The organism is Blautia sp. XA-2221 (assembly GCF_028767025.1).
Lineage (GTDB): Bacteria > Bacillota > Clostridia > Lachnospirales > Lachnospiraceae > Blautia_A.
In genome coordinates, this window is sequence record NZ_JAJQXX010000015.1 from 1 (window position 1) to 57,671 (window position 57,671).

General features: G+C 42.0%; 49 protein-coding genes, 1 tRNA gene, 1 rRNA gene and 1 riboswitch (1 of these 52 running past the window's edge). Of the genes, 14 read left to right on the forward strand and 37 right to left on the reverse strand.

The genetic code is table 11. The features are described 5' to 3' along the window. Positions 1 to 296 (reverse strand): 16S ribosomal RNA (locus LU279_RS11545); the annotation flags it as partial. A 343-nt stretch (positions 297 to 639) separates the two neighbouring features. Continuing rightward, positions 640 to 727, reverse strand: a tRNA-Ser gene (locus LU279_RS11550). Between the two features lie 321 nt (positions 728 to 1,048). On the opposite strand from LU279_RS11550, the gene LU279_RS11555 reads away from it, so the two are divergent. Both LU279_RS11555 and LU279_RS11560 read left to right on the forward strand, forming a co-directional pair. Then, on the forward strand, positions 1,049 to 2,599 hold the full coding sequence (locus LU279_RS11555; protein WP_274422656.1) for a hypothetical protein: 1,551 nt from the start codon (positions 1,049 to 1,051) through the stop codon (positions 2,597 to 2,599). Positions 2,600 to 2,622: 23 nt separating this feature from the next. After that, positions 2,623 to 3,333 carry a glycosyltransferase family 2 protein gene (locus LU279_RS11560; protein WP_274422657.1) on the forward strand — a complete coding sequence of 237 codons (711 nt, stop codon included), beginning with the start codon at positions 2,623 to 2,625 and terminating at the stop codon, positions 3,331 to 3,333. Between the two features lie 21 nt (positions 3,334 to 3,354). Here the strand turns inward: LU279_RS11560 and LU279_RS11565 are convergent, their stop codons facing one another. The 35 genes from LU279_RS11565 to dnaA all read right to left on the reverse strand — a co-directional run bounded on the left by LU279_RS11565 (position 3,355) and on the right by dnaA (position 46,131). Then, on the reverse strand, positions 3,355 to 4,074 hold the full coding sequence (locus tag LU279_RS11565) for a lysophospholipid acyltransferase family protein (RefSeq protein WP_274422658.1): 720 nt from the start codon (positions 4,072 to 4,074) through the stop codon (positions 3,355 to 3,357). A 29-nt stretch (positions 4,075 to 4,103) separates the two neighbouring features. Next, complete coding sequence (locus LU279_RS11570) at positions 4,104 to 4,766, reverse strand: hypothetical protein (protein WP_274422659.1); 663 nt, start codon at positions 4,764 to 4,766, stop codon at positions 4,104 to 4,106. Between the two features lie 17 nt (positions 4,767 to 4,783). Further along, a complete protein-coding gene (gene gyrA / locus LU279_RS11575; protein ID WP_274422660.1) occupies positions 4,784 to 7,321 on the reverse strand; it encodes a DNA gyrase subunit A in 2,538 nt (845 codons plus the stop codon). A gap of 11 nt (positions 7,322 to 7,332) precedes the next feature. Then, a complete protein-coding gene (gene gyrB, locus LU279_RS11580) occupies positions 7,333 to 9,258 on the reverse strand; it encodes a DNA topoisomerase (ATP-hydrolyzing) subunit B (RefSeq protein ID WP_274422661.1) in 1,926 nt (641 codons plus the stop codon). Positions 9,259 to 9,608: 350 nt separating this feature from the next. Continuing rightward, complete coding sequence (rsmI, locus tag LU279_RS11585; RefSeq protein ID WP_274422662.1) at positions 9,609 to 10,454, reverse strand: 16S rRNA (cytidine(1402)-2'-O)-methyltransferase; 846 nt, start codon at positions 10,452 to 10,454, stop codon at positions 9,609 to 9,611. A gap of 141 nt (positions 10,455 to 10,595) precedes the next feature. After that, the gene (locus tag LU279_RS11590; protein ID WP_274422663.1) at positions 10,596 to 11,351 is read right to left on the reverse strand and encodes a tRNA1(Val) (adenine(37)-N6)-methyltransferase; all 756 of its coding nucleotides are present in this window, start codon (positions 11,349 to 11,351) and stop codon (positions 10,596 to 10,598) included. Next, positions 11,341 to 12,243 carry a PSP1 domain-containing protein gene (locus LU279_RS11595; protein WP_274422664.1) on the reverse strand — a complete coding sequence of 301 codons (903 nt, stop codon included), beginning with the start codon at positions 12,241 to 12,243 and terminating at the stop codon, positions 11,341 to 11,343. Before LU279_RS11595 ends, LU279_RS11590 begins: the two co-directional genes overlap by 11 nt. Before the next feature lies 1 nt (position 12,244). Continuing rightward, complete coding sequence (locus LU279_RS11600) at positions 12,245 to 13,234, reverse strand: DNA polymerase III subunit (protein WP_274422665.1); 990 nt, start codon at positions 13,232 to 13,234, stop codon at positions 12,245 to 12,247. An 81-nt stretch (positions 13,235 to 13,315) separates the two neighbouring features. Further along, positions 13,316 to 13,903 carry a guanylate kinase gene (locus tag LU279_RS11605; protein ID WP_274422666.1) on the reverse strand — a complete coding sequence of 196 codons (588 nt, stop codon included), beginning with the start codon at positions 13,901 to 13,903 and terminating at the stop codon, positions 13,316 to 13,318. Next, complete coding sequence (locus tag LU279_RS11610; protein ID WP_274422667.1) at positions 13,903 to 15,384, reverse strand: aminotransferase class I/II-fold pyridoxal phosphate-dependent enzyme; 1,482 nt, start codon at positions 15,382 to 15,384, stop codon at positions 13,903 to 13,905. Before LU279_RS11610 ends, LU279_RS11605 begins: the two co-directional genes overlap by 1 nt. A 113-nt stretch (positions 15,385 to 15,497) precedes the next feature. Next, entirely contained in the window at positions 15,498 to 16,229 is a 732-nt protein-coding gene (gene nagB / locus LU279_RS11615; protein WP_022067013.1) for a glucosamine-6-phosphate deaminase, read from the reverse strand. 53 nt (positions 16,230 to 16,282) lie between these two features. Then, a complete protein-coding gene (locus tag LU279_RS11620) occupies positions 16,283 to 18,778 on the reverse strand; it encodes a transglutaminase domain-containing protein (RefSeq protein ID WP_274422668.1) in 2,496 nt (831 codons plus the stop codon). A gap of 45 nt (positions 18,779 to 18,823) precedes the next feature. Then, positions 18,824 to 19,582, reverse strand: coding sequence for a copper homeostasis protein CutC (locus LU279_RS11625; protein WP_274422669.1), 759 nt, complete (start codon positions 19,580 to 19,582; stop codon positions 18,824 to 18,826). A gap of 61 nt (positions 19,583 to 19,643) precedes the next feature. Further along, a complete protein-coding gene (locus LU279_RS11630) occupies positions 19,644 to 20,405 on the reverse strand; it encodes a DeoR/GlpR family DNA-binding transcription regulator (protein ID WP_274422670.1) in 762 nt (253 codons plus the stop codon). A 36-nt stretch (positions 20,406 to 20,441) separates the two neighbouring features. Further along, a complete protein-coding gene (locus LU279_RS11635; protein WP_274422671.1) occupies positions 20,442 to 21,752 on the reverse strand; it encodes an alpha-L-fucosidase in 1,311 nt (436 codons plus the stop codon). A gap of 40 nt (positions 21,753 to 21,792) precedes the next feature. Then, a complete protein-coding gene (locus LU279_RS11640; protein WP_274422673.1) occupies positions 21,793 to 22,767 on the reverse strand; it encodes an ABC transporter ATP-binding protein in 975 nt (324 codons plus the stop codon). A 6-nt stretch (positions 22,768 to 22,773) separates the two neighbouring features. Beyond that, a complete protein-coding gene (locus LU279_RS11645; RefSeq protein ID WP_274422674.1) occupies positions 22,774 to 23,757 on the reverse strand; it encodes an ABC transporter ATP-binding protein in 984 nt (327 codons plus the stop codon). A gap of 11 nt (positions 23,758 to 23,768) precedes the next feature. After that, complete coding sequence (locus LU279_RS11650) at positions 23,769 to 24,671, reverse strand: ABC transporter permease (RefSeq protein WP_274422675.1); 903 nt, start codon at positions 24,669 to 24,671, stop codon at positions 23,769 to 23,771. Between the two features lie 11 nt (positions 24,672 to 24,682). Further along, positions 24,683 to 25,603, reverse strand: a complete 921-nt coding sequence (locus LU279_RS11655) for an ABC transporter permease (RefSeq protein WP_274422676.1) — start codon at positions 25,601 to 25,603, stop codon at positions 24,683 to 24,685. A gap of 182 nt (positions 25,604 to 25,785) precedes the next feature. Continuing rightward, positions 25,786 to 27,399, reverse strand: coding sequence for a glutathione ABC transporter substrate-binding protein (locus LU279_RS11660; protein ID WP_274422677.1), 1,614 nt, complete (start codon positions 27,397 to 27,399; stop codon positions 25,786 to 25,788). Between the two features lie 458 nt (positions 27,400 to 27,857). Next, a complete protein-coding gene (locus LU279_RS11665; protein ID WP_274422678.1) occupies positions 27,858 to 28,547 on the reverse strand; it encodes a response regulator transcription factor in 690 nt (229 codons plus the stop codon). Beyond that, entirely contained in the window at positions 28,544 to 29,710 is a 1,167-nt protein-coding gene (locus tag LU279_RS11670; protein WP_274422679.1) for a sensor histidine kinase, read from the reverse strand. The genes LU279_RS11665 and LU279_RS11670 overlap by 4 nt, the downstream gene beginning before the upstream one ends. Before the next feature lie 194 nt (positions 29,711 to 29,904). Then, the gene (gene metK, locus LU279_RS11675; protein WP_274422680.1) at positions 29,905 to 31,086 is read right to left on the reverse strand and encodes a methionine adenosyltransferase; all 1,182 of its coding nucleotides are present in this window, start codon (positions 31,084 to 31,086) and stop codon (positions 29,905 to 29,907) included. A 105-nt stretch (positions 31,087 to 31,191) separates the two neighbouring features. Continuing rightward, a riboswitch (SAM riboswitch) is annotated at positions 31,192 to 31,291 on the reverse strand. A gap of 81 nt (positions 31,292 to 31,372) precedes the next feature. Then, complete coding sequence (locus tag LU279_RS11680; protein WP_274422681.1) at positions 31,373 to 32,665, reverse strand: UDP-N-acetylglucosamine 1-carboxyvinyltransferase; 1,293 nt, start codon at positions 32,663 to 32,665, stop codon at positions 31,373 to 31,375. A gap of 311 nt (positions 32,666 to 32,976) precedes the next feature. Next, positions 32,977 to 33,489, reverse strand: a complete 513-nt coding sequence (locus LU279_RS11685; RefSeq protein WP_274422682.1) for a shikimate kinase — start codon at positions 33,487 to 33,489, stop codon at positions 32,977 to 32,979. A gap of 114 nt (positions 33,490 to 33,603) precedes the next feature. Continuing rightward, complete coding sequence (locus LU279_RS11690; RefSeq protein ID WP_274422683.1) at positions 33,604 to 34,188, reverse strand: flavin reductase family protein; 585 nt, start codon at positions 34,186 to 34,188, stop codon at positions 33,604 to 33,606. 17 nt (positions 34,189 to 34,205) lie between these two features. Next, entirely contained in the window at positions 34,206 to 35,873 is a 1,668-nt protein-coding gene (locus tag LU279_RS11695) for a putative manganese-dependent inorganic diphosphatase (protein WP_274422684.1), read from the reverse strand. Positions 35,874 to 35,927: 54 nt separating this feature from the next. Continuing rightward, positions 35,928 to 36,833, reverse strand: a complete 906-nt coding sequence (locus LU279_RS11700) for a S1 RNA-binding domain-containing protein (RefSeq protein ID WP_274422685.1) — start codon at positions 36,831 to 36,833, stop codon at positions 35,928 to 35,930. Positions 36,834 to 37,402: 569 nt separating this feature from the next. After that, entirely contained in the window at positions 37,403 to 37,864 is a 462-nt protein-coding gene (locus tag LU279_RS11705; RefSeq protein ID WP_274422686.1) for a DUF1002 domain-containing protein, read from the reverse strand. Between the two features lie 503 nt (positions 37,865 to 38,367). Continuing rightward, positions 38,368 to 39,246: a 16S rRNA (adenine(1518)-N(6)/adenine(1519)-N(6))-dimethyltransferase RsmA gene (rsmA, locus tag LU279_RS11710; RefSeq protein ID WP_274422687.1), complete on the reverse strand. Its 879-nt coding sequence runs from the start codon at positions 39,244 to 39,246 to the stop codon at positions 38,368 to 38,370. Positions 39,247 to 39,282: 36 nt separating this feature from the next. Further along, on the reverse strand, positions 39,283 to 42,000 hold the full coding sequence (locus LU279_RS11715) for a hypothetical protein (RefSeq protein ID WP_274422688.1): 2,718 nt from the start codon (positions 41,998 to 42,000) through the stop codon (positions 39,283 to 39,285). 136 nt (positions 42,001 to 42,136) lie between these two features. Continuing rightward, on the reverse strand, positions 42,137 to 43,240 hold the full coding sequence (gene recF / locus LU279_RS11720; RefSeq protein WP_274422689.1) for a DNA replication/repair protein RecF: 1,104 nt from the start codon (positions 43,238 to 43,240) through the stop codon (positions 42,137 to 42,139). 3 nt (positions 43,241 to 43,243) lie between these two features. Next, positions 43,244 to 43,453, reverse strand: a complete 210-nt coding sequence (locus LU279_RS11725) for an RNA-binding S4 domain-containing protein (RefSeq protein ID WP_138270989.1) — start codon at positions 43,451 to 43,453, stop codon at positions 43,244 to 43,246. Positions 43,454 to 43,462: 9 nt separating this feature from the next. Next, on the reverse strand, positions 43,463 to 44,578 hold the full coding sequence (gene dnaN, locus LU279_RS11730; RefSeq protein ID WP_274422690.1) for a DNA polymerase III subunit beta: 1,116 nt from the start codon (positions 44,576 to 44,578) through the stop codon (positions 43,463 to 43,465). A gap of 182 nt (positions 44,579 to 44,760) precedes the next feature. Beyond that, entirely contained in the window at positions 44,761 to 46,131 is a 1,371-nt protein-coding gene (gene dnaA / locus LU279_RS11735) for a chromosomal replication initiator protein DnaA (protein WP_274422691.1), read from the reverse strand. A 571-nt stretch (positions 46,132 to 46,702) separates the two neighbouring features. Between dnaA and rpmH the strand changes: the two genes are divergently transcribed. The 12 genes from rpmH to LU279_RS11795 all read left to right on the forward strand — a co-directional run. Continuing rightward, positions 46,703 to 46,837, forward strand: a complete 135-nt coding sequence (gene rpmH, locus LU279_RS11740) for a 50S ribosomal protein L34 (RefSeq protein WP_005423866.1) — start codon at positions 46,703 to 46,705, stop codon at positions 46,835 to 46,837. 83 nt (positions 46,838 to 46,920) lie between these two features. Next, entirely contained in the window at positions 46,921 to 47,283 is a 363-nt protein-coding gene (gene rnpA, locus LU279_RS11745; RefSeq protein ID WP_274422693.1) for a ribonuclease P protein component, read from the forward strand. Further along, entirely contained in the window at positions 47,264 to 47,473 is a 210-nt protein-coding gene (yidD, locus tag LU279_RS11750) for a membrane protein insertion efficiency factor YidD (RefSeq protein ID WP_274422694.1), read from the forward strand. Before rnpA ends, yidD begins: the two co-directional genes overlap by 20 nt. 26 nt (positions 47,474 to 47,499) lie before the next feature. Next, positions 47,500 to 48,786 (forward strand): YidC/Oxa1 family membrane protein insertase, encoded by a 1,287-nt coding sequence (locus tag LU279_RS11755; protein WP_274422719.1) that lies wholly within the window; start codon positions 47,500 to 47,502, stop codon positions 48,784 to 48,786. A gap of 21 nt (positions 48,787 to 48,807) precedes the next feature. Beyond that, a complete protein-coding gene (gene jag / locus LU279_RS11760) occupies positions 48,808 to 49,734 on the forward strand; it encodes an RNA-binding cell elongation regulator Jag/EloR (RefSeq protein WP_274422695.1) in 927 nt (308 codons plus the stop codon). Positions 49,735 to 49,845: 111 nt separating this feature from the next. Further along, positions 49,846 to 51,219, forward strand: a complete 1,374-nt coding sequence (gene mnmE, locus LU279_RS11765; protein WP_274422696.1) for a tRNA uridine-5-carboxymethylaminomethyl(34) synthesis GTPase MnmE — start codon at positions 49,846 to 49,848, stop codon at positions 51,217 to 51,219. Between the two features lie 15 nt (positions 51,220 to 51,234). Then, complete coding sequence (gene mnmG / locus LU279_RS11770; protein WP_274422697.1) at positions 51,235 to 53,124, forward strand: tRNA uridine-5-carboxymethylaminomethyl(34) synthesis enzyme MnmG; 1,890 nt, start codon at positions 51,235 to 51,237, stop codon at positions 53,122 to 53,124. Between the two features lie 22 nt (positions 53,125 to 53,146). Beyond that, on the forward strand, positions 53,147 to 53,869 hold the full coding sequence (rsmG, locus tag LU279_RS11775; protein WP_274422698.1) for a 16S rRNA (guanine(527)-N(7))-methyltransferase RsmG: 723 nt from the start codon (positions 53,147 to 53,149) through the stop codon (positions 53,867 to 53,869). 124 nt (positions 53,870 to 53,993) lie between these two features. Beyond that, positions 53,994 to 55,043: an ABC transporter ATP-binding protein gene (locus LU279_RS11780; RefSeq protein ID WP_274422699.1), complete on the forward strand. Its 1,050-nt coding sequence runs from the start codon at positions 53,994 to 53,996 to the stop codon at positions 55,041 to 55,043. After that, positions 55,027 to 55,890, forward strand: coding sequence for an ABC transporter permease (locus tag LU279_RS11785; RefSeq protein WP_274422700.1), 864 nt, complete (start codon positions 55,027 to 55,029; stop codon positions 55,888 to 55,890). Before LU279_RS11780 ends, LU279_RS11785 begins: the two co-directional genes overlap by 17 nt. A 13-nt stretch (positions 55,891 to 55,903) precedes the next feature. Continuing rightward, positions 55,904 to 57,415: a GldG family protein gene (locus LU279_RS11790; protein WP_274422701.1), complete on the forward strand. Its 1,512-nt coding sequence runs from the start codon at positions 55,904 to 55,906 to the stop codon at positions 57,413 to 57,415. Beyond that, positions 57,415 to 57,671, forward strand: partial view of a DUF4340 domain-containing protein gene (locus LU279_RS11795; RefSeq protein ID WP_274422702.1) — the start only. Its footprint extends 1,258 nt past the window's final position; the window shows 257 of its 1,515 coding nt (coding positions 1-257); the start codon lies at positions 57,415 to 57,417; its stop codon lies off the right edge, out of view. The genes LU279_RS11790 and LU279_RS11795 overlap by 1 nt, the downstream gene beginning before the upstream one ends.

Sequence of the window (57,671 nt, forward strand, 5' to 3'; positions counted from 1 at the left end):
ATCGTCGCTTTGGTAGGCCGTTACCCTGCCAACTGGCTAATCCAACGCGGGTCCATCTCACACCACCGGAGTTTTTCACACTGAGCCATGCGGCTCTGTGCGCTTATGCGGTATTAGCAGTCATTTCTGACTGTTATCCCCCAGTGTGAGGCAGGTTACCCACGCGTTACTCACCCGTCCGCCACTAGGAACAAGCTAAATCTGCCGAAGCTTCTTTAAATTGTTCCCCGTTCGACTTGCATGTGTTAAGCACGCCGCCAGCGTTCATCCTGAGCCAGGATCAAACTCTCTGTAAAAGTTTTTTCCACTCAAGATAACTACTAGCTATCTCTCGTTTTACTGTTGTTGGTTCATCGAACCGTTCTTAAAAATAAAATGTAAAGAATTTTCGAGAATCGTATGTGTCTCACTGTTTAGTTATCAAGGTTCTTTGTTTTCTGTCTCTCAGACAGCTCATTTACTTTATCACATCTCTTTTGGTTTGTCAAGAACTTTTTTCAAGTTTTTTCAAACTTTTTTGACGTTCTTTTAAGTAATTCGCTCTCTCGCTGACAGCTTGTTTACTTTACCACATCTTCAAGCGGTTGTCAACAAGTTTTTTTAATTTTTTGAAGTTTTTATTTTCTTCAAAAAACAAAACGGAGAAGGAGGGATTTGAACCCTCGCGCCGGTTACCCGACCTATACCCTTAGCAGGGGCACCTCTTCGGCCTCTTGAGTACTTCTCCAGACTCCGAATTCATAATTTCTTATGCAATTTGAAGGCATTCATATCTGAAATGCATTATTGATTATACAGAAGGTATTTCATATTGTCAACCTGTTTTTTATAAAATTTTGAATTATTTTGTATTTTTTATTTGAGGCTTTTATTCTACTCTTTACTTTTATTCAACATTGTAGTAATTTGTTTCCTCTTTTCTCTTTTCCTGTGGTAAAATATACCCATACAGAATCATTATTTACTACTTTCGCATTAATGCCTTTCTGATATAATATTTATCTTATTGCTTTTGTTACTGATGCAGTTATTTATATGAGGTTTTATTATGGTCAAACAACTTGCACCGAATTCTTTTTGCTTAAAAAGAAATTCTTTTTTTAAACATTCCTCCCGTTATCTGATCGGAATACTTTATACCATATGCGTTATGCTTTTCAGCGCAGGCTCCTCTCCCGTTATCAACAATATGGGGACAGACAGTTCTGTCTTTTTTGCAATAGGACGCAGTATGCTGTCAGGTAAAGTCCCATATCGCGATCTTTTTGATCATAAGGGATGGTACATCTATTTCTTTAATTATCTTGGCGCCTGCCTCAGTTCCAAAACAACAGTGGGGCTTTTTATTATTGAATGTACATTTATGATTATAAATGTGATTCTTTTGTTTAAAATTACAGACTTAATTTCAGGTGATCGGATTTCTGAAATATGTAAAGCCCTCTCTGTGGGTGTCATGCTTTTACTTACCCTGAATTTCATTACATATCAGGGCGGCAATTTCGTTGAAACCTATGGACTGACTTTTCAGTTTCTGTCTGTTTTTCTTATTGTCAAATATTATAAGAAAAAGATCATTGACCATCCTCCGCTTTTCATGTTCTTTCATGGAATATGCGCGGGAATTACACTGGGGCTTCGAATCAATATGGCTGCAATGTGGGGCGGAATTGCCATCATACTTTTAATCAGACTGCTTTTCCACAAAAAGTATAAGTCCATTCTCCTTAATGCAGTTTCCGGAAGTCTTGGAGTATGTACAGGAATTTTGCCGATCATTATTTATTGCCTGAACACACACAGCCTGGAACCGATGATACAGCAGTCTTTATTTTTTAATCTGCAATATTCCTCAAGCGGTTCCCCTGCGGAAGATTTTTTACAGCTTTTTACAAATATAAAAACTCTCTGGGTTCTTCTGGGCTGTATCATATCTCTGATGATTGTTATCAGATCCAAACAGCTTACACAAAGTTTCCGCGCAATGTACGCCGCAGCTCTGCTGCTCTCTGTGTTTTCTGTTTCCATGTCTGGCAGAAATTATGGACATTATTATGAATATCTGATTCCATTTCTTTTGCCCGCTGTTTTATATTTAACAGAAAAGGTCGCCTTATTTTCAGAGAAACTGATTCGTTACAGAAAGCTTCTTACTGTATGTTTGTTTACTCTTACAGTCTGTATCAGTTTTCAGATACCTGTAAAACTTTTTTCTCTTACAAACATACCGAAGTTTTCGCAGACCGCAGATAACATGGCAAAAATTTATCACAAGCGCTATTCTGACAGAAAAACAGTGCTTACAGTAAATAACAAATCTATGTTTTATAATAAATTTAATGTAATTCCGGAGGATAAGTTTTTTTACATACCTGCAATCAGCTACCAGACCTTTCCGGATGCGGTAAATGCTCAGGCAAAATCTATACTAAGTGGAAAAAACGATATTATCATTCTTTCTTACCAGAATGCCGAAAAAAAGCGGATTTTCCCCTTCGGCGTAAAAAACAGGGAAATCCTTCATTACCTGTCTGAAAACTACCAAATGGTATATGAACAAAATCAAATCCAGATGTATATAAAACAGAACCATATATAAAATCACAAAGGAGCTATCTATTTATGGATAAATTATATATTGTAATTCCTGCCTATAACGAAGAGGCCAACATTGAAAAAACAATCCGGCAATGGTATCCCATTATCGAGAAACATAACGGATGCGGAGCCTCAAAAATAGTCGTTGTCAACGACGGAAGCACGGACAACACCTGGAAGATTCTATGCAGACTTTCAGAATCCATGCCTCTGTTAAAACCTCTTACAAAGAAAAACGGAGGACACGGTTCTTCTGTTCTTTACGGATACAATTATGCAGCGGAAATGGGTGCCGACTATATTTTTCAGACTGATGCGGATGGTCAGACAGATCCCGGTGAATTTGAAGAATTCTGGAATCTGAGAAAAGATTACGATGCAATAATCGGCAAACGAACAGTCAGAGGTGACGGAAAAGCACGCAAATTTGTGGAAAGCACGGTCTGTTTACTGCTTCGGATTATTTTTGGTGTAAAAGTTCCTGACGCAAACGCTCCCTTCCGGCTTATGAAATCCGGACTGGTAAAAAAATATATTAAAAAGCTTCCCAAAAACTATAATCTCCCCAATATCATGATGACCACATATTTTGCATATTATCATGAAAATTTATGTTTCCGGGAAATTTCTTTTAAGCCCAGACAGGGAGGAGTAAATTCTATTAACATAAAAAAAATAATAAAAATCGGCTGGAACGCTCTCGGAGATTTCCGAAAACTAAAAAAAGAACTTTAATATACCACAAACGGCGGTGGGTCAATCCCATCCGCCGTTTGCTTTTATTGTTTCTTCTATTCTTCGTCTTACTTCTGCTGCAATTTCTGTTGATTTCATATCCTTATATTCTTCGTATTCCATCGGCTTCAGAAAATGCACCTGAACGGTGATAGGCGCCGCAGATCCTGTGTCAAAGGATTTATAGGAATCTATCAGAGCAACCGGAATAATAGGGCATTTTGCCTTCATTGCGGCCTTAAAGCTCCCTCCTTTAAACTCCTGAGGATGATTGCCCTGCTTACTTCTTGTTCCTTCCGGAAAGATCAGATAATTACGACCCTTTTTTACTTCTTTGGTCACATTAATAATTACCTGCATGGACTGCCTGATATCCTCTCTGTCGATCAAAAACGCTTTCATGCAGGCAAAAACCTGTTTTAAAAACGGAACCTGCCCTACTTCTTTTTTGGCAACAACAGAAAAGGGAACCGGACAGGGCGCCATGATCGCAAGAACATCATACAACCCCTGATGATTGGGATAAAAAATAAATCCGTTTTCCTCAGGAATGTTTTCCACTCCATGTGCGTCAATGGTAATATTTCCGCCTTTATTTGCACGTCTGTCAATCATTTTAAGAAGAGCATACCGCTCCCCCTCTGTGTAATTATCTACATGAGATGCATACCAGCACAGCTTAAACCAGGCCATTGGGATAAATGGCAGATTACGCAGCACCATCATTATAATTCTTTTCATTTAAACAGCTTTCCTCCACTACAGAAATATCAGTTAAGTTTTGTAGCCAGTTTTTCCTCATATCCAGGATTCTTTTTTGAAAAAGTGTCATATGCTGTTACATATTCCTTATAAGGATCTGTTTCCATAAATGATGCATATCTGGAAGCCGCTTCTTTTTTCATATCGTCTGTAATATCAGATGGCGCAAGAATGTTGTACTTGCCCTTTTCGTTCTGCTGTGTCATATAGGTACTGATGCAGGGATAGGACTGTCCATCCTCCAGAATCAGACTGTATGTGATATAGACATAAGCATTCTTGCCATTTTGGTAAATTGTATCACAGGCATTTATTTTTACTTTTTTTGGCTTGTGTACTTTAAAATATTTAATCGTGGCAGAGATTTCTTTTTCAAGATTTTTATCTGCTTTTTTAACCCCATAGCATTTTTTAATCTTACGCTCATCTCCGTCCACATAGGATTTTACCAGAGTTTTTACCACCTTCTCAGGTGATTTATTGCTGACACCGCAGCTTTTTACCGCAAAAACAAGAACGATCACCAGGACCGCCAGCACTGCGGCCCCTGCAATCATCTTTATATTATTTGTTTTCTTTCTTCTGGAAGAAGCTGAATATTTCCTGTTTCTGGTATTTTTGCCTGCAGGTCTGCGTTTTTTGTTTTTAGAAGACTTTACCTGTTGTACCATAATCTTTCTTTACCTCTTTATTCCTCTGTACCTGTCTCCTGGTTTTCCGTGTCATCTGATTCCGGCTGTCCGCTATCTGCTTTATCCAGAATTTTTTCTTCTTCCTTTTCTCTGACTTTTGCAAAACTTGCCACTGTCACACCGTCAGAAAGATTAATAAGCTTTACTCCTGATGTGATTCTTCCGAGAATAGAAATATCAGAACACTGCAGACGGATAATAATACCCTCTGTTGTGATCATCATAATCTCATTTTCTTCATTAACAGCTTTTGCTCCAATAACGTTTCCTGTCTTTTCAGTGATCTTATAGCATTTTACACCTTTACCACCTCTGTTCTGACAGGTAAATTCACTGATAGAGGTACGTTTTCCCATACCGTTCTCAGATACCACCAGCAGGTAATATCCCTGAGAATTCAGCTGCATGCCAACGACCTCATCACCGTCCATAAGATTGATTCCTCTTACGCCCATGGAAACACGGCCTGTGGTTCTCACATCTGTTTCTTTAAATCGAATACACTGACCATCCTTGGTAACAAGAATGATATCTTTTTTGTTGTTTGTTACCTTTACCTCTATAAGCTCGTCATCATCACGAAGGGAAATCGCTGCAAGACCGATCTTGCGTACATTTGCATAGTCACGGATCGGAGTTTTCTTCACAAGTCCCTTACGGGTAGCCATCATCAGATACTGGTCCTCTTCAAATGTATTGATAGGAATAACCGCAGTGATCCGCTCTCCCGGCATAAGCTGGAGAAGATTGATAATCGCCGTACCTCTTGCAGTTCTGCCGGCCTCCGGAATTTCATAAGCCTTCAGACGATAAACACGGCCTGTATTGGTAAAGAACATCACATAATGATGAGTGGTAGTCATCATCAGTTCTTCAATGTAGTCATCATCAATGGTCTGCATTCCCTTAATTCCCTTGCCGCCTCTGTTCTGGCTGCGGAAATTATCTACTGTCATACGCTTGATATAACCCAATTTTGTCATAGTGATCACGGTATTTTCCCGCGGGATCATATCCTCCATGGAAATATCAAAGGCATCAAAGCCAATGGAGGTTCTTCTGTCATCACCATATTTATCGGAAATCTCCAGCATTTCCTCACGGATCACACGGAGAAGGAGATTTCTGTCTTCAAGAATTGCTTTTAATTTACGGATTTTTTCCATTAATTCTGCATATTCTGTTTCCAGTTTTTCTCTTTCCAGACCGGTAAGAGCACGAAGACGCATATCAACAATAGCCTGAGCCTGTACGTCTGTCAGCTCAAAGCGGTCCATCAGCTCCTGTCTGGCGATCTGAACACTTCTGGAACCACGGATGATCCGAATCACTTCATCAATATTATCAAGGGCTTTCAGAAGACCCTCTAAGATATGAGCTCTTTCCTGCGCCTTATTCAGATCATACTGAGTTCTTCTTGTTACAACATCCTCCTGATGAGCAAGATAATACTTCAGCATATCATGAAGATTAAGAACCTTTGGTTCAAGGCTTCCATTGGTTGAAACAAGGCAGAGCATGATCACTCCAAAGGTATCCTGAAGCTGGGTATGCTTATACAGCTGATTCAGAACTACATTGGCATTGGCATCTTTGCGCAGATCTATACAGATACGCATTCCCTCACGGCTGGAATGGTCGTTCAGGTCTGTAATTCCGTCAATTTTTTTGTCACGGACAAGCTCTGCGATCTTTTCGATCAGGCGGGCCTTGTTTACCAGATACGGAAGCTCTGTGACAATAATACGGGACTTTCCGTTAGGAAGAGTTTCAATATTTGTCACTGCACGGACACGGATTTTGCCACGTCCTGTACGATAAGCCTCCTCGATCCCTCTTGTTCCGAGAATTGTTGCTCCTGTAGGAAAATCCGGCCCTTTTACGATTTCCAGAATCTCTTCAATAGTTGTGTCACGCTGTTCCTCAATAATATTATCAATGATCTTTACCACAGCCTGAATAACCTCCCTGAGATTGTGGGGAGGAATATTCGTTGCCATACCTACGGCAATTCCTGAAGTTCCGTTTACCAAAAGATTGGGATAACGGGACGGAAGCACTACCGGCTCCCTTTCTGTTTCATCAAAGTTCGGCTGGAAATCAACTGTGTTTTTATTAATGTCTGCCAGCATCTCCATGGAAATCTTGCTCAGACGGGCCTCCGTGTATCGCATGGCGGCTGCGCCGTCGCCATCCACAGAACCAAAGTTTCCATGTCCGTCAACCAGAGGATATCGGGTTGACCAGTCCTGCGCCATATTTACCAGAGCGCCGTAAATAGAGCTATCTCCATGAGGGTGATATTTACCCATGGTATCACCGACAATACGCGCACACTTACGATGCGGCTTGTCAGGACCGTTATTCAGCTCTATCATTGAATACAGAACTCGTCTCTGTACCGGTTTCAGTCCGTCCCGGACATCCGGCAGCGCTCTTGAGGCGATTACACTCATGGCATAATCTATATAAGATTTTTCCATGGTCTTCTGCAGATCCACCTCATGCACTTTATCAAAAATATTGTCTTCCATTTTTTATTCTCCTAGATATCCAGATTTTCTACAAATCTTGCGTTCTCTTCGATAAATTCACGTCTTGGCTCTACTTTATCTCCCATCAGAGTTGTAAAAGTAAGATCGATCTCTGAGGTTGCGGATTCATCCATTGTCACTCTCAGAAGAACTCTCTTTTCGGGATCCATAGTTGTTTCCCAAAGCTGGTCTGCATCCATTTCTCCAAGACCTTTGTATCGCTGGATCTTATTATTATTGTCGCGGCCTATTTCCTCTAGAATACGGTTCAGTTCCGCATCATCATAGGCATACCATACCTTTTTATTTTTTTCTATTTTATAAAGAGGCGGCTGCGCCAGATAAACATATCCCTGTTTGATAAGCTCAGGCATAAAACGATACAGGAACGTAAGAAGAAGCGTTGCAATATGCGCGCCATCCACATCCGCATCTGTCATAATGATGATTTTATGATAACGGAGCTTACTGATATCAAAATCTTCATGGATTCCTGTTCCAAAGGCTGTGATCATAGCCTTAATCTCTTTATTGCCGTAAATTTTGTCCAAACGGGCTTTCTCAACATTAAGAATTTTTCCTCGAAGTGGAAGGATTGCCTGTGTTGCACGGTTTCTTGCTGTTTTTGCAGAACCGCCCGCAGAATCTCCCTCTACGATATAGATCTCACAGTTTTTGGGATCTTTATCCGAACAGTCTGCCAGCTTGCCGGGCAGAGCCATACCGTCAAGAGCTGATTTTCTTCTGGTAAGATCTCTGGCCTTTCTGGCTGCCTCACGGGCTCTCTGAGCAAGAACAGACTTCTCCACTGTTGCTTTTGCCACAGTCGGATTCTGCTCCAGGAAAATTTCCAGCTGTTTGCTGACAATAGAATCAACGGCGCCTCTGGCCTCACTGTTGCCCAGTTTCTGCTTCGTCTGTCCCTCAAACTGAGGTTCCTCGATTTTAACACTTACAATAGCAGTCATTCCCTCACGGATATCATCTCCGCTTAAGTTTGGCTCGCTGTCTTTCAGAAGCTTGTTTTTGCGGGCATAATCATTAAATGTCTTTGTCAGAGCATTACGGAAGCCCACGATATGGGTTCCGCCCTCCGGAGTATTGATATTATTTACAAAGCCATAGGTATTCTCTGTGTAGGAATCATTGTGCTGCATGGCAACCTCTACCACAACGCCGTCTTTCTCGCCCTCACAGTAAACAACCTCCGGATAAAGCGCTTCTCTGCTTCTGTTCAGATATGTGACAAATTCCCGGATTCCACCCTCATAATGAAAAACCTTTTCCTTTTTGGAATCTTCTCTGTCATCTCTGAGAACAATTTTCAGCCCCTTTGTAAGAAAAGCCATCTCACGAAGACGCTGCTTGAGAATATCGTAATCATAAACTGTTTCTTCAAAAATTTCTTTATCAGGTAAAAAGGTTACAGTTGTCCCTGTATATTCAGGCGCACAATCCCCTACAACCTTCAGAGGATACATGGTATGTCCTCTTTCATATCTCTGCTTATATTCTTTTCCCTCTTTGAAAATAGAAACCTCAAGCCACTCAGACAAAGCGTTTACAACAGATGCTCCAACTCCGTGAAGTCCTCCTGAAACCTTATATCCTCCACCGCCGAATTTGCCGCCTGCATGAAGGATTGTAAATACCACCTCAACTGCAGGAATTCCCGCTTTATGGTTGATTCCTACAGGAATGCCTCTTCCGTTATCTACAACTGTAATTGAATTATCAGGATTGATCGTCACCTGGATTTCCGTACAAAATCCTGCCAGCGCTTCATCCACCGCATTATCCACGATTTCATATACAAGATGATGCAGGCCCCTGCTCGACGTACTTCCAATGTACATTCCCGGTCTTTTTCTTACAGCTTCCAGCCCTTCCAGAATCTGAATCTGATCCGCTCCGTACTCTGTATTCTCTCCGCCCATTTGCGTCCTCCTGTCATTCTATATTTATGGCATCAACAGGCATACAGAAATCCTGCACCCACTGATAAATAGACATAGTAATACCAATTTATTATAACACAAAACGGGGGTGCTTTCCATTAAATTTAAACAAAATACCGAAAATGAAGGACTCTTTCAATCAGTAGATGTTTTTTATGGCAAACAAGTATCTGATTTCCTATATAGCAAGCTATCTGTAATGAAAACTTTTTAGTTCTCTGTAAATAAAAAGCTATGCCTTATAATGGATATCTTCACAAATACGCCGGGAAATAATCCCAGCATATTTAGTTTCAATTCCATAAGACATAGCTCTTTTTATATCAGCATTATAAAACATTCACCAGATACTGATACACATCTCTCTTGCTTACTCCCCTGTCCTTTGCCACCTGCTTCATGGCATCTTTCCGGGAAAGCCCCTTACTTTCATAAATCTCCATATGCTCTTCTATGGAAATCTCCTCCCAGGAGGCTGCTGCCTCTTCTTTCAGTTCCTGGCGGCTTTTGCCCTCAATAATAAGCACGCACTCTCCAAGAGGTTTTTCATTCTCATAATAGGTGATCAGTTCATCTATGGTTGTACGAAAAGCAGTTTCATGCTTTTTAGTCAACTCCCTGCAAAGTGTCATTCTTCTGTTTCCAAGGGTTTCTGTCAGATCTTTCAAGGTCTTTACCAGCTTGTGAGGCGCTTCATAAATAATAATGGTTCTTGTTTCATTCACAAGCTCCTGAAGCACCTCTCTTCGCTCTTTTTTGTCCATGGGAAGAAATGCTTCGAATGCAAATCTTCTTGTAGGAAGTCCGGACAATGTAAGAGCTGTAATACAGGCAGCAGGTCCCGGAAGTGAAGTTACTTCTATTCCGGCCTCGTAGCACATGGCCGCAAGTTCTTCTCCCGGGTCTGAGATTCCGGGAGTTCCTGCGTCTGTAATAAGAGCAATATTCATTCCACTCTGCATTTTTTCTATCAGAGTATACGCCTTTTCGATTTTGTTATATTCATGATAACTGGTCATGGGAGTTTTTATGTCAAAGTGATTAAGAAGCTTGATGCTGTTTCTGGTATCTTCCGCAGCGATCAGATCCACTTCCTTTAAAGTCCGGAGAACTCTGAGCGTAATATCCTCCAGATTTCCGATTGGGGTCGCACATAAATATAATTTCCCGCTCATAATATTCTCCGCTCCTTGTAGTTTAAGATTTTATTTACAGATACTGAAATTTAAAAAACTGTTTTATCCTTTTAATAAATATCATCAGCTATACAAAGCCTGTTTTTTGTTCCTCTTCCTGCCGGAATCTGAAATCTATACTTACACTCCGGATCCGTAGATTTCCAGTATTTCTTCTGTGTATACACCTGGCTTCTCATAAACGATCAGCGGTTTTTCCACTGTAATTCTTGAATTTCCGCCTTTTAAAGCCTCAATAAGAACCATATTCGGTTCCCGGTCTTTAAATGGATAAACAAGCTGCATTCTTTTTGGTTCCAGCTTATACCTGGTAAGCACCTGAAAAATTTCCACCAGTCGAAATGGACGGTGCACCATGTAAAAACGGCCTCTGTCCTTTAAAACTTTTGCGGTCTGGCTGACCACATCTTCCAGAGTACAAAGAATCTCGTGTCTGGCAATTGCTTTTGCCATATAGGGATTCTGCAGCCCGTGCTGTCCGATCATATACGGAGGGTTGCTTGTTACTGCATGAAAAGAAGCTGCTCCAAAAATTTCAGCAGCCTCTTTAATATCACCGCAGACAATATCAATGTCCTGTTCCAGACCGTTATAAGCTACGCTTCTCTGCGCCAATTCAGCACATTCCTCCTGTATCTCCAGTCCGGTAAAATGCCCACCCGGCGTCTTTGACTTCAGAAGAACAGGAATGATCCCTGTGCCGGTTCCCATATCCAGAACACGCTCATCTTTTTTTATTTTTGCAAAGCCGGATAGCAGAACTGCGTCCATTCCAAAACAGAATTTCTCAGGATTCTGAATCACATAATATCCATTTTGGAGATCATCCACACGTTCTCCCGGCTTTACCAGATTGTCCCGCAGATTATTTTCCATGAGATTTGGAATCTCCTTCTTTATCTTCCAGCCGTTCCAGTTCTTTCATTTCTTTTTCGGAAATCTTTACTTTTTTCTTTCTGGGACGGAATTTTAATTCTTCTACCGGATACTCCTGAATCTCTTTTTCATCATTGACTTCAACGATTACTTTCACCAGCTGTCTCAGCACATTGACGCTGTGAACGGTTCCCTGAAGACCATCGGGCAATGTTACTGTATCTCCTGTTCCCGGAAGCTTTTTGTTCAGCTCCTCATAGGTTTCCTGTTCATTCTTCAGACAGCACATCAGTCTTCCGCATACTCCGGAAATCTTTGTCTGATTCAGAGAAAGATTCTGCTCTTTTGCCATCTTGATAGATACCGGAGCAAACTCCGAAAGATACGTATGACAGCACAGACATCTTCCGCAGATTCCGATTCCTCCAAGGATTTTTGTTTCATCACGGACGCCGATCTGACGAAGTTCGATTCTTGTTTTAAAAATAGCCGCAAGATCTTTTACAAGCTGGCGGAAATCAATTCTTCCGTCCGCAGTAAAGTAAAACAGAACTTTATTGTTATCAAACGTATATTCTGCGTCGATCAGTTTCATTTCCAGACCATGCTCTCTGATTTTCTTCTGGCAGATTTTAAACGCTTCTTTTTCTTTCTGGCGATTCTGCTGCTCTCTCTCTTCGTCTTCCTGGGTTGCCACACGAAGGACTTCTTTCAGTGGGTGGATCACCTCATCCTCTCCCACTTCCTTTGGTCCAAGCACTACCCGTCCGTACTCTACGCCTCTTGCAGTTTCAACGATCACATGATCGCCGATTTTCATTTTGTATTCTTTTGGATTAAAATAATATATTTTTCCGACATTACGGAATCTGATTCCTACTACTTTTGTCATTCTATCTCTCCCTGATCGTCAGGAACAACAGCTCCAGCGCAAGCTCAAAGTTTACGTTGGCACGAAGGCGTACTTTTGTTTTTTCCAGTGCCTCCAGGATTTTTTCCAGATTCTCATAGGAGCGCTGACTGGCCTGTTCCTTGATATAATTAATTTCCTGCTTAAATACCAGATTATCAATCTCTCTGGTTGCCTTAAACATCAGGACATCCCTGAACCAGAACTGGAAAATATCCAGATAATCATCGATACTTTGTTTTTCGCCGGACAAAAGTTTAATTTCATCCGCAAGCTCATAAACCTCCATGGAATTTGCATTTTTCAGGATTTTCAGAGCATTTTGTGTAATATTAGAAAATTCTTCCGAGGTCGCTGCTTCTTTTGCTTTTCCTATACTTCCCTGAGCAAAACTTGCATCAATCTCAGCCTGATAGTCCGGTACATGAAGGCGTTCCATCAAATATTTTTTTACAAGGCTGTCATCCACAACTTTCAGATCCAGTCGGACACAACGGGACTGAATGGTCGGCAGCATTGCGTCTGCATTGCTTGTAAGCAGCATGATCACCGCATATTCTGGCGGCTCTTCAATCGTCTTTAGAAGAGCGTTCTGGGCCTGTACTGTCATAAGCTCCGCATCCGGAATAATATAAATTTTATGAGGACTACAGTATGGTTTCACCGCTACGTCATAAATTACCTGTTCCCTGATCTCATCAATACTGATCGTTCCCGGTTTTTCATGATTTACCATGATGATATCGGGATGATTCTTGCCTATAGCCTTTTTGCATGAATCGCATTTCTGGCAGGGTTCTGTTCCGCCCTCCTCGCACTGAAGCGTCATCGCATAAGTCGTTGCAAGAAGTTTTTTTCCTGATCCGGGTCTTCCGGTAAAAATATAAGAATGGGAAACTTTCCCTGTTTTCATTGCATTCTTTAAATGCCTGATAATTTCTTCATGTCCAATAATATTGTTAAAACCAGCCATTCAGAATCACCTCACTTTTCGTCTTTATCCTGATGAATCACATTATATCATATTTTGTCTGTTAATAAAAAGTGTTTTTGCTTATGTCATAGATTTTATATATTTTATAATATTTCCGACACAATTATCCAGATCATCATTTTCGAACCGAAGGCGGATGCCTGCTGCAAGAATATTTTCCTCCGAAAAATCCTCCTGATCTGCCAGAAATCTGCGGCACAGCTCTGCATATCTGGGATTTTCCTGCTGTCTTTCCCTGAGAAGCGCTCTCTGCAGTCGCTCTCCGTCTTCCACCTGGATATATATGGGGCAAACTGTTTCTTCCCCGTAATATTCTTTCATTTTTTCATAGGATTCCAGCGTCCCGATTCCCAGATAGTCTGCACCCTGTGGATTGATCTGTCCGTCATCCGCAGTAAAATACGTCCAGACTCCGTGTACCGTATTGTAAGCTCTTGATTCGATCAGCCTGTTGTTTTTTCTAAATTCCTCCAGTTTATTTTCATCTGTAAAATAATATTCTCTGCCGTTTTCTTCTCCTGCCCGTATGGGACGGGTGGTATAAAGCACCAGTCTTTTCAGACCAAGGCTCTCCTCTTTGGAAAGAATGGAGTAAATCCTGTCCTTGCCGGAAGCGCTCTTTCCCATAATATAAAAAATCTTTCCCATTATTCCTGTGTTTTAACCTTTCCCTCAGATTTTTTTTGAGATCTCTCTCTTGTATCTCTGGCAAGAACAAGAATCGTATGATCCGACATATCGCTGAGTCCCTGAAGTTCCAGCCCCTGTTCCAGATATCTTTTCATATTTTTTATGAGAAGTCCGGTAATCTGCTCTCCGGGAACAACAAGAGGGATTCCCGGAGGATACAAATATGCAAACTCCACAGATATTTTTCCAATGCTTTCCTCCAGAGTACATCTTTCGCTTAAAGCATCCATAGCGCATGAAATTCTCATAAGAGAATTCAGTTCCGCACATCTGCACTTTTCTTTTTTAACATCTTCCTTACTGTATTCTAACGATTCCCGCCTGTCAATTTCTTCAACTGCTCTGCACAGTCTGTCAAATCCTTCTTCTGTATCGCCAACAGAAGTCAGGGCGATCACATAATTTTCTGCTTCCATTTCTATTTCCAAATGGAATTCCTGGCGCAGAATTTCTGCAAGCTGTCTTCCGTTCATGGTACTGTGGACTGTAGAAAGGATGATTTTGGATCTGTCTGCATCAAATACATTCATAGACGCATCTCCAGGCTCCACAAGCCTGATACAGGAACCTTTCCGGAGCCTCTGCCTGGCTCTTTCCAGATTCTTCGTATATTCTGCAAACATCCTGTGTCCGTCCTGCTCCATTTTATATATACAGGCATCCATAGATGCCATAAGAACATACGAAGGGCTGCTGGTCTGATACATTCCAAGAAATCTTACCAGAAGATCTCTGTCCACCCTGTCGCTGCACCTGTGAAGAAGCGCAGTCTGAGTCATTGAAGGCAAAGTCTTATGAAGGCTGTGGATTACAATATCCGCCCCAAGCTCTGCTGCCGACACAGGAAAATAATCAGAAAAGTAAAAATGCGCTCCATGGGCTTCATCTACGATCAGAGGAATGTTATGGCTGTGAGTAATCTCTGCAATTTTTTTTATATCAGATACAATTCCATCATAAGTAGGCGAAGTCAGAAGAACTGCTTCAATATCCGGATTTTCATCAAGGCATCTTTCCACACGCAGCGGAGAAATTCCTCCGTTTATCCCCAATTCTGTGTCCTCATGTGGATAAATATAGGAAACCTTCAGATCACGAAGATAAGCTGCATGATAAACAGCTTTGTGACAGTTCCTTGCCAGCAGGATATGACCGCTTTTTTTTACAGCAGCAGACACTGCCGCCAGAATTGCTCCGGTACTTCCGTTAATACAGAAAAAGCTCTCCTGTACCTGATAAAGCCGGGCGGCGTTTTCCTGTGCTTCTTTTAAAATTGTTTCCGGATGATGAAGATTATCAAATCCGTTGATTTCCGTAATATCCTGTTGCACAGGAAAATCCCCTGCCACAGACAGGGGATTTCTCTTATGTCCCGGCATGTGGAAGGGATAGAAATCTGATTTTCCATACGCTTCCAGTTTTTTATATAATCTGTCCATTTATCTCCCTTTCCTTACAGCAGATTCAGTAAAGTAATAAGTGTTCCCATTATACTCTACCTTCAGACAGATGTCATCATGCCAGTTCTTTCTTTATAATTTTTATGAAATATTTATAATTTAATCTTGCTCATTGCTGCTTTATCGCATACAACTGTCACATCATTGTGAAGCTGAAGAATGGAAGCAGGAACCTCTGGTGTGATCGGGCCTGTAAATGCTTTTGCAATAATGTCTGCTTTGCCTTCACCTGACGCCACAAGAAGGATTTTCTTTGCACGCATAATAGTTCCGATTCCCATGGTGTAAGCCTGACGTGGAACGTCCTCTTCCTTCTCAAAGAATCTCTTGTTTGCCTCGATCGTGCTCTCTGTCAGATCCACGCACTGGGTATTCTTGCAGAATTCTTTTGCAGGCTCGTTAAAACCAATATGTCCGTTATGTCCGATGCCAAGAAGCTGAAGGTCAACACCGCCTGTAGCTTCTACAACAGCGTCATACTCGCGGCATGCTTTTTCGCTGTCCGGCTCCAGTCCGTTAGGCACAAAAGTTCTGCTCTTGTCAATATTCACATGATCGAACAGATGAGTATTCATAAAGTAACGGTAGCTCTGGTCATTATCTCCGGAAAGTCCTCTGTACTCGTCAAGGTTTACACTTGTAACCTGTGAGAAATCCAGATCTCCTTTTTTGTACCATTCTACAAGCTGAGCATAAGTTCCTTCCGGTGAAGATCCTGTAGCCAGTCCAAGAACGCAGTCCGGCTTCATAATGATCTGTGCAGAAATAATGTTTGCTGCGATGCGGCTCATTGCCTTGTAGTCTTCTCCACAATAAAATTTCATTTCAAAGGTCCCCCTTTTTTAGGATAAAATGATTGATATGTTCAGGACAGCTTCTACATCAGTCTGAGAAGCATATCCCCTGTACCTACATTATAACCGCTTGTGGCAAAAATTCCATTCATTTTTCCGGAAGTTACAATAATAAGCGGAAGTTTTTCATGATCCACATACATTCTTCTTCCAAGAAGCTCAATATGGTCTGCAAAACAGTCATAATAAACCTGGATTTCAGGGAACATGGCAAGCGCCTTTTTCACGGTCAGATCCTGAAGCGCTGATTCACTCTGCACTACAAACATAATACCGGAGCAGATTTTTTTGAAAGCTTCCGGCTGTTCCATCATTTCATTCAGAATATGCTCTGTAGGCTCTCTGCTCTCTTCCAGGAACATAAGAATATGTTTGCCTTCCGCAGTAAGTTCAGATGCCCTTACTTTTTCTGTGCCGGCTTCATCCTTGCGCAGCTCAAATTCAGGAAGCTCAATATTTTCGAGCATATCTTCCAGATCTGCCTGTCTGAGAACAAGAGAAATCTCTTTCTTCTCTCCTGCTGCCATTGAAAAATAATATACATAAGCAAACATATTTCCGTTTGGCAGACGATTGGATGTAATGATCCTGTACTCTCCCGGTTCCAGATCTGCATTCAGAAGATCATCCTTCCATGTAAGACCTCCCAGACGCAGGGAAACATATTTTCCGTTTTCCAGTTTTGCCATTGTCCAGTTCTGGAAGTATTTCCATACAGTTCCATCCCCTGATTTCAGCGCAAGGCTACAGCTTTTTTCTGCCTCCGGGAGAACCGGAATAAATTTCCCGTCTTTCCTGTATTCCATGGAACGATCTTCCGGATTCAGTCTTGCCGGAATACCCAGTGTCCTTGCAATTGCAACAAAAAGAATTTTCTTTGAGAGAGTGCTTCCCACTCCCATTTTCAGACAGCCGGAAGGTGTGGTGATCACACTTGCTCTTTCCTGTTCCGGAAGAGAAATGATCTTTTTGTCAACAGCTGTCCAGATTGTTGCAGGATTTTCACGGAAACCATGTTTTTCTTCATCAGAAAACGCTGCTTCCACATCAGCTCTGTATTTCATCAGAACTTCATCATCTACTCTCGGATTCAGAACATAATTCACAAAAACAGAATGTTCCAGATTTTCCTCATACGGCGCTGCCCAGGTAAGATGCTCTTCCAGAACCTCTGCCACACAGTCCGTTCTGTCTTTTTCTGTGAGAGCTTCAAGAAGCTCTGCTCTCAGGGTACTTTCCTCGCAGTCTGACTCAGACACATTCTGAAGGAATTTTTCACATTCAGGATTTGTCCAGTTTTCTGTCTTTGCTATTCTTTTTGCAGACGCTTTTTCCAGACGGATATTTCCCTCCGCCGTCTGTTCCGGTGTAGGCATATCTGTATTTACCGGAGTGTCCACCGGAGCGATCATATCAATTTCTTTCCAGATATTTTCCTGTCTGGAATTTTCTCCCAGAGTAACTTTGATTTCTTTCTGTTCTCTTGTATCAGCAAATACACATTCACAGAACTGGCCACAGGAAACCTGTACCGCCAGACTTCCCAGACCGGTTGTAAACCTGCATTTTCCGGCTTTATCAGTAACTCCTTCTGCAACAGGAGATAATTCCGCATAGTTCAGTACCTGGAAGGATACCTCTGCACCCTGAACCGGCTCTCCATCTCTATCACATACTTCCACTGTAAATTCTGTTACTTCTGCATACCGTGAAAGCTCATTGAACATTGTTACCATTCCGTCTTTTCCAATGGTTTCCTCATCAGCGGAGGCTGAATCAAACCAGCGTGAATGAACCATCATTGCTCTTGAAGAAGCATTGGTAAACCATCCCTTATTCAGAATCGGAAGAGGCTCACAGGCTCCAAGAAAATACCATGTTCCATCGTTCCAGATTTCTACCCAGGCGTGATTGTCATCACAGTGAGACCACTTTGGCGCATATACCTGGCGAGCCGGAATGCCCACGCTGCGCATGGCATTTACTGTAAATACAGATTCCTCGCCACAGCGTCCGTTTCCTCTTCTGTAAACAGTAAGAGCAGAAAGAGTTCTGTCGTCTGTGCAGTGATAAGTAGCTTCCTGCGCGCACCAGTAATTTACCTCAATGGCAAAATCTTTTCTGCTGCATCCATCCATAAGAGAAAGCTTTTTATTCTCTTCCATAAAGCTTCTGATCTCATTATGGAATAATTCTCTGCAGGGCGCGATCTCTTCTTCATTTACTCTGTGATACAGAACATAATTCAGGAAAATATCTTCCGGAAGAGCTCTGACACCCTCAGCTTCTTTCCACAGTCTTACACTGTTTTCTGCATAATCAAGAAATACCTTAAAAGAATAATTGCCCATATCGCTGCAGGGCATTGTCATATAAAGATATTTCAAAGCAAGAGCCGTTTCCGGCTCCTGCTTCTCTATTTGTTTATCTGTTTCCTCAAACACACCAGGAAACTGCTCTTTTATTTTTTTATAACCTTCCAGAATTCTCTCCCGGTTTTCTTTCAGAAATTCACTCATATTGTCCCTTTCCTGTCCGGTATCTCACAGACATACAGGTATATTTCAATTTCTGCCGCAGAATCCGTCAAGCACCTGTCTGGCTCTGCGTACAGCCTCTTCATCAGTTCTCCAGATTTCATACTCGCTGAGAGACGGAAGTCCCATATTAACTCCCTGTCTGCGATATTCCATTTCACTGTCCAAAGTAACTTTTCCGGACATATGGAATGCTGTTGCTCCTGTTTTCGGATAAAGCTCCCTGATCACATCCGCATTCACGCCGCTTCCAACCTGAATGGTGATCCTTCCGGCGCTTTTCTCTACCAGTCCCTTGAGAAGATCCGCTCCGGCAGTACAGATATTTTTCTGTCCTGATGTAAGAATTGTATCAATTCCAAGAGAAATTGCCTGCTCCATTGTTTCGTATGGATCAGCGCACACATCAAAGGCTCTGTGAAGAGTTACAGACATTCCCTCTGCATCCTCCATCAGAAGCTTCATCTGTTCCATATTCAGAGTTCCGTCAGGATTCAGGATACCAACAACAACTCCCTCTGCGCCAAGTCTGCGAAATTCTTTCACCGCCTCACGGATCAGAACAAATTCTTCATCTGTGTAGCAGAAATCACCAAATCTCGGACGGATCAGAGCATGGATCCTGATATCTGTATGCTTCCGGATTTCCTGAAACAGCCACGGATTTGGAGTTGTTCCTCCGATGACCAGACTGCCGCACAGTTCCAGCCGGTCTGCGCCGCCTTTTGCTGCTGCCAGCGCAGACTCCACTGAATCTACACATGCTTCTAAAATAAAATCAGTCATATATCCTCCTTATTGCCCGTTTTTGCAGGCATCCAGATAAAGATTCTTTATTTTGCGGCATTTATACCAGTCTGACCCCGGATGCCTCCAGGGTCCTCACGATCGTACTGTCCGGATACTCGTCTGTTACGATTCCGTTTATGTCGTCAAAATGCGCAAATTTATATGAATCATTAAAATAAAATTTTTCTTTTTCCATTACAACGTATTTATGTCTGCTACTGCTGATCACAGCTTTTTTGGTCAATCCGTCCTCCACTCCCAGAGTAGTGACAGTACAGTCAACCATATCCACTCCGCAGCTTCCCAGAAAGGCTCTGTCAAAGCTGTATTGCTTCAGCACCTCTATAGTTGCCGCTCCCATAAAACCGTTTACGCCCTGATACATGGTTCCCCCTGTACCGATTACAGTAATCATGGGATTCTGCACGAGGATCTGCAGAATATCAATCATATTGCTTACTACAACAACCTTTATCCTGGAGGCAGCAAGAAGTTTGGCAAGCTCAATATTTGTTGTGGAAATATCCAGAAAAACGGTTTCATTGCTTTTGATAAGTCCAAAAGCCTTTTCTGCTATGATCTTCTTTTTATCCAGATGATAGTTTCGTCTGTCAATAACATCTCTCTGGAGGGGATAGTCCTGAGACATGATCGCCCCTCCATAAGTTCTTTTCAGTTTTCCGGAATTTTCCAGGGTCTTCAGGTCTTTGCGGATACAGTCCTCTGACACATGAAATTTTTCACTGAGGGACTTTACCTTTACCTTACCCTTTTCCTGAAGACACTGTATAATAGCAGCCTGTCTTTCTTCTGTAAACATGAAATACCTCCTTTCCGTTAAGAGGTTTTTATGCCATTACTCTTCTGTCAGTATTACATCAAGAACTGTATCTGTCTGATCCGGCAGAATTGGATCAAGTCCGAGATCTGCAAATACAATGTCCGGATAATCACTGTGTACCCAGCTGTTGGAAACCGGAACCTCAGCGCCTGTTGCAAGGTAACGGATTCCTTTCAGACGGTCTTTCGGAACGCCAAGAAGCGGAACCGGTCCGATTGTATTTTCAAAAAGGTGGAAATATCTGTGATTTCCTTTTCCTGTTACACGACCGTAATCCGGTTTTGCAATCTCTGTTTTTCCGCAGCCGTAAATACTCTCTCCGTTTTTCTTCATCCATTTACCGATCTCGCGAAGGATCTCCATGGATTCCTCAGGAATATTACCCTTAACATCAGGGCCTACATTAAGAATCAGGTTTCCGCCTTTGGATACGCACTCTACCAGCTTCTTGATCAGCATGGAAGCCGGCTTGTAGAAGTGGTCTGTAGCGCAGAAGCCCCAGTGATTGTTCATAGTCACGCAGGCCTCCCAAGCAATGTCATTACCCTCCACATCCTGGATTCCGTTTGGCGGGATCATCTGCTCAGGGCTTACAAAATCACCGTGGTACGGAGTAGGATTACATGCAGCCAGAGAACCGTATCCCTCGCCGCTGCACTCCAGACGGTTGTCAATGATCACTTCCGGCTGAAGGCTTCTTACCATATCCATAAGCTCTGTCGCTCTCCATGCCTCTCCTCTGAGGTCATCATAGGAAAAGTCAAACCACAGAATATCAATCTTTCCATAGTTGGTACAGATTTCACGGATCTGGTTATGCATATAAGTCAGATAATTATCAAAGTTACGTCCGTCGTTTTTGTACTCCGGATTGTTTCTCATTGGATGCTGTCTGTCTCCGTAATGAGGATAATCGTCATGATACCAGTCAATAATAGTAAAGTAAATTCCTACTTTCAGGCCTTCTGCACGAACAGCTTCCACATATTCTTTGATCAGGTCGCGGCCACATTTTGTATTTGTGGATTTAAAATCTGTGTACTGGCTGTCATAAAGGCAGAATCCATCATGGTGTTTTGCTGTAAGTACCACATATTTCATACCTGCTTCTTTTGCAGCGCGCGCCCATTCTCTTGGATCATAGTCAACAGGATCAAATTCCTCAAAATACTTCATGTAATCTTCTTTCGGAATTTCCTCCTCGCTTCTTACCCATTCTCCTCTTGCCGGAATAGAATAAAGTCCCCAGTGGATAAACATACCGAATCTTGCATCCAGGTACCATTCCATTCTCTTGTTATACTCATCTCTGTTAAATGTGTACATAACCTTCCTCCTGTGCGGATTTTAATTTATGATTTTCTTTTTACTCCTTAATATCCGGATAATGACATTTTACAATATGTCCCGGTGCTACCTCTACCGGAGTCGGACGCTCTGTCTTACATTTCTCTGTACAGTGAGGGCAGCGTGTATGGAACAGACATCCACTTGGCGGGTTACTTGGACTTGGAAGATCTCCCTGCAAAATAATACGTTTGGACTTCTTCTCCGGATCCGGGATCGGAACTGCAGAAAGAAGCGCTCTTGTATATGGATGTCTCGGATTTGCATAAAGTTCTTTTTTCGGCGCTGTCTCAACAATTGTTCCCAGATACATAACGCCGATTCTGTCTGAAATCATTTCTACAACGCTGAGGTCATGAGAAATGAACAGATAAGTAAGGTTATATTCCTTCTGAAGACTCTGAAGGAGATTCAGTACCTGTGCCTGAATGGAAACGTCAAGAGCAGATACCGGCTCATCGGCAATGATCAGTTTTGGCTGTACGGTAAGGGCTCTGGCAATACCGATACGCTGACGCTGACCACCGGAAAATTCATGAGGATAACGCTCTCCATGAGAAGGGCTTAAGCCTACAACACCAAGAAGTTCATGAACTTTTTTCAGTCTTTCTCCTGCAGTCATATTCGTATGGATCAGAAGAGGCTCGCCGATCAGATCCTGAACTTTCATTCGTGGGTTCAGGGAACCATAAGGATCCTGGAAAACCATCTGAATATCAGATCTTAAAGGACGCATCTCATTATCAGAGATTTTTGAGATATCTTTTCCTTCAAACCAGATCTCACCTGTATCCGGAACGATCAGATGATCGATCAGTTTACCTGTTGTGGATTTACCGCAGCCAGACTCTCCTACCAGGGAAAAAGTTTCTCCCGGCATAATATCAAAGGAAACGTCGTTTACTGCGTGAACGAATTTTTTCTTTCCAAACATCCCCTTATTTGCAGAAAATGTTTTTGATATATTTTTTACTGATACTAATGCTTCGCTCATGATCAGTTACGCCTCCTTTCCAAGATCATTCATATGATGACATCTGCATTTGTGGATGCCTTCCACGGTCATAAGTTCCGGTTCCTTCTCTCTGCAGATATCTGTTGCGTATTTACATCTTGGCGCGAATTTGCAGCCTTTTGGCATTACAGAAAGATCCGGTACGCTTCCCGGAATAGACGGAAGTGATTCCACTCCGCTTCCCAGCTTCGGAACAGAAGCGATCAGGCCCTGTGTATACGGATGTTTCGGTGCAGAGAACAGCTCTTTTACCGGAGCTTCCTCTACAATACGTCCTGCATACATAACAACTACACGGCTGCACATTTCAGCTACAACACCAAGGTCATGTGTGATCATCAGGATTCCAGTATTTTTCTTTTCACGGATTTCTTCCATAAGCTCAAGGATCTGCGCCTGAATGGTAACGTCAAGTGCAGTAGTGGGCTCATCTGCGATCAGCAGCTCCGGCTCACAGGACATTGCCATAGCGATCATAACACGCTGGCACATACCTCCGGAAAGCTGATGCGGATAGCTTTTCAGTGTCATATCCGGCTCAGGAATACCTACGGATTTCAGTACGTCATAAGCTCTCTGATGAGCCTGTTCTTTTGTAAAATCATTATGAAGCAGAATTGCCTCTGTAAGCTGCTTCTCTATTTTCATGCAGGGATTCAGGGAGTTCATCGGCTCCTGGAAGATCATTGCAACTTCTCTTCCGCGGATATTTCTCATCCCTTTTTTATCTTCTTTCAAAAGGTCAGTTCCGTTCAGAATAATCTCACCGTTGGAAATCTTGCTGTTTCTTGCCAGAAGACGCATAACTGACAGGGAGGTTACTGACTTTCCACAGCCGGATTCTCCAACCAGACCAAGGATTTCTCCTCTCTCAATGGAAAAAGAAACATTGTTTACGGCTGTTACCCATGTTTTGTCCCGCTTAAATTCTGTGCGGAGATTTTTTACTTCCAATAATTTTTCTGCCATGGTTTTTCCTCCTAGTTCATCTTCGGATCCAGAGTATCTCTAAGTCCATCGCCAAGCAGGTTAAATGCAAGAACAGTAAGGAAGATCAGGATACCTGGAAACAGTACCATATGCGGAGCTGTATTCAGATAGTTACGTCCAAGTGAAAGCATTGCACCCCAGTCAGGCTCTGTAACATTTGCGCCGAATCCCAGGAAGCTCAGAGATGATGCAGCAAGGATTGCTGTACCAATACGCATAGTAAAGTTTACGATCATAGACTGAATTGTTCCGGGGAATACATGAACAAACAGAATTCTGCTGTTCTTACATCCCAGTGAACGGGCAACCTCAACATAAAGAGACTGCTTTACGGAAATAGTTGCGCTTCGTATGATACGGGCAAAGGATGGAACCGTAAATACCGCAACAGCGATCATAACGTTTACCATACCAGGTCCGATAATAGCAACAACTGCGATTGCAAGAAGGATGTCCGGAAATGCGAAAAGCACATCACAGCATCTCATGATCAGGGAATCAACAAAACCGCCATAGAAACCAGCGATCAGTCCCAGAATAACACCGCCGGCTGTTCCGATGATCGTAGCGATCAGAGCGCAGGAAAGGGACAGTCTGGAACCTACCATCAGACGGCTGAATACGTCCTGTCCAAACTCATCTGTACCCCAGATGTGAGCGGCACTTGGTCCCTGAAGAAGACTTGTATAGTCCGGCTGATCCGGTGCATATGGAACAATAAACGGTGCAATAATTGCCATTAAAACAATAAACAGAATAAAAACAAGAGAAACAACTGCTGTTTTACGCTTCATAAACTTTTTGGTAAATTCTTTTACCTTGCTCTGCGCCTTAGGAAGCTCTTCAGCAGCAGCAAATTTATTCTGATCTAAATTTGTATTTGTCTGTGCCATATTTTTTCCTCCTAATTATAACGAATTTTCGGGTTGATGACTCCGTAAAGAACATCCACGATCAGGTTGATGACAATATACTCTGCTGCAAAGAACAGAAGCAGCGCCTGTACTACCTTGTAATCTCGGAAGTTAATGGAATCTACCAGCAGACGGCCAAGTCCCGGAATAGAAAATACAGTTTCAGCCATAACAGAACCGGAAAGAAGACCACCGATCTGAAGTCCGGCAACTGTAACGATCTCAATAAGAGAGTTTTTAAATGCATGGCGCATTACAACAAGAGTTTCTTTCAGACCTTTTGCACGAGCTGTTCGAACATAATCCTCACGCATGGTCTCCAGCATGGTAGATCTGGTAAATCGTCCAAGTACAGCCATGATTCCGGCGCCCATAGTAAGTGACGGAAGGATGTAGCTCTGCCAGGAATCCAGACCTCCTGTAGGAAGCCACTGAAGAGCAACTGAGAATCCCTGGATCAGCTCAAGACCTAACCAGAAACTCGGCACCGATATACCTGATATGGCGATGATCATTCCTATATAGTCAAGAGTTCTTCCATGGAATACTGCTGAAATAATACCAAGAGCAATACCGATAATGGTTGCCCAGATCATTGCAGAAACTGTCAGCATAATAGTTGGTTTCATTCTTGGAGCGATTGTCTCAACAACTGTTTTTCCGTTTTTAATAGAATCGCCAAGGTCTCCGGTAAAAAGACCTTTCATGTATTTTCCATACTGTACCAGCAGCGGATCATTCAGTCCCAGCTGTTCTCTTACAACTTCTACGTCTTCTTTCGTTGCATCCTGTCCTGCGATCATTCTGGCCGGATCGCCAGGGATCATATGTATAAACATAAATATTACAAATGAAATCACAAGAAGGAGAGGGATTGCGCTTGCAACACGCTTACAAAAATATTTACCCATTCTTTTGCCTCCAGTCTGAGTTATAAAAAATAATCATTGTCCATAGTCACAAAAACTGCCGTCCCCACATCTGTGAATGGTCACAGACAGTTGAACGGCAGTTTTCTGCTAAGAACTTTTATGTTCTGTTACATACTTCTGCGGCGCCTGTCGCCCCAGTTATATATTTACTTTTTAATTATTTACTGAGCAAGCACTGCTTCAGTGAAGTTAAATGATCCGTCCGGAGATACATATGCGCCGGAGAGATAAGATTTAGATGCATAGAGGATCTGATCGTTTCCAAGGAACAGCCACGGAGCAGCTTCCCATGCGATTGTCTGAGCCTCACCATAAACCTCAGCCTGTTTGTCCGGATCTGCAGTTGCAAGACCTTCATCTAACAGTTTGTCAAAGTCTTTATTTATAAAGTATGCTGTGTTGGCACTTGTAGGAGGTACCATATCGCTGTGAAGCAGGGAACGAACAGAACCATCCATAGTAAAGTCAGATGCAGACCAGTTTACATACCACATATTAACTTCTGCTTCTTCCTGATCTACATAAATCTTGTCGTTAAGTGTTGCAGGCTCCATAGGAAGAACCTCAACGTCAATGTTGATCTGAGCAAGCATCTGTTTGATAAATGTCATACCTTTTACTTCCTGAGTGGAGTTATCTCCCCACAGTGTAAGCTTGAATCCATCCTCATAGCCAGCTTCTTTCATAAGCTCTTTTGCTTTTTCAAGATCATAAGTATAAGGAGTCTGCTCTTTGTATCCTCCGATAATAGAAGGAACGATAGATGTTGCAGGTTTTGCATATCCGGAATACATAAGCTGAATGTATGCGTCTTTATCGATTGCATAGTTCATAGCCTGACGAACTTTTTCATCTTTCAGCTCCGGAACATTCATGTTCAGAGTTACATATCTCATGATGTTGGAGTCTGCTGCCAGTACGTTTACATCATCATTGCCTTTGATTGCCTCGATCTGGTCTGACGGCATCGGATAAACGAGATCTGCCTCTCCAGTCTGAAGCATAGCAGTACGGGAACCAGCCTCCGGAACCTCTTTAATAGTAACAGTATCTACAGAAGCTTTTTCGCCCCAGTAATCTTCATTGCGCTCAAAAGTTGTATGATCTCCCTCTTCCCACTCTGTGCAGATGAACGGGCCGGTTCCTACCGGATGATTCATAATATCATTGCCATATTCCTCAAGAGCAGCCGGGCTGATCATGCAGATCTGTGTCATACGATTGATGAACGGCGCCCATGGCTCACTGAGTTTGAATACTACAGTGTAGTCATCCGGAGTTTCGATGCTTTCCACACGGTATGTTTCTGATCCGTCTTCTCCAGTTACAACAAAAGTTCTTCTCTGACGAAGATTGTTTTCTTTATCAATGATACGCTCATAGTTTGCTTTTACTGCTGCTGCATTAAAGTCTGTTCCGTCTGTAAACTTAACGCCTTCACGAAGATGGAAAGTGTAAGTAAGAGAATCCTCAGATACTTCCCAGGAATCTGCAAGCTGTCCCTGAATCTCCTGATTCTCATCAAATGCTACTAACATTTCGTAGCATCCACGGGTTGCGGAAATTGCGTTTGTATCCGGAATATTTGCCGGGTCCATGGAACTTACGCTTCCCTCGATTGCGATCACCAGATCATTGTCCGGGGATTTTGCTTCTGTGTTGGTTGCCTTCAGTGCGTATCCGTCTTCTTTTTCTGCTGCGAATACTGTTGTGCCCATTGACAGTGTCATTACGCCTGCCAGAAGAGCTGCGAGAACTTTTTTACGATTCTTCATAAATCTTTCTCCTTTTTCTTTTTTATTTGTTAATAAGTTACAATTTCGTTATGAAATATGGGTACAAAAAAAGCATCTCTTATTTTTTGCATTTTGCAATGTTCTCATTATCTGATCTGATTCAACAATTTGCCCCTTTGCATACTCATAAAAAATACTTTGCCTTAATTCGATATCCACAGTATAACAATTTTCTACATATTTGTCAATGATTTTTTATTATTTTTTATTGATTATTCTTACTCTGTCCTGTTTTTATTTAACAAATAAGTATAAACAATCCAAAACAGGATGAATCAAACATTTTTCTTTTATCAGAAATTATACACTCTGCCTTTTTCACACAGCAGACCTGAAAAAAGGACAGCCCGGAAAATCTTCTTTTCCAGTCTGTCCTTATATAAATAGCTCTTATATCCTATTGGGAAAGCCTTTCTTCCGTTTTCCCTGTTTTCTCTTTAAACTTTAAACCGGTATCCTACGCCCCATATGGTTTCAATATACTGAGGCTTGGCTGTATTAAATTCAATCTTTTCCCGGATCTTTTTAATGTGGACCGTAACTGTGGCAATATCTCCCACGGATTCCATCGCCCATATTTCCCGGAACAGTTCGTCTTTTGTAAATACACGGTTGGGATTTTCTGCCAGAAATGTAAGAAGGTCAAACTCTTTTGTAGTAAAAGTAGTTTCTTCTCCGTTTACCCACACACGTCTTGCAGTTTTATCGATCTTGATCCCCCGGATCTCGATCACGTCGTTTTTTACAGCTCCGGATCCCACCAGTCGATTATATCGTTCCATATGGGCCTTGACTCTGGCAACCAGCTCACTTGGACTAAAAGGCTTCGTCATATAATCGTCCGCCCCCAGACCCAGGCCCCGGATCTTGTCAATATCGTCTTTTTTGGCAGATACCATAATGATCGGTGTATTTTTTTCCTGACGTACCTGCTTGCAGATATCAAACCCATCCACCTCCGGAAGCATAAGATCCAGAATGATCAGATCGTATTCCTCTGTCATTGCCTTCTGGAGTCCGGTATCGCCTCTGTTAGCAATCTCCACCTCAAAACCGGAAAGTTCCAGGTAGTCCTTTTCCAGATCTGCAATAGCCTCTTCGTCTTCAACGATCAATATTTTACTCATTTCATTGGTACCTCCTGATATTTTCTTAAAACAAAATACATAATGGTTCCGATTCCCTCACGGCTGGTAGCCCAAACCTTTCCTCCATGATCCTCCATAATCTTTTTTACAATGGAAAGACCGATGCCGCTTCCGCCCTTGGAAGAATTTCTGGAAACATCAGTCCTGTAAAAACGGTCAAAAATATAAGTGAGATCCTTGGATGCGATCCCTTTTCCATTGTCCTCGATCTCTACCTGAACAAAATCCCCCACATCCTTCACCCGGATTTGGATCACGCCCTTTGTCTTGTCCATATATTTGATAGCATTTCCGATAATGTTATGGATTACACGGCGAATCTGCTCTCCGTCTGCAATCACCAGCACATTTCTGTCAACATAATTGGCATAGTAGAGCTGAATCCCTCTCGTTTCCAGTTCCAGACCGATTTCCTCTGCACAGTCAGAAAAATAATCGTCCACATTCAGTTTGCTGAATGTATATGGAATCCTGTTTGTGTCGATCTTGGAATAAAAGGTAAGCTCGTTGATCAGGTGATCCATTTCGTTTGTTTTATTATAAATGGTTCTTACATAGCGGTCCATTTTTTCGGGAGTGTCTGCAACTCCGTCCATAATACCTTCTACATATCCCTTCACTGCTGTGATAGGTGTTTTGAGATCATGGGAAATATTACTGATCAGTTCCTTGTTTTCCTTATCCAGAATGAGCTTTTCCTCTGCTGATTCCTTCAGCCGCCGCCGCATTTCTTCAAAATCCCGGCACAGCTCAGAAAATTCATCTGTTCCTTCCACATCCAGCACAAAATCCAGATTCCCATCCTTAATATTCCTGGTGGCCTTGCGCAGCTTCACAAGAGGAGTGGCAATACTCCTGTAAATCCACAGTCCCACAGATAAACTGGTAAATACAAGTATCACCAGAGCAGAAACAAACAGATCCTTTGTCATGATCTGAAGCCCATCCTGCCCTGTTTCAGAATCAGCAATGGTGATCCCATAACCATAATCATGCTCTGCCGACACTGTTTCAGCTGTTTCTGTCTTTTTTTCCTCCCTGATCTGTGCTTCCCGCATTCCGTGAAGTGTGGCGGCAAACAAAAGAAGAGGTACCAGAATGATCATAAAAAAGCCAACCATAATTCTTGTCTGTAATTTCATGAAGCCTCCCTGTTTCCATCAGACGGAAGAAATTTCTCGCATTTTCCTGCAAACTTCCCTGTCTGGCAGAACAATATATCATACTGCTTTTTCCGGCATATAAAAACGCACGGGCAGCAAAATCACATTACCACCTGTGCGTTCATTATATCACATCGTCAGATTTCTATGTCTAAATTTTCTATAAAATCATCTTATGCAAGATACTTTTTCAGATCATCTACTTTATCAAGTTTTTCCCATGGAAGATCTACATCTGTACGTCCGAAATGTCCGTAAGCTGCAGTCTGTTTATAGATCGGTCTTCTTAAATCCAGCATACGGATAATTCCTGCCGGACGAAGATCAAAGTTTTCACGAATGATCTCAACAAGCTTTGTATCAGAAAGTTTTCCTGTTCCAAAAGTCTCCACATTAATGGAAGTCGGCTGTGCAACACCGATCGCATAGGAAAGCTGGATCTCGCATTTATCAGCAAGGCCTGCTGCAACAATATTCTTTGCAACATAACGTGCTGCATACGCTGCGGAACGGTCTACCTTTGTGCAGTCCTTTCCGGAAAAAGCGCCGCCGCCGTGACGGCCATATCCGCCATAGCTGTCAACAATGATCTTACGTCCTGTAAGACCGCTGTCTCCGTGAGGTCCGCCGATTACGAAACGGCCTGTAGGATTGATGAAATATTTTGTATTTTCATCTACCATATCCTCCGGAATGATGGCGTCAAATACATATTTCTTAATATCCTCATGGATCTGCTCCTGAGTAACGTCCGGATCATGCTGAGTAGAGCATACCACGGCATCAATACGAATCGGCTTGCCTTCTTCGTTATACTCTACAGTAACCTGAGTTTTGCCGTCCGGTCTTAAATAGCTGAGAGTTCCGTCTTTACGGATCTTGGTAAGCTGACGTGCAAGTTTGTGTGCCATGTTAATTGCATACGGCATATACTCCTCTGTTTCATTGGATGCATATCCAAACTGAATACCCTGATCTCCTGCTCCAATGGCATCGATCTCATCCTCGCCCATTTTTGCTTCCAGAGCCTTGTCAACGCCAAGGGCAATGTCTGCAGACTGCTCGTCAATAGCAGTGATAACTGCACAGGTATCTGCGTCAAAACCATATTTGCCACGAGTATAACCGATCTCTCTTACAGTATCTCTTACGATTTTCTGAATATCAACATATCCGTTTGTTGTGATCTCACCCATAACCAGAACAAGACCTGTTGTAGTTGCTGTTTCGCAGGCAACACGGCTCATTGGATCCTGCTCGATCAGTGCGTCAAGAATGGCGTCGGAAATGGCATCGCACATTTTATCCGGATGGCCTTCAGTAACAGATTCGGAAGTAAATAAAATTTTTTCCATTGCGTTTTCCTTTCTTCATAACGACCCGAAACTCCATTATCCCGGGTATTGGTAAACAAAAGAGACAGCCCGAATAATCGGACTGTCTGAATTTATCTTTCAATCCTCTTATTGTTCGATCACTCGCTCAGGCTGGCACCTTCCTCAATAGAGGGGTTGCCGTGGCTTCACAGATCCTTTGTATCTCCACCACTCTGAATAAAAGGCCGTTCTCTATTTGCTTTGTAACAATCATACAATATACTTATTTTTTCCGTTTGTCAAGAAAAAATATATGTTTTCCGGATCATCCTACGCGAAGACGGAATTTCTGGATTTCTTTTTCACCGGAAACTCTCTCGATTTCTGCTCCAAGACTTCTCAGCTTTTCTTCGAAATTCTCATACCCTCTCTGAACGTAAACAATATCGTCCACAACCGTTATGCCGTCTGCTGCCAGACCTGCAATTACCAGGGCTGCACCTGCACGAAGATCCGGTGCACTGACTCTTGCGCCTGTAAGCTTGCGTACTCCGTCAATGATCGCAGAATTTCCTTCTACTTTGATGTTTGCTCCCATTCTGGAAAGCTCGTCCGCATATTTGAACCGGTTTTCAAAAATGCTCTCTGTAACAATACTTGTTCCCTCTGCCAGCGCCAGAGTTACAGCGATCTGCGGCTGCATATCAGTGGGATATCCCGGATAGGGAAGTGTTTTTACATGAGTTCTGTGCAGTCTCTTTCCTGCGCGAACGCGAACTGCATCGTCAAATTCCTCTACCTCACAGCCGATTTCTTCCAGCTTTGCAGTAGTTGCTTCCAGATGTTTGGGAATTACATTTTTTACTGTAATATCTCCGCCTGTAGCTGCCGCTGCAAACATAAAGGTTCCTGCCTCAATCTGGTCGGGAATAATAGAATATTCTGTGCGGTGAAGTTTCTCCACACCTTTGATGCGGATCACATCTGTTCCAGCTCCCTTAATGTTGGCTCCCATGCTGTTCAGGAAGTTGGCAACGTCTACCACATGTGGCTCTCTGGCCGCATTTTCGATAATCGTACGTCCCGGAGCCATAGATGCCGCCATCATAATGTTAATGGTTGCGCCAACAGAAACAACATCAAGGAAAATGTGGCTTCCATGAAGATTTTCCGCACTTGCCATAATTGCTCCGTGAAGAATCTTTACCTCTGCTCCAAGAGCCCGGAAACCTTTCAGATGCTGGTCGATGGGACGACTTCCGATATTACAGCCGCCCGGAAGCGGTACTTCCGCATGTTTATACTTGCCAAGCAGCGCGCCCAGAAGATAATAGGATGCGCGGATTTTTTTAATGTATTCATAATCAACGCTGATATCAGCAATGGTAGAACCATTGATCTTTACTGTAGATCTGTTGATCCGTTCTACCTGTGCTCCGATCCCGGCAATTGCTTCCAGTAAAACATTGATGTCTCTTACGTCAGGCAGATTTTCGATTAATATGGTTTCATCCGTCATGATTGCAGCAGAAAGTATTGCAAGGGCTGCGTTTTTGGCTCCGCCGATTTCAACTTCACCTACTAACGGATTGCCTCCTTTAATTACATACTGTTCCATAAAACACCTCTATGAATTATTTTCACTCCGTAAGCCGAAGCAAACACCAGAAATGTTACTGTTCACTCCATTCACAGCAACCTGGTCGATCTGCATTCCGGATCACTTTCCGTGATCACATTTGGCCAGTAACCTGTAAACAGTAACCCAGAAATAATTTGTCATATCTAAAAAATATTAATATATTAAAATGTTCAATAACGTATTATAACATATTTTTAACATTTGTAAATAAAAAGTTAAGTATCTATGCCTGCTTCCGGTTACTGTTCACTCCGTTCACAGTAACTGCTTCTGCTCTTTCCTTTGTTTCAACAGCTACTTTTTTGCTTTTCCAGTATTTCCAAAACTGTCTGAAGACATGTTTCCAGATCCTGTCCCTCCTGATCGACCACAATGTCCGCATATTCTTCGTACAGAGGCGTACGTTCCCTGTAAAGATCCGCCAGCGTCTGTCCTTCCTTCAGGACAACACCTCTTCCCTTAAGGTTTCCCAAACGCTTTGACAGTTCATTTAATGACAGCTTCAGATAGACTACTGTTCCAAAAGACTTCAGATGCTCCATTGCCTCACGGCAGTAAACCACACTTCCACCTGTGGCGATCACCGTTTCCTCTGCCTCAATAGATGCGTTGACACGGTTCTCTATTTCCTGAAATCCATCATTTCCCTCCTGGTCAATGATCTGATGGAGCTTTCTTTTTTCCTGCTTCTGTATCAGAAGGTCAGAGTCAAGGAACTGATAGCCCAATACCTTTGCAAGAACAACACCTATGGTGCTTTTTCCTACTCCCGGCATTCCTATCAATGTAATGTTATTCATATATCCTCCAGACATCTCTGTCTATCATATTATCTGCAAATAACCGGATATTATTTTACCATAAAATGCCCTTTTCTGCAATCCCCCGGGAAATCTGCACTTTTTTTCCATTTTTCAGCGTTTTTTACTGTGTTTTTTTGCTTTTTTTACACTGTAACCAAAAGTTCCCAGTTTCTTTCCTGTTCCCAGATATTCCCCATGTGAATATACAATCGGTCGGGCTCTGTTCAGATCAAACCGGTTCTTCTCGTCCATATATTTTTCGTCTGCGTGTACTGCCACAACCTCGGCAATAAACATGTGATGAGATCCCAGTTCCCGGACCTCTCTTACCTTACATTCAATAGAAACAGGCGCTTCCGCTATCATTGGCGCTTTTACCTTTTCTGCCGTTTCTCTTGTCAGCCCTGTTTCCCTGAATTTATCAACATCTCTTCCGGACTTTACTCCGCAGTAATCTGTGGCAAATGCCAGCTCCTCAGTAGTCAGATTGATCACAAACTCTCCTGTTTCGCGGATCATATGATACGAGTAACGCTCCGGACGGATGGATACGGATACCATAGGAGGATTGGTACACACAGTTCCTGCCCATGCTACTGTTATAATGTCATCTCTGCCCTCTTTATCCGCTGTGCTAACCATCACAACCGGAAGAGGATAAAGCATATTTCCCGGTTTCCAGCTCTGTTTTGACATAAAATCACCTCCTGAACTTACGCGTACTCATTCTGCATCTGGGCAGCTTCCATCAGTGCAGGGATCAGCTGTTTCTTTCTGGAAACCACGCCTTCCAGATACAGAGAACCACTGTCAGCCACCATGTCAAAAGCGTTCTCTGCCATCTCTTTGCTTCCCTCACCATAAAACAGCAGCTCTGTGGAACGGTTCATAATGCTTGTCAGCATAAAATAAACCCTGGAAACTCCATGACGTCCACATTCACTTACCATAAACGGCTCCAGACGTTCTTTTATTTCTTTCAGCTCCTCTTCGTCCATGGAACTGATCTGTCCCACACCAAAGGTAACATCACCCTCTGCAATAAACTTCTTATAATCCTGATAAAAAATCTCTTCCGGTGATTTGTCTTTCAGATTGCTTCCTGCCTTAAACATTTCCTTTGCAAATTCCTCTATGGAAATATCAGCGATCAGCGCAAGGGCTCCTGCTGCCATTTTATCCTGAAGAGTGCAGGTAGGAGACCGGAACATCAGTGTATCGGAAATAATAGCCGCGCAGAGAAGTCCCGCTATTTTAGGCGGAATTTCCAGCTTCTGCTCTCCGTAGATCTGATACATGATCGTTCCCGTACATCCTACAGGCTGGTTCCGGAAGCTGACCGGCTGCATTGTCTGCAGCGTGCCCAGCTTATGATGATCAATAATCTCAAGGATCTCCGCTTTCTCAATATTATCAACAGCCTGATCCTTTTCATTATGATCTACCAGGACAACCTTTTTCTTATGCATATCCAGAAAATTACGACGTGAGATTGTTCCCACACATTTTCCCTTTTTGTCAATTACCGGGAATGCCCTGTGACGGTGCTTGATCATAACATCCTGAATATCATCTGTAAAATCCTCTGTATGGAAAGTTACCAGATTTTCTGTTTTCATAATGTATCGCACAGGAATACTCTGATTGATCAACCTTGATATGGTAAACGTATCATATGGTGAAGCGATCACCACAATATCCTTCTCATGAGCAAGCTTCAGAACATTTTCTGTAACCTGGATATCCATTCCCACAATAATACAGCTTACATTCATTTCAATGGCCTGCAGATGATCTTCTTCTCTGTTTCCAAGAATGATCATATCATTCTCACGGACATATTCCCTCATCTTGTCCGGGTCGGCAGTTCCTACCATAACCTTTCCTTCTGTAAAATATCCGTGTTCATTTCCCTCGATCACCCTGCCGCCGATCGTTTCCGCAATACGTCTGTACTGAGTTCTTGCCCGTGACAGAAGATAGCTGTCTGTTGTGTCCATATAGGTCTGAGCAATATCTCCAATGGTGATCAGACCTTCCAGACAGCCTTCCTTATCTCTGATTGGCAGAGAAACAATACTGTTTTCCTGCATCAGATCCCATGCGTTCTTTAGTGACATACTCTTATCTGCTTCCGGACTCATTCGGATATCCATATCTTTAACCTGGGTTCCGATATTACTCAGATAACCCGGAGGCTGGATCCCGAAACGATTCAGCACATACTCCGTTTCCTCACTGATCTGTCCGGCACGTTTGGGAACATATCTTCTGTTCTGAAATGTTCTGTTTTTGATATCACAATATGCGATCGCAGAGCAGATAGAGTCCGTGTCCGGATTTTTATGTCCGATCACAAAAATCTTATCCTGTTTTCTCATAAATTCCTCCTCGCTGCCTCTTTATTCAACGGATCCTGTATTTCTTTGAAGTGATCAGTCCAGTTTGATCCCTGCAAATAATGATCCAAGAGAAGTGGTTGCCTCCTCCCCTGCATCCGGAACCTCATAGACTTCTTCCTCAATATCCTTTGCCATCAGATCCGCAGCCTCTTTGATGCTGAGACTTAATTTTCCATCTTTTACGGCAATTACCTTAACTTTTACTTTATCTCCGACAGTAAGAACCTCTGACGGCTTTTTGATCCTTTTTTCACAGATCTGAGAAATATGAACAAGACCGGAAAGACCGTTTCCAAGATCTACAAAAGCTCCGTATGGCTGCAGACTTTCTACGGTTCCCTCTGTTACAAGTCCTACCTGCACATTTGAAATTTTATTCTTTCTCTCTTCCTCCGCCTGTTCTCTCAGAAGTTCCCTTGCAGAAAGAATCAGTTTTTTGCTGTCTTTGTCACACTCGATTACCTGAACCCTGATCTGACGGTTCAAATATTCCTCTGTATCCTCCACATATCCAAGAGAAAGTCTTGATGCCGGAATAAAGCCACGTACACCTTCTACATACGCAATTACACCTGCATTGGTGATTCCCTTTACTGTAACGTCAAGCGCTTCTCCTGATTCCTTGTATTCGCTGATTTTTTCCCATGCAAGCACATCTGCCGCCTCGACTCTGGAAAGAAGGATATTGCCGTTTCCGTCATCTTTACGGACAACAGTAGCAGAAACCTCATCTCCCGGATGAACTTCCTCTTTCAGATTAAATCCCGGCTCTCTTGTATAATCTTCAACCGGGATCACACCCTCTGCATAATATTTCAGATCAAGGATCACTTCCTTTTCATCCACACTTACTACTGTTCCGGTAAGAATATCTCCTTCTTCTATTTTTTTCATAGACTCATTCAACTCTTTTTCATAATCTTTCATTGTTTCAGCCATAATATACGACTCCCTTTCCTGCCATTATTTTCCTGTGTCCCCGTTCAGAACTGTCAGGCATTTTTGATTTATGTCACATGATACCGTGGACACGAAACCCGGTATTTGCGCTGCTCGCTCCCGTTAGGTGTCCGGGCATATATTTTCACTGAATTCATCCTGCGCCTTCGGCATGGAATCATTAAGTGCTCATATTATACCATATGGAGTTTCTGACCTACAACCCATTTACATTTCAACACCAAAAAAGCTCCCTGGATCAGAGAGCTCTGTAAACGAGGAGTGCCCCGGCAGTGGTTTACCGGGGCAATTATTATGAAAAAATTTATGTGTAATGAAGAACATTACAACGTCATAACATTGTTCTTTCGAACTGTTCTTATCATAGCAATATTTTATGAACTTTTTATGAATAAACAATGAACCTTCCGTGTATTTGCACAATATTTTTCTATATTCCTCTTTATTTTTATAAAAATTGTATCATGTTCTTCTGCATTTTAACAGATTAACGTTGTGTCATATGCATAATTCGTTTATTTTTATTTCCAGCGTGTCTGAAGCTTTTGTCAATTCAGGATATCCTTGACCATATCTACCAGTTTCCCGAAAATACTCTTAACATCCTCTTTTGTCACCCCAAGGCTCTCCAGTTTATCGTATACCTTGTGAACCTGCTCTCTTAACTGTTCCTCGTCAAGATCCATATTCTTAAACTTGTTATAAAGACTTACCAAGGTATTTTTTTCTGAATCTGACAGAGTGAAACCGGCAGCCTGTGCAGCAGTGTCAATAGCGGAAGAAATTTCCTCGTCAGACACGTCTGCCTGTCCAATTGAATCCATAGCAGATACAATAATATCAACCACCTTGTCCGGATCCGAAAGAAGATCTCCCACTCCGCTCTCCTTCAGAAGGTCCACTGCCTGATCCACCATTGCATCTGTTGTAGTGTCTGCATATACAGCAGCAGGCGCTGTACAGGTCAAAGCTCCTGCAAGGATCCATGCGCTTAATTTTTTTATTTTCACTTTTATTACCTCCATTTTGACTGAAACCATGTTTCGGAAACCCTTTTACGATTTCCTGTTATCATATCAGAAACAGCGACTTTCATTTCATCTCCGGTCACCTGAGCAAGTACCTTCCGGATCACTTTCGATAACATCTCTTTTTCTGACAGTTATTATTATATCATACTTTCAAACCTGCGCTGTAATCTGTTTATGAACCTCTTCTCACCTTCAAAACAGCTCTTCTATTCATAAATCTTTCTATTTTCGTTCATTATTTTTTCATATCTTAAACACGAAACTCTCATATTTTGCAGATATACTATTTACATAAAAATAATACAGCCAACATTATTTTTATAATTTTCTTTTTCATATGTTGGATACCTATAAAGGTATTCAACTCTCCTTCCTTTTAAATTTAATAAATCTTCAAGTAAAAAGCATCCGACCAGCCACCGGATGCTTTTTGCATACTCTTTTTTCTGTAATCTATGTGAAAAGCTCTCACTGCTGCAGCATCACCGGGATGCCGCGCAGCAAAATGCATTTGTCAGAGCAGCAAACTGCTCCAGACTCAGAGCCTCTCCTCTGATGTTCAGAGGAAGACCGCAGGCGCTGATCGCGCTTTCTACCTGTTCTTTTGTATAATTAAGTTCCTGAGAATTTTTCAGCCCATTGGCCATTGTTTTTCTTCTCTGGTTAAAAGATGCACGAATCAGACGGAACATCAGCTTTTCATCCTGAACCTGAACAGGAGGCTTACTGTGTCTTTTCAGACGGATCACAGCGCTTCCCACCTTCGGTCTGGGCATAAAACAATTCGGAGGCACATTAGCAACGATCTCCGGTTCCGCATAATACTGAACTGCCAAAGACAAAGCCCCGTAATCCTTTGAGCCAGGTCCTGTCTGCATACGGTCTGCCACTTCTTTCTGAACCATTACGGTTATGGATTCTACCGGAACATGGCTCTCAAACAGCCCCATAATAATGGGCGTTGTAATATAATAAGGCAGATTTGCCACTACTTTGATCGCTTTTCCCTGATTTTTTTCATCTGCAATCTTCTGGATATCTGTTTTCAGGATATCTCCGTGAATCACATTTACATTATCCCAGTCTTTCAATGTGTCCTGCAGTATGGGAATCAGAGCATCGTCAATCTCCACTGCTGTAACTGCCCTGGCAGAATCTGCCAGATACTGGGTCATAGTTCCGATTCCGGGTCCTATTTCCAGTACAAAATCATCTTTTGTTATTTCAGATGCACGAATGATTTTTTCCAGAACATGAGTATCGATCAAAAAATTTTGACCAAACCTTTTCTGAAAAACAAATCCATACTTCTGAAGAACTTCAATCGTGTATTTGGGATTTCCAAGATAAGGTCTGGTCATAATCTTTACTTCCTTTTCCGTTATTTATTTTTTATATTACTTAAAATCCTTTTCGTAGAGAACTGTATATCCATCCATATCTGTTCTCTTCTTGGAAATGTTTCTGCTCAGCTTACGGATTCCGCCGGTAGATTTGGCTATGGCATTGTCAATGATCTCTTTTACTGCCCCCACATTCATAGGCACATCCTCTTTCTGATTCACACTGATCAGATTATAAAGAGCGAGCATTGCCTCCTGAGCAATCGTATAGCCCCGTTCTCTTGTGTAAACCATTGCAAAGTTTACAAGCTCGTCATTGGTAAATACCGGAATATTGATCATGGATGTAAACTTGGATGTAAATTTCGGGAATCTTGCCATCAGCTTTCTCATTCCGATCTTTTCATCTTCCAGGATCACGATCATTCCGTCTGTGCGGAAATCCATTGCCTTGCTTAACTGATTTACTGTTTCTTTTTTAAGCTGGTTTGCATTTTCGATTACAAGGAAACCACCTGCCATCTTTTTGACGATTGCAGGAATATTTTTGCCGTTGATCTGCTCTGCAAATACATAGGCAACCTTGGCGGCTTCAAGATTCAGTTCCTTACAGATTGCAGGAATCAGTCCGGAGATCAGTCTTGTTTTTCCTGTTTCTCTTCCGCCCATAACAATAATATTTCCGGTTCTGGATGTTTTGTCAGCAGCAGCCATCTGAACGTCACAAAGCGCATCGACAAGCTGTTCTCTCAGCCCCGGTACTCTTGCAAAATATGTAAACAGTTTTTTCTCACTGTCTGTAAGATTCTTTTCCCTTGGGATAATATCCATTGCCTCCTGAGGACGGATGCTGTCCACAAACCGTTCCAGTTCCTCAGCCTGGCTCAGACGGACATTTTTCTTCTTCCGAGGAATCTGCTGGCTTACCGGCTCTTCTTTAAATACTGTTTTTCTGTCCGGATCCGGCTTCCTGATCACCGCATTGTTCTCATCGGAGATTTTCTCTGCAACTTTCTTTTTAGGAAGCGGTCTGCGGCTTACAACAGGGAAATCTTTAAATTCTTCCTCATAAAGCTCTTCGGAAGCATCATCCGAATCTTCGCCGTAGAAGTCGTCATATTCGTCGTCTGACTCATCTTCATAAAAATCGTCGTCCTCATCATCTGACTCATCTTCGTAGAAATCGTCATCCTCATCATCCGACTCGTCTTCATAGAAGTCGTCGTCCTCATCGTCTGACTCATCTTCGTAGAAATCATCATCCCCGTCATCATATTCATCGCCGTAGAAGTCATCTTCTTCTTCATCATCAGAAGCATCCTCATAAAACTCATCTGCTTCCTCAAACTCTTCTTCCTGAAGCTCTTTCGGCTCTTTGTGAACGTTTCTTCCTGCCGGACCATTCAGGAATTCTTCTTCTGCTTTCCGAAGATCTTCCTCAGTCATATAATCTTCATCATCAGGCTCTGTTGTGTGAACGTCCTCTGTTTTCAGTTCATCATCCGGAATTTCAATTCCCTGGGCAGTTGCTGCTGAAAGGATCATTTCTTCCAGGTTAAAATCAAGATCGCTTTCTGTTTCCAGAACATTCTTCTCTGCTCCCGGCAGTGTTACGTCCGGAGCCTTTGGAATTTCTGTCACAGCAGAATTTTCCAGATCTATATTTTTCATGGATTCCGGAATTTCAAGCTGTGGAAGCTCTGCGCTGCTGCCGGAAAGAGTCTCTTCTTCTTCCAGACGTGCAACCTCTGTCTGGTCGGAAAAATCCTCAAATATCTCATTTACGTCAATTTCCGGCTCATTTGCTTCTTCCTGTTTCTGTGTGTCTTCCTCAGGAATATATTCTTCTGCAGGTTCTTCCTCCCGCATAACAGAATCTTCTTCCGGTTCAAGATCCGGTACATTTTTATGTTCTTTCTCTGAAGAACGATCCCGGATCATTTCCTCCTGAAATTCTTCCTCTTCTTTTGTGAAATCCTCTTCTTTCTTTTTGCCGTTAAAGATGTCCCGGATTCCCTTTGAAATTTTTTCCTGGATACTTTCAGCGTTATTTACATCACGCTCATCAATACGAACATTATCAATTACAGGAGAATCTTCATCCATAGCAGTCTCATATTTATTCTCGGAACTGTTTTCCCTGGATCCTGCTGACTGAGTTATCTGATCCACAGTTGTCAGATTCGGAATAAACTGTTTCTCATACTGCTCTCTTTCTTTCCCGGTAAGCTGTCCCATGCGGTTCTTCAGATCCATTGCCTTCAGCACATAACGGCCTTCATTGAACCAGAGAATAATGTCATTGCACATTTCCAGGCATTTCTTCATATCGCCCTTCTGGTAGTACAGCTTTGCCAGCTCATAGGACCAGCGTTCTGTGAACTCACGCTCCTTATATTCTTCCAGAATACGGATCTGCTCGTCCAGAGAAACCTGTTTTGCTTTGCTTATCTTATATTTCAGAATATACCGGGTATTGTCATTGGGAGCAACCTCAAGATATTCCTCATAAAACTCGTCTGCTTCCTGAAAATCCTGCATTTTCAGAGATACCTCGATCAGCCTGTACAGGATATTTTTGCCGATAGGCGCCCGATGGTATGCCAGAAGAAAAATCTCCTTACTGTCCTGATATCTCTTATTGATAGCATAAATCTCACCGACCACGCACAGATTATGAACATTTTTTACTCTGCGCCAGTCAATGCTGTCAACAACCTCCATAGCCTCTTTATATTTCTTCTGGGCTAAAAGGTTCTCAATACGGCTCATTTTTATTCGAAATTCCTCTTTATCCAATATACATTCACCAACTTTCCATAATTAAAACAAGTTTAACATATGCATTTATGCTTGTCAAAGAACTTTCCCCGGAAAAAATAAATTCCGGGGAAAAAATTACTGCTGCTTACAGTTCGCTGTTCTTTTTTACCGGATTAAAAACTTCGCCTTTCACAACCCGGAATACTTTATTAATGTGAAACTGATGGTTCACAAAATCATCCAGACCTGTACAGGTGATCAATGTCTGAATATCATGAATACTGTCCAGAAGATACGTCTGACGGCTGCTGTCCAACTCTGAAAGTACATCATCCAGAAGAAGCACCGGTGTATCTCCGATTTTTTTCTTTACAAGATATATTTCTGAAAGTTTCAAAGACAGAGCGGCTGTCCTCTGCTGTCCCTGCGATCCGTATTTCCTGATGTCAATGCCGTTTACCAGAAAGCACAGATCATCTCTGTGAGGTCCTGAAGATGTCATTTTCATCCGGATATCCCTGTCCCTGTTTCTGCAGAGCAGCTCTTCAAAATTCTCTTCCTGTGCACTTGGTTCATAAATAACCTGAAGAAGTTCTTCCCCTCCGGTAAGATTTTTATGAATATCACAAATAATCTCATTTAGCTCTTCAACAAAAGTCTGCCTTTTACGGATCAGCTTTTTTCCATACTGCAGCATCTGATGATCCCATACGTCCAGAGTATCTTTCAAAGTTGGATTGGCATACATATCCTTCAGAAGGCGGTTTCTCTGATTCACAATATGATTGTATCCGGCCAGGTCAGACAGATAGATCTGATCCAGCTGACACAGTTCCAGATCCAGAAATCGTCTTCTTTCACCAGGCCCGTTTTTAATAATATTCAGATCCTCCGGCGAAAAAAATACAAGATTGACAATACCGAAAAGTTCTCTTGCCTTTTTAACCGGAAGCCCGTTGACTGCAGCTCCTTTGGATTTGTTTTTCCGAAGATGCATATCCAGCTTATAAGAAAGACCGTCCTTTTTTACCATCATCCGGATATGAGCATCCTCCTGACCGAAACGGATCATTTCTCTGTCCTTGCTTCCCTTATGAGACTTTGTTGTCCCACAGAGATAAACAGATTCCAGAATATTGGTTTTTCCCTGAGCATTATCCCCGTAAAAAATATTTGTTTCTCTGTCAAGATTCAGTTCAAGGGTTTCATAATTTCTGAAATTTTTTAATTGTACAGACTCTATATACATAATCTACCTGATCACTTTTATATCCTGTCCGTTAAAGGAGATCACATCTCCCTCGTACACTTTTCTGCCGCGCCGTTCATCCACTTCGCCATTAACTTTAACAAGTCCGTCCTGAATAACAAACTTTGCTTCAACACCGTCTTCCACAACTCCGGCAAGTTTCAAAGCCTGTCCCAGCTTGATAAATTCATCTCTGATTTTGATTTCCACAATAATCCTCCTTTATCTTGCCTGATTCTGGCTGATATTTACAGGCAGGATCAGATAGGTGTAAGTTTCATCATCATCTCTGATAAAACATGGCGCCTTGGGGTTCATAAGATACATATGAATAGTTTCATCATCAATAACTTTCAAAGCATCGATCAGGAATTTCGGGTTAAATCCGATAAGGATATCCTTTCCTTCTTTCTCGATATCGATCTCTTCATTCATGGAACCCATGGAAGAATCGATTTTAAGCTCCATTTTGTTATCTCTGATATCAATAACGATCGGTTTTTTATCACCTTCTCTTACAAGAAGTGTGGCGCGGTCAATACAGTTCAGAAATTCTTTCTTGTTTACAGACAGCCTGGTATCATAATCACTGGAGATCATCTGATCAATGCGGAAGTATTCTCCCTCGATCAGTCTGGATACCACCATGGTCTGATCAAACTCAAACAATATATGATTCTTTGTAAAATAAATACTTACCTGATCATCAACCTCGCCGGAAAGAATTTTACTGATCTCACTGAGTGTCTTTCCTGGAACGACAATCTTTTTGTCAGAATATTCTCTCTTAAGCGGCATGCGTCTAATGGATATACGATGGCCGTCCAAAGACACTATTTTCAGACAATTATCCTTTATCTCAAAAAGCTCACCTGTCATTAATCGGTTATTTTCGTTTACAGCAATAGAAAACAGAGTCTGACGGATCATTTCTTTCAAAGTAAACTGTGAAAGAGTAAGGGATTCATCCCGTTCAATAACCGGAAGATAGGCAAAGTCTTCTCCTGTTTTTCCCGGTATTGTAAATTTTGCTTTTTCACAGGTGATCGTGGCAACATATTTTTCGTCTGTATGGATGGTCACATCATTATCAGGAAGTCTTCTGATGATTTCATAGAAAATTTTTGCATCAAGAGCAACCATTCCTTTTTCAGCAATTGTTCCGTCAACAATCGTTTCAATTCCCAGTTCCATATCGTTTGTAGTAAATTTGATCTGGTTTGTTGATGCATCGATCAGGATACATTCCAGAATAGGCATTGTTGTTTTAGAAGGAACAGCTTTCAAAGAGATATTTACGCTTTTTAATAAACTTGTTTTGGAACAGATAATTTTCATGTTGTGTATAACTCCCTTCCTGTTTGAAAATGGCTTTTTTAAAAAATAAATAAGAAAAAATCCGTATTAGCCGCCTTAGGGGCTGTGAATATGTGAAAAAGTCCAAAAAAGCCTTAAAAATCAAGACTTTCAAACTGTATAACTTCGTGTAAAACCCGGGGGGTCCTATGTGGATAAAGTAATTATCCCTGTGGATTAATTTTTTTCCTGAGGGTGTCAATGGAATTTTTCAGGTTGTCATTTGTTTGAAGTTCCTTCTCAATTTTCTCAATTCCGTGCATAACTGTGGTGTGATCACGGTTTCCGAGATTTTTTCCAATGGTTTTCAGTGACGTATCTATAATATCCCTGCACAAATACATGGCAATCTGTCTTGGCATCACGATTTTTGAGCTTCTTTTGTTTCCGCAGAGGTCTGCTGTTGTCACATGATAGTGCTCCGCTACTACAGAAATAATGTATTCCGGGGTAATTACCTTCTGCTGATCCGGTGAAATGATATCTTTCAGCGCTTTTTCAGCAAGTTCCAGGGTAACTTCCTTTTTTTCAAGCTTGGAACTTGCCATTACTTTATTAAAGGCGCCTTCCAGTTCTCGGATATTGGATTTTATATTGGTGGCTATGTATTTTATAACCTCTTCGCTGATATTATAGCCGTCCAGTTCTTCTTTTTTATGAAGAATCGCCATTCGGGTTTCATAATCCGGCAGCGTAATATCTGCGATCAGACCCCACTCAAACCGGGAACGGAAACGTTCTTCCAGGATTTCCATATCTTTCGGCGGTTTATCAGAAGATATGATGATCTGTTTTTTGGCGCTGTGGAGACTGTTGAATGTATGGAAAAATTCCTCCTGTGTGGACTCTTTTCCTATAATAAACTGGATATCGTCAACAAGGAGAACGTCAATATTCCTGTATTTTTCACGGAATTTGGACATTGCTGAATTATTTCCGTTTCGGATCGTCTCGATCAGTTCATTGGTAAATTCTTCACTTGTTACATAAAGAACCTTACTGTTTTCGTTATTATCAATAATATAATGTGCAATGGAATGCATCAGGTGAGTTTTTCCCAGTCCGGCGCCTCCGTAAATAAAAAGAGGATTGTAAGTATCTCCCGGAGATTCCGCTACTGCAAGAGCTGCCGCCTGAGCAAATTTGTTGTTGCTTCCTACAATAAAGCTGTCAAATGTGTATTTTGGATTCAGATGAGCTTCTTCGCATCTCTGATCTCGAACAGATCTGGATTCAGACATATTATAGGAAGGATTTTCTTTTTTCGGGACATTTTCCGGAAGAATAAACTGAATTTCACAGCTTTCCATTCCTGTAACCTCGCAGATCGTAACCTGAAGAGGCAGTCTGTATTTTTTGTTGACAATATCTAAAAGAACACTCTGTTCAGAAGGAACGAGGATCGTGACAACGTTGTCCCTTACCTCGTATACTTTCAAAGGCTTCAGCCACGTATTGAAGGCAACGTTCGCAACATCATATTCAACTTTCACGATTTGAAGGATTTCATCCCATTTTTCTATTACTTTATCCATTTTCACTCTCCCGGATCCTTGGTTTAAGGTGTTTTTTTGTTTATATTAAGTCTGAAAGACATAAATACCCTTATATATATTATAATAAATAAAGGTTTTACGCAATCCTTATTTGAATAATTATAGTTATCCACATTTTTCCACATGTGGATAATGTGGGAGGTGTGGAAAATCCCCTTTAAGTTTACATAAGATTGTCAATAGTGGATAAATACCCATGGGGATTGTGTATAACATTGTCCACGTAAAAATCCTTGTAAAATAAAGGCTTTTTTAAACATAATGTGTAAAAATAAGTCGAAAAATGTGGATATTTATCAGGGTGTCCTCAAAGTTATCCACAAGTTATCCACAAAATGTGGATAACATTACGTAAACTGAAGATTTCCACATCTATATGTTGATTATAAACAGCCGGAAGTAAGAGGAACTTTCAAACCTGATAAGAAGCGGTTCTTTTATATAAAAATCTTATTTTTAGCTTGACGAACAGGGTCTTTATGAATATAATTGAAATGATGTTCTATGAAAATTTTTAAATTGGATAATAGATAAAGGAGGTGCTTTACCTATGAAAATGACATTTCAGCCAAAGAAGAGATCAAGAGCTAAAGTTCACGGATTCAGAGCTCGTATGAGCACAAAAGGCGGCCGTAAAGTATTAGCTGCAAGAAGATTAAAAGGAAGAAAGCAGTTATCAGCATAAGATCAGACATAAGACCGCAGTATTGTGGTCTTTTCTTCTATACAGGATTATTTCTGTAAGAATAAGAATTGAAGGAGGACCAGATGAAATATTCAGAGTCCTTAAAGAAAAACAAAGATTTTCAGCAGGTTTACAGACATGGAACATCAAAGGCAAATCGGTATCTGGTGATGTACGTACTGGAAAATCAGTACATGAAGAATCGTCTGGGAATATCAGTAAGTAAAAAAGTAGGAAACAGTGTGGTCCGCCACAGAATCACCAGATTGATAAGGGAAAGTTATCGTTTAAATGAACCGTTATTTTGTAACGGCCTGGATATTGTAGTTATTGCCAGGGCTTCTGCAAAGGGAAAGAGCTATCAGGAAATAGAGAGCGCCCTTCTGCATCTGGCCGGAAAGCATCATATAGCAGGTGAAAAGAAAAATGAAAAATGTTCTGATTAAACTGATACGGCTTTATCAAAAATATTTATCACCGATGAAGAGAACAAAATGTCCTTATATTCCCACATGTTCTCAATATGGTTTGGAGGCAATCCAAAAATATGGCGCGATCAAGGGTGGATTGCTTGCCCTCTGGAGAATTTTAAGGTGTAATCCTTTTTCTCACGGAGGATATGATCCTGTGCCATAATCAGGAGGAAATGAAAATTGGAATTGATGATTTTAGCTACAAAGAACTCGACTCCGATCATTGGTCAGATCTCAGTTGTCATGGGTTGGGTAATGAACGGTATTTACAAATTCCTTGACGGATTGTTCGGAATCCAGAATCTTGGTCTTTGTATCATTATTTTCAGTATTCTGATCTATCTTTTTATGACTCCTCTTCAGATCAAGCAGCAGAAATTCTCAAAACTGAGTTCAGTTATGCAGCCGGAGCTGATGAAGATCCAGAAAAAATATCAGAATAAAAGAGATCAGGTTTCCATGCAGAAAATGCAGGAAGAAACCTCAGCAGTTTACCAGAAATACGGAGTATCCCCTACCGGAAGCTGTGTTCAGCTTTTGATCCAGCTGCCGATCCTGTGGTCTCTGTGGCATGTAATCCAGAATATTCCTGCCTATGTCGGCAGTGTAAAAAGTGTTCTTGACGGAGTTGCTTCTCAGATTATTGGTATTGGCGGATATACAAATATCCTTCAAAATTTTATTAATGAGAATAAAATGACCCGTGTAAGACTGATCCTTGACGGTCAGACAGCAACTTCCAACTCAGTTATTGACTTTTTGTATGCACTTTCTCCTTCACAGTGGGAGAAACTGGCAGATATGAAACAGTTTGCAGGCTTTTCAGATGCAATTAACAGTACAGCAGCAGAAATTTCTCATATGCAGAGCTTTCTGGGGCTGAATATTGCAGATCAGCCATGGAACTATATTAAAGCTGCATTTGTAGGAGGTTCCATTCTTCTTGCTATTGTAGCAGTTCTGATCCCTGTATGTTCCTGGGGAACTCAGGTACTGAATCTGAAGCTGATGCCTCAGGCAGCGCCTCAGAATGACAACGGTGCAAACCCAATGGCAAGCTCCATGAAGACCATGAACATGGTAATGCCTCTTATGTCAGCATTTTTCTGTTTCACTTTCCCGGTAGGTCTTGGTATTTACTGGATTTCCAGTGCTGTTGTAAGAAGTGTTCAGCAGGTGCTTATTAACCGTCATCTGAACAAGATGGATATTGAAGTTCTGATCAATGAAAACATGAAAAAGATAGAGGAGAAGAGGGCAAAAGCCGGACTTCCGCCTCAGAAGATCACGAATCAGGCACATCAGAGCGTAAGAAATATCAATAAGATAGACAAAGGAAACAGCGGTTCTCCGGAAGCAGAGCGTGCGAAAAAGGTTGAGGAATCTTACAAAAAGGCAACGTCTGCAAAACCGGACAGTATTACAGCAAAAGCAAATCTGGTAAGAACCTTTGACGAAAGAAATAAGAAGAAATAGGAAGGAACGGAGGGGTTCATCATGAATGAGTATGTTCAGTTTTCTGCAAAAACGAAAAATGAAGCAATTACAAAAGCGTGTATTGAACTGGGCGTATCCAGTGATCAGTTGGACATTCAGGTGATTACTGAGGGAAGTACAGGTTTCTTTGGATTTGGAAGCAAGCCGGCTATCATTAAGGTACGTAAGCTTGAGGTTTCTTCCGAGGAAGCAGAAATTGAAAAAATTGTAGATTCAGTAAAAATTGAATCCTTTAAAGAAGAGAAAAAGGCACCGAAACAGAATTCCAGACCTTCTCACAGAGCAGAAAAGAAGGACGAGCCTGCAGCTGAGGTTCATGAAGCAGCAAAAGAAAGAGAGCCGAAGCCTGTAAATGAAAGAACTTTTAAAGAAAAGCCTGTAAGAGAGCCAAAAGAAAAAGTTCAGAGAGAAAAACCTGTAAAGCCGTCCAGAGAGATCGAGGTTCTTTCTGATCCGGAAGAAATCAAAGAAGTCGAAGAGAGAGCGCTTGTATTTCTCAGAGAGATATTTTCTTCCATGGAACTGGGAGAGGTTGAGCTTACCTCAAAATATAATACAAAGGACGGCTGTCTGGAAGTGAATTTTGAGGGCCAGGATATGGGAATCCTGATCGGAAAAAGAGGACAGACCCTTGATTCTCTTCAGTACCTGACAAGTCTTGTTGTAAATAAAGGGAAATCTGCATATATCCGTGTAAAACTGGATACAGAAGATTACCGCAGAAGAAGAAAAGAAACACTGGAAAATCTGGCAAGAGGAATTGCCTATAAGGTAAAGAAAACCAGAAAACCGGTTGTTCTAGAACCAATGAATCCTTATGAAAGAAGAATTATCCATTCTGCTCTTCAGGGAAATAAATTTGTAGAGACTGTCAGTGAAGGTGAAGAGCCTTACCGTCATGTAGTTGTAAAACTGAAAAGATATTAAGATGAGATACATCTGAACAAAAATGTTATTCTGGGTGAAAGCGTGAATAATACGGACTTGACGTAGGCTTTTTCCCGGAGTAACATTTTTTTATATAAAGGAGGATTGCAGATGGAGACAACGATTGCAGCGATTTCCACAGCAATGAGCGCTTCCGGCATCGGAATCGTCCGGATCAGCGGAGAAGATGCAATGAATGTAATTTCCAGGATCTACAGGTCAAAGAATGGAAAGAAAAATATAAAGGAAGTAAAAAGCCATACCATTCACTACGGATATATCTGTGATGGAGAGGAAACTGTAGATGAAGTTCTGGTAATGGTAATGCGCGGTCCAAAAACATACACAGGAGAAGACACCGTAGAAATCGACTGTCACGGCGGTGTGTTTGCCATGAAGAGAGTTCTGGAAACTGTGCTGAAAAACGGGGCTCAGGTGGCAGAACCCGGAGAATTTACAAAACGTGCTTTTTTGAACGGAAGACTGGATCTTTCTCAGGCAGAGGCGGTTATGGATGTGATCCAGGCAAAAAGTGAGATAGCCCTGAAAAGTTCTGTAGAGCAGCTGAAGGGATCGGTTCTCCGGGTGATCCGGGAGATCAGGGCAAAGCTGCTTCATCATATTGCATATATAGAAACTGCACTGGATGATCCGGAGCATTTTGATCTGGAAGGGTATCCGGATGAACTGATGGAAGTGGTAAAGGAAGAGGCGGAAGAGGTAAAAAAACTTCTGAGATCTGCTGATGACGGAAAAATGATCCAGGAGGGGATACGCACAGTTATCCTGGGAAAACCAAATGCAGGAAAATCTTCCCTTTTGAATTTTCTTGTAGGAGAGGACCGGGCGATCGTAACAGAAATCGCAGGAACCACAAGAGATACTCTGGAGGAATATATTTCTCTTCACGGAATCAGTTTAAGAATTATTGATACAGCTGGGATCAGAGAGACAGAAGATATCGTGGAAAAAATTGGTGTGGAAAAGGCCAGACAAATGGCTGAAAAGGCGGATCTGATCCTGTATGTGGTGGATTCTTCTCAGCCTCTTGATAAAAATGACGAAGAGATCATGGAACTGCTTCACGGAAGAAAAAGCATTATTATTTATAATAAAACAGACCTTACTCCGGTGGTATCCCCGGAAGTTCTGGAAGAAAAAACAGGAAAACAGGTGATACCTGTGTCTGTGGTGGAAGAAACAGGAATCGAAAATCTGGAAGCGGCTATTAAAGAAATGTTTTTCCGCGGAGAAATTTCCTTTAATGATGAAGTTTATATTACAAACGCACGTCATAAGACTGCCCTGGAAGAGGCGGAAAAAAGCCTTAACATGGTAATGGAAAGTATTGAGGCAGGAATGCCGGAGGATTTCTTTTCTATTGATCTTATGGGAGCTTACGAAAGCCTTGGAAAGATCATGGGCGAATCCCTTGGAGAAGATCTGGTAAATGAGATATTCAGCAAGTTCTGTGTAGGAAAATAGATGGAGGACAGAGGAATGTGCGCAAAGAGGTTGGAAAAAAATTGTGACATTGTTGTTGTGGGGGCAGGACATGCAGGCTGTGAAGCAGCTCTTGCAGCAGCAAGGCTTGGATTTGAGACAGTAATGTTTACAGTAAGTGTGGACAGCATTGCCCTTATGCCCTGTAACCCCAACATAGGAGGAAGCTCCAAGGGACATCTGGTACGGGAGGTGGATGCTCTTGGCGGCGAAATGGGAAAAAATATTGATAAGACCTTTATTCAGTCAAAAATGCTGAATAAATCAAAGGGACCTGCAGTTCATTCACTGAGAGCTCAGGCAGACAAACAGGCTTACAGCAATGAAATGCGTAAAACACTGGAAAATCAGGAGCATCTGACTATAAGACAGGGGGAAGTAACCCGCCTTCTTACAGAGGAGAACAGGATTACAGGTGTGGAACTTTATTCAGGCGCTGTTTATCACTGCCGTGCTGTGATTCTCTGTACAGGAACTTATCTGAAATCCCGGTGCATTTACGGAGATGTCAGCGATTATACAGGACCTAACGGACTGCAGGCGGCAAATTATCTGACGGATTCTCTGAAAGAGCTTGGGGTGGAAATGTTCCGGTTTAAGACAGGAACACCGGCGCGTATTGCAGGAAATACCATTGATTATTCCAAAATGGAAGAACAGTTCGGAGATGAAAGAGTGGTACCGTTTTCTTTTTCCACAGATCCGGAAACTGTACAGATTCCGCAGAAATCCTGCTGGCTGACTTATACGAATGAAAAGACTCATGAGATTATCCGGAATAACCTGGATCGCTCGCCTCTTTATTCAGGTATGATCGAGGGAACAGGGCCAAGATACTGCCCGTCTATTGAGGACAAGGTAGTACGCTTTGCTGATAAAAACCGCCATCAGGTATTTATTGAGCCGGAAGGACTTTATACAAATGAAATGTACGTGGGAGGAATGTCCAGTTCTCTTCCGGAAGATGTTCAGGATGCCATGTATCATTCTGTACCCGGACTGGAACATGCAAAGATCGTAAAAAATGCCTATGCCATTGAATATGACTGCATCAATCCCCGGCAGCTTTATCCTACACTGGAATTTAAGAATATAAAAGGCCTGTTCAGCGCCGGCCAGTTTAACGGAAGTTCCGGATATGAGGAAGCGGCAGCTCAGGGTCTGGTTGCAGGTATCAATGCAGCGCTGAAGCTGCAAGGAAAAGAAATGCTGGTTCTGGACCGCTCAGAGGCTTACATAGGCGTTCTCATTGATGATCTTGTAACAAAAGAAAATCATGAACCGTACCGGATGATGACAAGCCGCGCAGAGTACAGACTGCTTCTCAGACAGGACAATGCAGATCTCAGACTTCGCAGAAAGGGTTATGAAGCCGGACTGATCGATGAGGAAACCTGGCAGAAAACCCTGGAAAAAGAAAAAGCCATAGAAACAGAAATAAAAAGAACCGAACATGTGACGATTGGAGGAACTTCTGAGGTTCAGAAGCTTCTTGAGGAAAAAGGAAGCACTCTTCTGAAGTCAGGAACAACCCTTGCAGAGCTGATCCGAAGACCGGAGCTTACTTATGACGATCTGGCTGCTGTTGATAAAGACAGACCAGAGCTTCCATGGGATGTAAAGCAGCAGGTAGAGATCAATCTGAAATATGACGGTTACATTAAACGCCAGATGAAGCAGGTGGAACAGTTTAAAAAGCTGGAGGCAAAAAAGATCCCGGAGGATCTTGATTATGAAAAGGTAGGAAGCCTTCGCATTGAAGCAAGACAGAAGCTGGAAGCCTACAGACCGGTTTCTATCGGACAGGCGTCCAGGATTTCCGGTGTTTCACCGGCAGACGTATCTGTACTGCTTGTATATCTGGAACAGTACAGAAAAGGCAGATAAGAAAGCAGATAAGGAGAAAATTATGGCATACGATTTAAGTGTACTGGATCAGGGCTGTCAGGAAATGGGAATTGTCCTGAATGGAGAACAGAAACAGCAGTTTGTGGATTTTTATGAGTATCTTGTAGAAAAGAACAAGGTCATGAACCTGACAGGGATCACAGAATTTCAGGAGGTGCTTGTAAAACATTTTCTGGACAGTCTTGCCTGCGTAAAAGCAGTTGACATAAAAAAAGTAAAAAGCATTATGGACGTAGGAACAGGGGCTGGATTTCCGGGAGTGCCTCTGAAGATCGCATTTCCTCATCTGGAAGCCTGCCTTCTGGATTCCCTCAAAAAAAGAGTGAACTTTCTGGAGGAAACTTTTGATATCTTAAAGCTGACAGACATTACGGCTGTTCATGGAAGAGCAGAAGAATATGCGAAAAACAAAGCCTACAGAGAAAGCTTTGATCTTTGCGTATCAAGAGCAGTTTCCAATCTGGCTACACTTTCTGAATATTGCCTGCCTTATGTAAAGGTTGGCGGAAGCTTTATTTCCTATAAATCAGGAACTGTTCAGGAAGAAGCAGAGCAGGCAGAAAAAGCAGTAAAAATTCTCGGAGGAAAAATTAAGGATGTGGTTTATTTCAGCCTTCCGGATTCAGAGATCCAGAGATCTCTGGTGGTAATTGAAAAAATAAAATCCACACCGGGAAAATATCCCCGAAAGGCAGGAACGCCTCTGAAAGAACCACTTGTATAATTGGTTTCACAAAATCATCACACAATTCCCCTACTTTTATCACAACTTTTTCATAGAATATTCATAAGGCGGACAAACACAGAGTCCGCCTTCAATACAGTCAGGGAAAAAGGAGGAGAATTCAGTGATTGAAGTCAGCAATCTGGTTAAACGGTATGGCGACCATACGGCAGTTGACCACCTTTCTTTTCAGATAGAGAAAGGCAAAATTTATGGATTTCTTGGTCCCAACGGCGCAGGAAAATCTACAACAATGAATATGATCACCGGCTATATTGCGTCTACGGAGGGTACAGTAACCATAGACGGACATGATATTCTGGATGAGCCGGAAAAGGCAAAAAAATGCATCGGTTATCTTCCCGAGCAGCCACCGCTTTATTTCGATATGACCGTTCTGGAATATATGAAATTTGTAGCGGATCTTAAAAAAATCCCAAAAGACAAGAAAAAAGCCATGATCGAAGAGGTCATGGATATGGTAAAAATTACAGATATGAAAAACCGTCTGATCAAGAACCTTTCCAAAGGTTATCGTCAGAGGGTAGGGCTTGCCCAGGCAATCCTCGGATATCCGGAGGTTATCATACTGGATGAGCCAACGGTAGGACTTGACCCGAAACAGATCATAGAGATCAGAGATCTGATCAAAAGTCTGAAAAAAAAGCACACGGTTATTTTAAGCTCTCATATTCTCTCTGAGGTCAGCGCAGTCTGCGATTATGTACTGATCATTTCTCACGGAAAGCTTGTGGCAAGCGATACTCCGGATAATCTTGGAAAGCTGGCAGCAGGATCCAATAACCTGAATCTTCTGGTAAAAGGAGAAAAGAGCCGTATCCGTCAGCTTCTGGAAGAAATTTCCGGAGTAAAAGAAATCTCCATCGAGAAGAAATCAGAACAGGAAGGCTGGAATGTGACTGTTTCCACAGAAGAAAATACAGATATCCGTGAAGAAGTATTCTTTAAGATGGCGGAAAATCAATATCCGATCCTGGAAATGCAGTCGCAGAAGATTTCTCTGGAAGAGATTTTCCTTGAGCTTACAGAGGATAATAAAAAAGATTCTTCTGACACAAATGACCGCATACAGACAGCGGAAGAAGCAGAAGCTGTACTCGGAGATTCAGAAAACATGACAGAGGAGGCGGATAAACATGACAGCAGTTTATAAAAGAGAGCTGAGAAGCTATCTTACCTCAATGATTGGATATCTGTTTATCTTTTTTATACTTTTACTGACAGGAATTTATTTTTCTGCCTATCAGCTGGATGCTGCATATCCCAGATTTGAGTACACACTAAGCGCTCTGACCTTTGTATTTCTGATCAGTGTGCCGATCCTTACTATGAGAACTCTGGCAGAGGAACGGAAACAGAAAACAGACCAGCTTCTTCTTACAGCTCCTGTTTCTGTAGGAAAGATCGTTATGGGCAAATATCTTGCTCTGGTAACAATCTTTGCAATTCCCATGGCGATCATTTGCCTGTATCCTCTGGTAATGTCAAAGTTTGGAACTATATCTTTTGGAACTGCATATACGGGAATCCTTGGATTCTTTCTCCTGGGATGCGCGAACCTCGCCATAGGCGTATTTATTTCTTCTCTTACAGAAAGCCAGGTTATTGCGGCAGTGCTGACCTTTGTATTTCTGTTTGCATTTTTTATGATGAACGGTATTTCTTCCTTTTTCTCGGAAGGAGCGCTGGCTACCTGCATTACCTTTGGACTTCTCATACTGGCGGTGTCGATCATTATTTATACAATGATCAAAAACTTCCTGATCTCTGCAGTGGTCTGTGTGATCGGAGAGGCTGCTCTTGCAGTGGTTTATGTGGTGAACAGCAGCTTTTTTGCAGGTGGAATCCAGAAAGCTCTTCAGATATTTAACATAAGCGGACATTTTGATAATTTTGCAAATGGTATTTTTGATGTGAATGGAATCGTATATTTCCTTTCAGTCATTGCAGTATGTATGTTTCTTACTGTTCAGTCCATTGTAAAGAGACGCTGGAATTAAGGAGGTGGGAAGAGTGGATTTAAAAGAAAAACTGAAAAAAAAGCAGCCGGAAAAGAAAAATAAAGAAACCTCAGAAAAAAAATCTTTTAAAGAAAAAATAAAATCCAGTTTTAACGGAAAATATATCAAAAACGGTTCCTACAGTATGCTGATCAGTGTGATTTTTATTGTGATCGTACTTGTGATCAATATGATCGTGAATGCTCTGCCTACAAAGTATTCCGAGATAGACGTCAGCGATCAGAAGCTTTTTAGTATTGGAAAACAGACAGAAGATTTCCTTAAAAAACTGAATAAGGATGTAACTATTTATCAGATCGCTCAGAGCGGAGCCGAGGATGAAACCGTAAGCAAGCTTCTGAAAAAATATGAGGAAGCATCTGAGCATATTAAAGTAAAAAAGAAGGATCCTGTTGTAAATCCCAAGTTTACCTCAGAGTATACAGATGCAGAGGTTTCTCCAAACAGCCTGATCGTTGAATGTGGAGAAAGAAGCAAAGTTGTGGATTACGGTGAGATTTACGAAACTTCTGTGGATTATAATACTTACAGCTATAAAACCACAGGATTTGACGGAGAAGGTCAGATCACCAGCGCCATTTCCTATGTAACCTCAGAAAACCTTCCGATTCTTTATACACTGGACGGGCATGGGGAAAGGGATCTGGATGCCGTTATCCGGGAGGATATTGAAAAGGCAAATATTGAGATCCGGTCCCTGAACCTTCTTACAGAAGAACGTGTGCCGGAAGATACGGCCTGCCTGATGATCAATTCACCGGCAACAGATATTTCTGAGGATGAAAAAAATGCGATTCTTGAATATCTGGAAAACGGCGGAAAAGCAATGATCTTTTCTGATTACACAGAAAAGCCTATGGAAAATTTTGATGCTGTTCTGGAAAACTACGGAGTAGAGCGTACTGACGGAATTGTAATTGAAGGAGATGCGCAGCACTATGCAATGCAGATGCCGTATTATGTTGTTCCTGAAGTAAAAAGTGCAGAGCCTGTGGCAAATTTTGCATCAGAAAAATATTTTGTCCTTGCGCCATATGCACAGGGTATCCGTAAATTGGACAGTGTAAGAGATACTGTGACAATTGACAGTATTCTGACAACCTCTGACAGCGCTTATTCAAAGGTGGATCTGACCAGTGAAACTCTGGAAAAATCAGAAGAAGATATTGCAGGGCCTTTTGATCTGGGAGTAAGTATTACAGAAACTCTTGAAGATGACAGGCAGACACAGATTATTTATTATTCCACAGCAAACCTTATGGACAGCCAGATCAACAGAGCAGTGGCAGGAGGAAATGAACAGCTTATCATGGAATCTCTGAACTGGATGTGCAGTTCGGATGAAGCAGAGGCGGTTTCTATTCCATCCAAGAGCCTGCAGGTAACTGCTCTCACACCTACTGCTTATGATGTAAGCTTCTGGAAAATCTGTACCATGGGTCTGATCCCGGGAGCCTTCCTTGTGATCGGATTCTGTGTATGGCTGAAAAGGAGAAAAGCATAATGAAGAGTAAGACAGTAAAACTGATTTCCGGGGTTGCTGTACTGGCTGTTCTCTCAGGAACCTACATAGGAGTTACATCCTATGTGGATTCCCAGGAAGAAAAAGAAGCTGAGGCAGCAGATACCAGCGTCAGTGTTGTAGAAATGGATCCGGAAAAAGTTACTTCTGTTTCATTTACCGGAACAGAAGGCGCAGAAGAGGTTTTTGAGAAAGACGGAGATCACTGGGCAAAAAAAGACGAGCCGGATTTTCCGGT

Bases quoted from the DNA above. Each gene is read 5' to 3' on its own strand.
- LU279_RS11555 (WP_274422656.1), top strand. From the start codon at position 1,049: ATGGTCAAACAACTTGCACCGAATTCTTTTTGCTTAAAAAGAAATTCT.
- LU279_RS11560 (WP_274422657.1), top strand. From the start codon at position 2,623: ATGGATAAATTATATATTGTAATTCCTGCCTATAACGAAGAGGCCAAC.
- LU279_RS11565 (WP_274422658.1), bottom strand. From the start codon at position 4,074: ATGAAAAGAATTATAATGATGGTGCTGCGTAATCTGCCATTTATCCCA.
- LU279_RS11570 (WP_274422659.1), bottom strand. From the start codon at position 4,766: ATGGTACAACAGGTAAAGTCTTCTAAAAACAAAAAACGCAGACCTGCA.
- gyrA (WP_274422660.1), bottom strand. From the start codon at position 7,321: ATGGAAGACAATATTTTTGATAAAGTGCATGAGGTGGATCTGCAGAAG.
- gyrB (WP_274422661.1), bottom strand. From the start codon at position 9,258: ATGGGCGGAGAGAATACAGAGTACGGAGCGGATCAGATTCAGATTCTG.
- rsmI (WP_274422662.1), bottom strand. From the start codon at position 10,454: ATGAGCGGGAAATTATATTTATGTGCGACCCCAATCGGAAATCTGGAG.
- LU279_RS11590 (WP_274422663.1), bottom strand. From the start codon at position 11,351: ATGGAAAATAATCTGCGGGACAATCTGGTAAAGCCGGGAGAACGTGTG.
- LU279_RS11595 (WP_274422664.1), bottom strand. From the start codon at position 12,243: ATGACAAAAGTAGTAGGAATCAGATTCCGTAATGTCGGAAAAATATAT.
- LU279_RS11600 (WP_274422665.1), bottom strand. From the start codon at position 13,234: ATGGCTGGTTTTAACAATATTATTGGACATGAAGAAATTATCAGGCAT.
- LU279_RS11605 (WP_274422666.1), bottom strand. From the start codon at position 13,903: ATGGGAAAGATTTTTTATATTATGGGAAAGAGCGCTTCCGGCAAGGAC.
- LU279_RS11610 (WP_274422667.1), bottom strand. From the start codon at position 15,384: ATGGACAGATTATATAAAAAACTGGAAGCGTATGGAAAATCAGATTTC.
- nagB (WP_022067013.1), bottom strand. From the start codon at position 16,229: ATGAAATTTTATTGTGGAGAAGACTACAAGGCAATGAGCCGCATCGCA.
- LU279_RS11620 (WP_274422668.1), bottom strand. From the start codon at position 18,778: ATGAGTGAATTTCTGAAAGAAAACCGGGAGAGAATTCTGGAAGGTTAT.
- LU279_RS11625 (WP_274422669.1), bottom strand. From the start codon at position 19,582: ATGACTGATTTTATTTTAGAAGCATGTGTAGATTCAGTGGAGTCTGCG.
- LU279_RS11630 (WP_274422670.1), bottom strand. From the start codon at position 20,405: ATGTTTACAGAAGAAAGACAGGCTGCTATTATACAGTGTCTTCAGGAA.
- LU279_RS11635 (WP_274422671.1), bottom strand. From the start codon at position 21,752: ATGTACACATTTAACAGAGATGAGTATAACAAGAGAATGGAATGGTAC.
- LU279_RS11640 (WP_274422673.1), bottom strand. From the start codon at position 22,767: ATGAGCGAAGCATTAGTATCAGTAAAAAATATATCAAAAACATTTTCT.
- LU279_RS11645 (WP_274422674.1), bottom strand. From the start codon at position 23,757: ATGGCAGAAAAATTATTGGAAGTAAAAAATCTCCGCACAGAATTTAAG.
- LU279_RS11650 (WP_274422675.1), bottom strand. From the start codon at position 24,671: ATGGCACAGACAAATACAAATTTAGATCAGAATAAATTTGCTGCTGCT.
- LU279_RS11655 (WP_274422676.1), bottom strand. From the start codon at position 25,603: ATGGGTAAATATTTTTGTAAGCGTGTTGCAAGCGCAATCCCTCTCCTT.
- LU279_RS11660 (WP_274422677.1), bottom strand. From the start codon at position 27,399: ATGAAGAATCGTAAAAAAGTTCTCGCAGCTCTTCTGGCAGGCGTAATG.
- LU279_RS11665 (WP_274422678.1), bottom strand. From the start codon at position 28,547: ATGAGTAAAATATTGATCGTTGAAGACGAAGAGGCTATTGCAGATCTG.
- LU279_RS11670 (WP_274422679.1), bottom strand. From the start codon at position 29,710: ATGAAATTACAGACAAGAATTATGGTTGGCTTTTTTATGATCATTCTG.
- metK (WP_274422680.1), bottom strand. From the start codon at position 31,086: ATGGAAAAAATTTTATTTACTTCCGAATCTGTTACTGAAGGCCATCCG.
- LU279_RS11680 (WP_274422681.1), bottom strand. From the start codon at position 32,665: ATGGAACAGTATGTAATTAAAGGAGGCAATCCGTTAGTAGGTGAAGTT.
- LU279_RS11685 (WP_274422682.1), bottom strand. From the start codon at position 33,489: ATGAATAACATTACATTGATAGGAATGCCGGGAGTAGGAAAAAGCACC.
- LU279_RS11690 (WP_274422683.1), bottom strand. From the start codon at position 34,188: ATGTCAAAACAGAGCTGGAAACCGGGAAATATGCTTTATCCTCTTCCG.
- LU279_RS11695 (WP_274422684.1), bottom strand. From the start codon at position 35,873: ATGAGAAAACAGGATAAGATTTTTGTGATCGGACATAAAAATCCGGAC.
- LU279_RS11700 (WP_274422685.1), bottom strand. From the start codon at position 36,833: ATGGCTGAAACAATGAAAGATTATGAAAAAGAGTTGAATGAGTCTATG.
- rsmA (WP_274422687.1), bottom strand. From the start codon at position 39,246: ATGACCAGACCTTATCTTGGAAATCCCAAATACACGATTGAAGTTCTT.
- LU279_RS11715 (WP_274422688.1), bottom strand. From the start codon at position 42,000: ATGAGCCGTATTGAGAACCTTTTAGCCCAGAAGAAATATAAAGAGGCT.
- recF (WP_274422689.1), bottom strand. From the start codon at position 43,240: ATGTATATAGAGTCTGTACAATTAAAAAATTTCAGAAATTATGAAACC.
- dnaN (WP_274422690.1), bottom strand. From the start codon at position 44,578: ATGAAAATTATCTGTTCCAAAACAAGTTTATTAAAAAGCGTAAATATC.
- dnaA (WP_274422691.1), bottom strand. From the start codon at position 46,131: ATGGATAAAGTAATAGAAAAATGGGATGAAATCCTTCAAATCGTGAAA.
- rpmH (WP_005423866.1), top strand. From the start codon at position 46,703: ATGAAAATGACATTTCAGCCAAAGAAGAGATCAAGAGCTAAAGTTCAC.
- rnpA (WP_274422693.1), top strand. From the start codon at position 46,921: ATGAAATATTCAGAGTCCTTAAAGAAAAACAAAGATTTTCAGCAGGTT.
- yidD (WP_274422694.1), top strand. From the start codon at position 47,264: ATGAAAAATGTTCTGATTAAACTGATACGGCTTTATCAAAAATATTTA.
- LU279_RS11755 (WP_274422719.1), top strand. From the start codon at position 47,500: ATGATTTTAGCTACAAAGAACTCGACTCCGATCATTGGTCAGATCTCA.
- jag (WP_274422695.1), top strand. From the start codon at position 48,808: ATGAATGAGTATGTTCAGTTTTCTGCAAAAACGAAAAATGAAGCAATT.
- mnmE (WP_274422696.1), top strand. From the start codon at position 49,846: ATGGAGACAACGATTGCAGCGATTTCCACAGCAATGAGCGCTTCCGGC.
- mnmG (WP_274422697.1), top strand. From the start codon at position 51,235: ATGTGCGCAAAGAGGTTGGAAAAAAATTGTGACATTGTTGTTGTGGGG.
- rsmG (WP_274422698.1), top strand. From the start codon at position 53,147: ATGGCATACGATTTAAGTGTACTGGATCAGGGCTGTCAGGAAATGGGA.
- LU279_RS11785 (WP_274422700.1), top strand. From the start codon at position 55,027: ATGACAGCAGTTTATAAAAGAGAGCTGAGAAGCTATCTTACCTCAATG.